Raw genomic sequence first — 57,247 nt, forward strand, 5'->3', positions numbered from 1 at the left:
GGCCCCCGAGGTACGGCTGCAGCTGGACGCGGCCACCACCCGGGACCGCGCCCGGCTCATCGTCGATCTGCGGCCCGCCGACTTCTTCGACAGCTCCGCCGTGGACGAACTGCGCAGGGCCCGCGAGCGGACCGTCGAGCGCGGCGGCCGGATGGCCCTGATCTGCACCGACCCGTTCGGTCTGCGGGTACTGAGCGTGGCGGGGCTCGGGCCGGCGCTGACGCCTGTCGCCACGCTCGAGGACGCCCTGGAGAGCGTCAGGGGCTAGGGCGTGTTTCGAAAGTCCCGCCTGGCTCGCGACGCCCGGCACGCACACGCGCGGCGTTGTCGGAGTCATCCACGTACGTCCGGGCCATCGACGACGCTGATCCTCCGCCTTGCGAGGGCACGCACCGGATGCCGCGACCCCCGCTCTCCGGGCGGACGGCGCTCCTTCACGCCGTCCAGGAGATCTGGGACGACGCGGCCGCGGCCCCCGGGTGGGTGGGCCCCCGTGTGGGTGCACGGCGACCTCCATCCCGCGAACGTCGTCATCGCGCACGGGACACTGACGGGCGTCATCGACTTCGGCGAGGTCTTCGCCGGTGACCCGGCGTCGGACCTCGCGGCCGCCTGGCTGCTGCTCCCGGCGGGCGGCGCCTCACGATTTTTCGACAGCTACGCACAAGCGGATGAGGCGGCCGTCCGGCGGGCACGCGGACTGGCCGCGATGAAGAGCCTGTTCCTGATGCTGATGGGCCAGAACGGGGACCGGGGCCTGCCCGGCGGCAAGCCGAACTGGGGCCCGCAGGCCGGTCGGCACTTGATCGTGTCCTCAAGGGCCTTTGACGACGGCAAAGATCGACGGGGCCTCCTTGCCGGCCACGCACTCGCCAGGTTGTGCACGCGCCTTGCGGATGGCCATTGAGCGCCGTGGCCCGCCCGGCTTGTCGTTCAACTGGTTCGCCGTGCCGATCGTGTGACGGGGTGTTCACGAGCACCGGGGGCCCGGGTCGTCGCCGGTCGGCGGGCATCGGTCGTCGGCCCGCCAGGCCGCGGGCGGACGCTAGGGTCGTGACCGTGATGAACTCATCGGTGAGCGGGGACCTGGTCGTCGTCGGCGCCGGCATTGTCGGCGCGTCGGTGGCCTGTCACGCCGCCCGGGCGGGCGCCACCGTGACGTTGGTCGACGCCGGACGGCCGGGCGCCGGCGTGACGGCGGACTCGTTCGCCTGGATCGGATCGTCCGGGGTGCGTAAGGGTCCGGCCGCCGGGCTGCGGACCATCGCGACGGCGGAGTACCACCGGCTCGGGGCCGAGTTGCCGGGGCTCCCGGTGACCTGGTCCGGCTCGCTGAGCTGGAACAGGGAGGACAGCGCGCCGGACGCAGGACCCGGGCAGACGATCGTGGACGCGGCCACCGCGGCGACGATCGAACCCACCCTTCGGCAGCCTCCGGAGTGGGCCGTCTGGGCGCCGGGTGACGGCGCTGTTGACCCGGTGGGCGTGACCGAGCGGCTCGTCGCGGGCGCTCGCGCCCGTGGAGCCCGGGTACATCTGGACACGCCGGTCACCGCGGTCCGCCGGGATACAGCGGGCCGGATTGCCGGGGTCGAGACGGCGGCAGGACCCCTCTCCGGTGCGACGGTGGTGCTGGCGGCCGGAGTTGCCACGGCCGCGCTGGGCGCGTCGCTCGGCGTGCGCGTCCCGGTCGAACCGTCGTCGTCGCCGCTGTTCCGGCTCCGCGCCCCGGCCGGTCTGGTCCGTACCGTGGTCAACACCGAGGACTTCGATCTTCGGCAGGTCGGCCCGGACCGGCTGATCGCCGCCGCTGACTCGCCCGAGCGGACGCTTGCCGCCGTCCGGTCCACTTTCCGTGACGCCGGGAGCGTCGAGCTGCTCAGCACCCGGCTCGGAGTGCGCCCGATGCCGGCCGACGATGAGCCGATCGTCGGCCCGGTCGCCGAGGTCCCCGGCCTCTACGTGGCGGTCATGCACTCGGCGGTCACGCTCGCCGCCGCCGTGGGCCGCCTGGTCGCGCGGGAGTTGGTCGACGGAACCGTCGAGCCGGATCTGTCAGGCTGCCGCCCGGATCGCTTCCACTAGGCCCTGGGCCTGTCTGGACCATGCCGGCCGCGTGAGTGGCCGGGACCTGACGGGTTCCGCGACTGCGCGGAGCCGTTGTCGGTGGTCGCTGGCACCATGAGCGCATGAAGATCTACAACTGGCGTCCCTTCCTTGAACGATGGAGTGCGGATTGGGCGGATTCGCCCGGCGCGCGGGAGGGGAAGGGCGCGGACGAGGACAGCCTGCGGGAGCGGTGGCTCGGGTTCCCGGCTGTGCGGGCGGAGGTGATCACCGCGCTCGAAGAGCGGCTGGGCGCGGCGCTCCCGCCGACCTATCGTTCGTTTCTGGCCACCACCGACGGCTGGCGCCATGCCGGGCCCCACGTCCGGCTGATGGGCAGGGCGGGAGGCGTCGGCTGGTACCGGGACGCCCCTGACCTTCAGGAGCCCGGCGGGCCCGCCCTGTCCGGCGATTCCCCGGAGCGGGAACCGCTGACGGCCGGCGTGCGGGACCGGTCCTTGCGGCTGACGCTCGAATCGGACGGGACCGCCCTGCTCCTCGACCCCGGCGATGTGAACGCGGACGGGGAGTGGGCCGCGTACATCTGTCGTGACGGTGGTCGACCGCCCGAGCGCCACGAGTCGTTCATGGATCTCATGCAGGCACTGTTCCGGCAGTTCCACCGGGCCAACAGCGCCGTCCCGGGCTTCGTCAACGAGACGACGCGCGACCTCGACGCGGACGTGGAGGAAGCACGGCTGGCCTGCCTCGCCGGTGAGGACGTCGACGACCAGCTCGACGTGCTCAGGGACGCGGAGGAGCACGGCAGGCCGCACGCCCGTGAACTGCGCCTCCAGCTGACCGCGCTGCTGGACGGCGGGCTGCCGGACGCCGACGCGAGCCGGGAAGCCGCTGACTGCGGACGGCTCGGACGGCTGGACGACCCCTGGTACGTGAAGGAGTTCCTGCCGCTCGCCGCGCGGGAGCACCTGCGGTCCGGGGGCGACGAGGAGTCGTTCCTGCCGGTTCCCGGCCCCGGAGCCGGCGGAGAACGGTCCGGCGTACCGGCCGGTGACCGGGAGCGGGCGCTGACCGTGCTGCGCGCGGTACGGGACCGTACGTTCGCGTACGAGGCGGCCGGGGCCTTCGGGAAGGCCGTCGGCGCGGCCCGCGAGGAGGCGCGCTGGGGCGACACCGACGCCGCGTGGCGGACCATGGCGGCGGCCGTGGGCGGGTGGGAACCGTACGGCAGCGGCCATGTGGCCCCCATCGGGCTGCTCGCCGATCCGATCCTGGGCGGGGTGATCACTCCCGAGCGCGGCCGGTACATCCTGGAGACGCCCCGCGCCGAAGGTCTGGAACAGGACGGCGGGACGGCCGGGGACACGGACGGCGGGCCGGATGACGAGGCGCACGAGGACGGTGTGTCGGACGGGCTCGAATGGCTGGCCGACCAGGACCCGGAGCGCGGCGACTACCGCTTCGTGCTCGTGCACGGTGTCTCACCGGAAGACCTGGCGGGACGGATGGGACAGGGGCCGTTGCTGCCGCCGTCCAGCACGGCGGACGTCCTGCGCTACCGGCTCGACGGGGTGACAGTGGCCCGCGCCGGGTCCGGCGGAGCGGGATGGAGCTTCCTCTTCGAGGACCGCATGGAGCCCTTCCCGCAGGGCCGGCCGGCCGGTCCGGGAGAGGCGGTGTCGCGGGGCACCCGGTCGGTGACGGTGTGGTGCGAGATCGCCGGCCGTCCTGAGTCGCCGAGCGCGTTCCACTTCTCCTGCGCGGAGGACGGCCGGAGCGCGTACGGCTTCACGGTGCGCGGCGGCGAGATCGAGCGGTGGGGGACGATACCGCCCTCCCTCGATCCGCAGGACCTGTTCCCCGGCTCCGTCGACGGCGGTGCGGCCCTGGATCCCGATGACGAGTACGAGGCGCTGGCCGCCATCACCGAGGAGTTCGGTGTCTCGCTGCCGCATCTCGCGCTCAGGCAGGGCCGTCTGCACGCGGTCGCCGTCGCGCCGTGGGCCGCGGCCGCCAGGTCGGACGATCCGGACCCGGCGCCCGCGCGCGACAACCCGTGACCGCGCGCCTGATCCATGCGGAGCCTCTCGACACGGAGCGGCTGACGCTCCTGCCGCTCTGTGCCGGGCACGCCGTCGAGATGGCCGCCGTCCTGTCCGACCCCGCCCTGCACACCTTCATCGGCGGAGCGCCGGAGACGCTCGACGAACTGCGCGCGCGGTACGCACGTCTGACGGCGGGCTCGCCGGACCCGGCGGTCTCCTGGTGCAACTGGGTGATCGAGGTCCGGGCGGAGGAGTGCCTGGCGGGCACGGTGCAGGCGACGATCCGTCCCGCTCCGGGTGGCGCGACGGCCGGCAGTGACGTCGGGCGTGACGACAGGCCGGGCGGCTCCGGTCTCCTGGCCGAGATCGCCTGGGTCGTGGGAATGCCGTGGCAGGGGCGGGGCTTCGCCACCGAGGCCGCACGGGGGCTGGTGCGCGGGCTGGAGGAGCAGGGCGTACGGACCTTCGTCGCCCATGTCCACCCGGAGAACCGCGCGTCGGCTGCCGTCGCGGCGGCGGCCGGGCTGGTGCCCACGGAGGAGTGGCACGGCGGCGAGATGTGCTGGCGCCGGCATACGGGTCCCGGCGCGGCGCGCACTCCCTGGGCCACGTAAGCGCGCTTTGGGGGACCACGTACGGCGGGGCCGCGACTGACGACGGGCCGGTGCGGCCGGATCAACTCACCCGGCCGCACCGGCCCGTACGCTCCGCCCGCGCGCCGGCCCGCGCCCTCGGGACCGCGTACACGGCCCGTACGCCCCAGCCGCGCGCCGGTGTTCAGTGGATCAGTGGATCAGTGCGCGCACCATGCGGCAGGTCGTCTCGGACGGCGGGTGGATTCCGATCCGGGCGGCGGTGCTCCTTATGCGCCGGTCGTCCGCGTTCCACGGGTGGTACACGCCCGCGTCGAGCAGGGCGATGGCGAGACGCATGGCCTTGAGCCTGCGGTTGTGCGTTTCGTACCACTCACGGGGCTGTCCGGCGGGCAGTGGTACGCGCTCGGTCGGCGGTGCGGTCTTGGAGGGGTTTGTCGTGATTGCGGCAACGGACATCGGCGACCTCCTGGCACGGTGACTGTCGTGATCGGTCGTGGCTGGTCCCTCACGAACTCCCTCCATTTTACTGCTCCCCACTGACAATCGCCCCTGGCCAGAAGGGGTTTGAGGAGAAGCGGGAGACGCCCGCCGGTACCGCAGGGCGGGCTTCGGTTGCGCAACACGTCAGCCACATTCCACAGACGTGGCCTGAAATCGCCCCCACGATCACCCAACAAGGTGTTGCGGCCACGTAAAGGCGCACGTGATCAAGCGCTTGCGAGCACAGAGCGGTTGAACAGTTAACCGACTTTCGGACAACGATTCCCGCTGTAATGACAACGACATCTCCCGCTGAAACGATCACCGCACCGCACGAACCGTCACACCGCCCCAGGATGTGGCCCGGTCCGCGCGTCGTCCCACCCATCCCCCGCCCCGTCTTCACCGGCCGTCGTCATCGCACGCGGCCGGACATCAGGAGCTGCCGGAGTGTCGAACAACCTCTTCACCACCAGGGCTACGTCACCTCATGAGCCTCGCCGGTCCCGTCGCACAGGCTCCGCGCGCGGACGCGCCGTGACGGCCGCGGCCGTCACCGTGGCCGCGCTCCTCGTTTCCGCGCTCCCCGCCTCGGGCGCCGTCCCGGCCCAGGCAGGCACGGACAGAGCGCCAAGACAGATAGCGGCCCAGCCCAGACCGGGCGCCGCCGCCGTCCAACTGTCGCCCGCACAGCGCGAGAAGCTGCTCAAGGCCGCGGCCGACGCGAGTACGGCCACCGCCCGTTCGCTGAAGCTGGGCGATCAGGAGAAGCTGATACCGAAGGACGTCGTCAAGGACGCCGACGGCACCGTCCACACCCGTTACGAGCGCACGTTCGCCGGACTTCCCGTCCTCGGTGGCGACCTGGTCGTCCACGAGCGCGCCGCCGCCCGTACCGTCACCAAGGCGTCGCAGGCCCGGGTCTCGGTACCGACGACCAAGGCCGCCGTCCCCGCCGCGACGGCGAAGAAGTCGGCCATGACCGCCGCCGAGACGGCGAAGACCGACGAGGCCGCCCCGGAAGGAGCGCCGCGGCTCGTCGTCTGGATGGGCGACGGAAAGCCCACGCTGGCCTGGGAGTCGACGGTCACCGGAGTGCGGGAGGACGGCACCCCGAGCAGCCTGCTCGTCGTGACCGACGCCACGAGCGGCGAACAGCTCCAGAGCCTGGAGCAGATTCACGCCGGCACCGGCAACAGCCAGTACAGCGGCAAGGTACAGGTCGGCTCCGTACGCAACGGCGACCACTTCGAGCTGACCGACGCACAGCGCGGCGGCCACCAGACGTTCGACCTGACCCCGGGTGGGAATGGCGTACTGGTGACTGATGACAACGATGTCTGGGGCGACGGGACATCGGCCGACCGCCAGACGGCTGCTGTGGACGCGGCCTACGGCGCGCAGAAGACGTGGGACTTCTACCACGACATGTTCGGCCGCAACGGCATCGCCAACAACGGCGTCGGCGCGTACTCCCGCGTCCACTACGGCGACGGATTCGCCAACGCCTTCTGGGACGATCTCTGCTTCTGCATGACCTACGGCGACGGTCTGACCAACGACCGGCCGCTGACCTCGATCGACATAGCCGCCCATGAGATGACGCACGGCGTCACCTTCGCCACCGCGGACCTGGACTACGAGGGTGAGGCCGGCGGCCTGAACGAGGCCACCAGCGACATCATGGGCACGGCGGTGGAGTTCTTCGCCAACAGCCCGACCGATGTGCCCGATTACACGATCGGCGAACTGGACGACGTCCGCGGCACCGGCAAGCCGCTGCGCTACATGGACGAGCCCTCCAAGGACGCCTCGGTGGAGAAGGGCACGTCCCAGGACTACTGGTCCCCCGAGACCAAGACGCTCAACCCGCACCTCGCCTCCGGTCCGGCGAACCACTTCTTCTACCTGCTCGCCGAGGGCAGCGGGAAGAAGACCATCAACGGTGTCGACTACGACAGCCCCACCTACGACAAGAAGCCGGTCGCCGGTCTCGGACTGCACAACGCCACCAACGTCTGGTACCGGGCGCTGACCCTCTACATGACCAGTAAGACCGACTACGCGGGCGCCCGCACCGCGACCCTCCAGGCCGCGGCCGACCTGTTCGGCAAGACCAGCGACGCGTACGAGAGTGTCGGCAACGCCTGGGCGGCCGTCAACGTCGGTGCCCGCTACGTCAACCACATCGCGGCGAAGGACCCGTCGGCCCGCGACTCGGCCGTCGGCCAGCCGACCAGCCGGCAGATCGAGGCGACGTCGACCCGGCCCGGCAGCCTGACGTACTCCGCCACCGGCCTGCCCGACGGCATGTCGATCGACACCACCACCGGCCTGATCTCCGGAACGCCGACCACGGCCGGGGACTTCGACGCGGCCGTCACCATCAGGAACGGGGCGGCGGAAACGCTCACGCTCCCGTTCGTCTGGACCGTGCTCGCCTCCGGCGGCGACTTCTTCGTCAACCCCGACCGGTACGAACTCCCGGCCTGGAGCACCCTTGAGTCACCGCTCATCGTCACCGGCCGGGAGGGCAACGCCTCCAGCGATCTCACGATCACGGTCGACCTCCACCACGACTTCATCGGCGGTCAGCTGATCAACCTGGTCAGCGAGGACGGCACGGTGATCCTGGTGAAGGACTTCGTCTGGGACACCGGTACGGAGCTGCACGCGACGTTCACCGTCGACGCCTCGGCGGTCCCCGCCAACGGCACCTGGAAGCTGCGGGTCGAGGACGCCACTCCCGGCATCTTCGCCGCCAGCGCCGGATACCTCGACAGGTGGAGCATGAGCTTCTGACCGGCCGGCCTGCCGGTCCCGCTCTTTCCACCGCGGGGTCCCCGCACGGCTTCCCGCCGTACGACGCGCGCCCGCCGCGCCCGGACACACCGGGCGCGGCGGGCGCGCCGTTTCCGTCAGTCCTTCGGAGCGGCGGCCACCTGCTCCTCGGCCTGGGCCAGGATCTCCGTCAGCCGCAGCCCGAACCGTACGTCGCAGTCGTGCGGACGTCCCGTACGGACCGCCTCCAGCAGGCCGTCGATCGCCGCCTCGAACGAGGCGACCGGGGTGCTTCCGCCGGTCGGCATGTCGGTCGTACCGTGCTCGCCCCGCAGCTGAACCGCCGTACCCGCGCCCGCCTTCGGCGCGCTCAGGCTCAGCGCCGCCGAACTCGACGCGCCCGAGGTGTGGCGCAGCACCAGGTGGGTCAGGTCCGGTTCCGTACGGACGGCCGTCACGTCCGTCACATCGCCCAGCAGCGGGATGAGAACGGACAGCGCGTGCGGTCCCACGTCCCACAGGCCGCCCTTCTCGCGGCGCCAGGGGGAGGCCGCGTAGGGGCTTTCGGCACCCTGGCCGTAGAGCGCGCCGAGCCAGTGGGCGTGGGCCGTGAACCAGCCGCCCCTGGAGGCCTGTTCGTCGATCCACCGCGCGCTGTCGGCCGCGAACCGCAGGGTGCAGAACACCACGGAGGAGACGCCCGACTCGGCCGCCGCGTCCGCGACCTCGCGGGCTCCCTCGACGGTCGTCGCGACGGGCTTGTCCATGAGCAGGTGGCAGCCGGCGGCAGCCGCGCGTGCCGCGAGCGGCGCCTGAACGTCCGGCGGCAGCGCGAAGGCGACGGCGTCGTTCTCCGCGAAGATCGCGTCGAGTCCGTCCTCACCCGAGTGGGCGGTGATGCCGTGCGCGGTGGCGAGGGCCTCTGCGGCCTCGGGGCGCCGCCCCCAGACGCCGGTGAACGCGAGGCCGGGATGTGCGGCGAGGGCGGGGGCGTGCGCCCGCTCGGCCCAGGGGCCCGTGCCGAGGAGTCCGATTCGTAGCTTGCTCATGCCGATCAGTGTGCCGCCTTCTCGCGGTACGGGGGCGGGCGGAACGAAAGAAAGCTGCGTAACACGCGGTTCACGGCCGGGAAACGGGCAGCCGCCGGGTCTGAATGGACCCGTCCTGCCCGGCTCACCTGCCCGGGGCAGCCATCGTGCGACGGCCTGCCCCTGCGCTGTGCGGCCCGTCACGCTCCCCGGTCCACACGACAACCGAACTCGCCTGCTGCGGCCGCGAGGTATCTGCTTCAATGGGGTCATGGCCAGCTTCCAGCACACCGCGACGGGTCGCGTCGACCTGGAGCCGTTCTGGCCGTCCCGGCAGCATCACGACTTCGACCGGGTGTGTTGCCACGCGAGGAACGCGTCGGCCCTCTAAAGCCTCCTTCGAGGCCTTCGGCCGCCGCGAACGACGTACGTCCGGCCTTCTCACGTCCGTTCCGTCGATCCGACGTTTCCTTCGCGCGAAAGAGCTGACCCCTCATGGCGAATCCCCGTTCCTTCTCGACCGCGGCCGCCGCCACTGCGCCCGGCCCGCGCACACCGCTCTCCCCGCTCTCCCCGCTCTCCCCGCTCAATGGCGTGCCGGCCGGTCCCGGCAGGCACCGGCTGCGGGCTGTCGACCGCGACGAGACCACCGACACCGCCGGTGTCCCGTCCGGGCAGGTGGTGAACTTCCTGCCGCCGGGCGCCACATGGCTGCCCGCGCCCCAGCACACACTGCCCACTCTGCCGGGGCAGCCGCCGATGGTCGGCTACCTCGTACTCGTACCGGCCGACCAGGCCGCGGCCGTGCTCGCCGCGTCCACCCCGTACGTCCCCGACGACGCGAACGCGGCGGGTGCCGCACCGGCCGGTACGGGGCCCGTACGGATCGACGGCGCGGAGCGGACCGCGCTCGTGGACGGGCGGACGCTGGATCTGACCTACCTCGAGTTCGAGCTGCTCGCCCATCTCGTGGCGCGCCCCCACCGGGTGCACACCCGCGACCAGTTGGTGACCACGGTGTGGGGCTACGGGCATGTGGGCGACGGACGCACCGTCGACGTGCACGTGGCGAGGCTGCGCCGCAAGCTCGGCGCGGAGCACCGCCGTACGATCCAGACCGTACGGCGGGTCGGCTACAAGTACGCCCCCTGACCGGTACGCGGCCCCGGCAGCCGGTGCCCGGTCAGTGACGGTCGGCACCGGCACCGGCACTCCCGACGATCCGCCGGCGGCTTCGCAACGGCGCGAACGCCCCCGGCAGCTCCTGCCGGCCGAACAGCACGGCGAAGGCGATCGCCACGATCACCAGGTGCCATCACCGGGTGCCGGGATGTGGCGCTACGTACGACATTCCAGCCTCGCGCCCCGTCATCATTCCGGCCTCGCGCCCCGTCATCGTTCAACGCGGCGTCTTCCGTGGGACAGACCACCGAGGGCGAGCAGACCGTCTCCGGCCTGTTGAAGGAACATCGACATGACACCGAAGCACCGCGGACGGCGCTCAAGGCCGAGCGCGCCCTGGACGGGCCGCGGAGATCAGCGACCGAATGACGATTATTCAATTGCGCAACCGTTAAAGTGTTCTCATGAACACGAATGATGCGACGAGTTGGGAGACCGCCGTACTCTCGGGTGGACCTGCTGACGGACTGCGGGTGCGGGTGACCGATCGGCCAGGAGTGCTCCAGGTGACCTGCCCGTGTGTCATTGAGGGCTCTCAGAGCGGGATACGGGCCGAGGCCCTGCACATCTACCGGCGCGACCGGAAAGTGAAGAGCGAGCCGTTGAGATACGGGTTCGACGTGGCCAGCCCGTGATCCCGGCGCGCCCGAGCCGGGCGAGGGCGTCCGGCCGCCGGTGGCGCCGCTCCTCGCCACCGGACGAGCGGGGGTGGCGCCGCCCGGGCCGTTCCGGATTCTCCCCGGCGTGACGCGCTCATCCGGCCCTCACCTGCCGGACAGCGCCGCGCCCCTGACCCTCCGCACCCGCGGACGCTTGCCGCGTTGCGCAACTATAAAGTGGAAGTGCCTTTTCCCGCCTGCGAGTTGGAGGGTTTGGGGGACGGTAGGACGGCATCCGGTCGCGGAGACGTTCATCCGTACACGACGCTCCCTCGCCCCCACTCCGTCAAGGAGGCATTTCCTATGCCCGCCTCATCACGGGCCGATCTCGCCGGCCGTTCGGTCCGGGCAGTCCCGGTGCTGCTCGCGGTACTGCTCGGCATCCTCGCGCCTCAGGCCGCCCACGCGAACACCGCCGCCGGTCCCGCCGCTGTGGCCGAGGCGTTCAAGAAGGGTCCGGTGTACGTCGACGCGCGGGCCGAGAGCCAGTTGTCGAAGACCGCGGCGCGCGAACTCTCGGAGAAGATCAGGAAGGCGGACAAGCCGGTCTTCGTGGCTGTCCTGCCCCAGTCCGCCGACTACCCGCCCCAGACCCTGCTGTCGGATCTGCGCACACTGACCGGCATCACCGGGGTGTACGCCGTCCGCCTCGGCGACGGCTTCAACGCGGGCGCCGACCGGCAGGTGATGCCGAACAGCGCGGTCGACCACCTCAAGGGCGCGGTGAAGCGCTCGTACGCCTCCGACCCGCAGGCGCAGCTGAATACGTTCGTCGACCAGGCCCTCGGCCAGGCCGGCGGCGCGGCCCCGGACAGTTGGCAGGACGCCACCGGCGACGCGGGCTCCGGTCCCGGTACCGGCAGCCTGGTTGTCGGAGGCCTGGTCATCGCGGGCACGGTCGGCGGCGTGTGGGCGCTGTCCCGGCGCGCGAGGAAGAAGCGGGAGGAGCGGGAGCGCGCCGAACTGGCGGCGCTGCGGGTGGTGGTCGACGAGGACATCACCGCGTTCGGCGAGGAGTTGGACCGCCTCGACTTCGCTCCGTCCGAGCCCGGCGCCACGGACGGGATGCGGGACGACTACACGCGCGCCCTGGACGCGTACGACCAGGCCAAAGCACTCTTGTCGGCGGCCACCGGGCCACAGGACGTGGCGCCGGTGACCGAGACGCTCGCCGGTGGCCGCTTCGCTCTGGCCACCCTGGCCTCGCGGCGCTCAGGGGCCCCGCTGCCCGAGCGGCGTGTGCCGTGCTTCTTCGATCCGCGTCACGGTCCGTCGGTCGCCGATGTCCCGTGGGCACCGGCCGGCGGGACGACGCGCCCGGTACCGGCGTGTGCCACGGACGCCGCCCAGGTGCAGGCCGGCGGGACACCTGAGTCACGGATGGTCCACACCGCGCAGGGGCCGCAGCCGTACTGGAACGCGGGCCCGGCCTACGCGCCGTGGGCGGGAGGCTACTTCGGCGGTGTCGGCGGCGTGCTCGGCGGTCTGGCCGTCGGGTCCGTGCTGGGCAGCCTGCTCAGCGCTCCCGCCGCCTTCGCGGGCGCGGGAGAGGCGGCGTCCGTCGCCGGCCTGCCGGAGGGCGGCGAGTTCTCCGGCGCGGACTTCAACTCGTCCGACTTCGGAGGCGGTTTCGGCGGCGGATTCGGTTCGGACGCCGGGGGCGACTCCGGCGGGGGCGACTTCGGCGGCGGCGACTGGTGACGCGCCGGCCGTAAGGCGCCGTCTTCGTCCGGGTTGCCCGCGAGCGGCACGAGGGCGTGGTGCGCACACGCGGCCGTGTCCGGCCGAAGGGCCCGCGCCGGGCGCGGGACCGCGGTGCCAGTGCCCCTGCCACCACGGGGGGTGTTCACGCGGGGCCCGGGCGCCGTCATTCCGGACGGCCCACCGCCACGTCCGGCTGGGCACGACGCCGTTCATAGCGGGCCCTGGCCGCCGCGAGCCCCACCGAGTACAGGCCGAGTACGGCCGCGAGCAGCAGGTAGTACAGGGGCGGCAGCGCGGTCATGCCGAGGGTCCCGCCCAGCGGGGTCAGCGGCAGCAGGACGCCGATCGTGGCCAGGGCAGCGGCCGCACCGAGGATCGGGCCCGGCGGGCGGCCCTCGGCACCACGGCGGCCGGTGCGCAGCAGCAGCATCACCAGCGCCTGGGTGAACAGGTTCTCGGTGAACCACCCGGAGTGGAAGACCGCGTCGTCCCGGGTGCCGAGAGGTCCGTGCGGAGCCAGCCCGAGCACCGCGAACGTGGCGATGTCGGCGACGGCGTTGAGCAGGCCGAACCGGGTGATGAAGCAGAGGAGTTCACGCGGACGCAGCACCGTGGGCCGGTGCAGTACGGCGTTGTCCGGCCGGTCGTAGGCGAAGGCGAGCTGGGCGGCGTCGAAGAACAGGTTCTGCGTCAGGACCTGGGCCGGAAGCATGGGCAGGAACGGCAGCAGGAGCCCCGCGGTGAGCATCGCGATGACGTTGCCGAGGTTGGAGGAGAGGGTCAGCCGCAAGTAGGTCGTCATGTTGCCGCTGGAATGCCGTCCCGCTGTGATGGCCCAGCCGATCGCGGTGAGGTCCTTGTCGGCGAGCACCACGTCCGCGTTCTCCCGCACCACGTCCACGGCGTCGCGCGGGCAGATCGCCACGTCGGCGGCGTACAGCGCGAGCAGGTCGTTGACGCCGTCGCCCAGGAACCCGGTGGTGTGCCCCGTACCGCGCAGTGCGGTGACGATCCGGGCCTTGTGCTCGGGAGTGCAGCGCGCGAAGACCTGGGTGCGCCCGGCCTGGACGGCGAGTTCGGTGTCGGAGAGCGCGTCGATGTGGTCGGCGGTGAGTACGTCGCCGACATCGAGGCCCAGATCGCGGCAGGCACGCGCCGCGGTGCCCGGATGGTCCCCGGTGAGGACCTTGACCGCGACGCCGCGTTGGGAGAGGACTGCCAGGGCGTCGGCAGCGGTGGGCGCGAGCGCGTCGCGGAAGGTGAGCAGACCGAGGAAATCGAGGCCGCCGGTGTCCACCGGTGTGCGACGGCCGTGCCCCGCGGAGCGTTCGGCGACGGCCACAGCGAGCAGCCGCAGCCCCCGGTCCGCCTCGCGGGCGGCGAGAGAGAGCAACCGGTCCCGGTCGTCGTCGTCCAGCGCGCACCGCGCCAGTACGTCCTCGACGGCCCCCTTGACCACAAGGGTGTGGACGCCGAGCCGGCCGTGCCGGTGTACGACGGCGGCGGCCAGGCGTCGTACCGGGTCGAAGGGAAGCGCGGAGACGCCCTCGTACCGGGACAGCGCACCCTCGTCGGCCCCTTCCAGGATCGCCTCGTCGAGCACGTCCATCGCGGGCAGGTCCGCGAGCTGAAGCGTCCACCAGGCGTTCAGCGCCGCCCAGTGCAGCACCTCGGGATCGTCCCGGCCCTGCGCGTCCAGGGCGCGGTCGACAACGGGGCGGTCCTGGGTGAGGGTGCCGGTCTTGTCCAGACAGAGCACATCGACCGCGCCGAGGTCGTGCAGGGCCGGCAGCCGCTTGACGATCACTCCGTGGGCACGGGCCAGGAGCGACGCGCCGCGCGCCAGACAGGTGGTGACGACGACCGGCAGCATCTCCGGGCTCAGGGCGACCGCCACCGCCACCGCGAACGGCAGCGTCTCCAGGCCGCGTCCGCGCAGCGCGGCGTTGGCCATCAGCACCAGGGGCGGAGTCAGCAGCATGAACCGGATGAGCACCCAGGCGACCCAGTGCACCGACCGGTCGAACGCGCTTGCCTCGTGCCGTCCCGGACTGCCGCGGACGGCGGCGAGCCGTGTGCGCGCTCCGGTGGCGAGGACCAGCGCGGTTCCACTGCCCGATGCCACGCTGCTGCCCTGGAAACACAGGTGGCGCTGTTCGAAGAAGCCGCGATCCGGCGGCCCCGGCGCATCGACCGGATGCTTGGCGACGGGCGCCGATTCGCCGGTGAGAGGGGCCTGGTGCACGCTCAGGCCGCCGGCGCGCAGCAGCCGTACATCGGCCGGCACCAGATCACCGGGTCCGAGGCGGATCACGTCGCCAGGCACCAACTGGTCGACCGGGACCTCGCGGGCCAGTGGCTGGGCGCCTTCGTCGGCGCGGCGCAGCACGGTCGCGGTGGCGGCCACCAGTTCGCGCAGCGCCGCCGTCGACCGGTCGGCCCGGTGTTCTCCGGTGGCGCGCAGCGCACAGCTGATCGCGACCAGCATCAGAATCACGCAGGCGGTGTCCCAGGCGGCGACCGCGGCCGACACCAGGCCGAGGCAGCACAGCACCAGGGTGAACGGGTCCCGCATGCTGCGCAGGAAAAGACGTGGCCAGGAGGCGGTGCGCCACGCCGACACCGTGTTCTCGCCGGACCGGGCAAGGCGCTCCTCGGCCTCTGCCTCGACGAGCCCGCGGGGTCCGCTGTTCAGCCGGCGCAACGTCTGGAGCGTGGTGAGCGCTGTCATGTCCTGGGACGCGCCGCCGGGCGACCCGTACATGTCCTGCGCTGTCCCGCGGGTCGCCGCGACAGCCGGAGCCGCGCCGGGCACCGGGGGGCTCTCAGGTGCCGAGGCCACGGATACGGTCCGACGGCCGGCTGGCACGCTCGGTCAGCTGCCCGACCATCAGCCCCACCACGGTCACGACATCGGGATCGTCGACCAGATAGACCTGGCGGCGTCCTTCCCGCCGGGAGCGCACCAGACCTGCCAGCTTGAGCTTCGTCAGGTGCTGGCTGACGGCGGGCAGCGAACCGCCCACCCGCTCCGCGAGGCGCGTCACATCGCTCTCCCCCCGGGCCAGCGCCCAGACGATGTGCAACCGGGCGGGCGAGGCCAGCAGTCCGAACGCCGCGGCCGCCGCGGTCAGTACCTCGGCGGGCGGGTCCTCGAAGCCACCGCCGTCTGTCGCCACCGTCGCCCTCCTCCGCCGCCCTGCCTTGCCGTCGAACCAACGCAGTCTAGGTGCTGTCCCGCACTGCCCGGCGGGCGGGCGACGACGGCCACGGCGCCTCGCCAGGCGTTCCCGGGCCGCGAAGGTGCGCCGGTCAGGCCCCGTTCCGAGACGCCCGGGTGACCATCGGACGATCCAATCGTTCTGCCGGTAGTGCGCCCACCCGAAGCAGTCACCGCCGCCGCCCCCGCCGACACCATCGGTGTGGAACAGGCCGAAGCGGCGCTCGTCGAGCACTACACCCGCCTCGTACGGATCGCCTACCTCGTCCTGCCGCCCTCTCTCGGCCGCAACCGCCGTGTGCTGACCGCGCACGCGCTCGTGCAGCGCGCGCTTCCGCGCCGGCGGACGGCGTGTGAGATCCCCGGGCCGCGTGGTGCGCGGAACCGGAGTTACGTGTTCGTCCGCGGCCGGGTGCTGCGCCAGGCGCTCGAAGCGGGGCGGTCGGGAGCCGCGCGGCTGCCGCCGCTTCTGCCGCGCGTGTGGGGGCTCCGGCTCTTCCCGCGTTCCGGTGGCGCCGACGAACTCGCCCTGGACCAGATGCTTTCGCGGCTCTCCGGCGCCGCGAGGGCCGCGTACGCACTGCGCGGCCTGGAACAGCTGCCGGACGACGAGGTACGGCACGTACTCGTCTCGGCGGGCGCCGACGACCCCGACGCGGCGCTCGCCGACGCGCACGCCGTCGAGCCGGCGGACGCCGTCGGCCTGCTGTACTCCCCCGAGTTCGACCCCTGTTCGCTCCAGGCCCGTCCCTCCGATCTGCTGCGCCGCCGCCAGTTCACCAGGGCCGCGCTCGCCGCGACGGCGGCGGTCCTCGTCTGCGGCACGCTGCTCGGGCTGCCGGGAGCCGCACCGGCGCGCCCGTACGCCCGTAACCCCGCCGCCGAGGCCGCGCTCGACCCGGCGAAGGTCCTGCGGTCCGCGCCCGGCGCGTGGCGGACCTCCGCGCGCACGGACTTCTCCGTCTGGCCCGCTCGGGGACCGCTGACCGGCGACCACGCACTGCTGCGCAGAGCGCTCACCGCCTGGTCCGACGGCGCGGGCGAGGTCTCCGCGACGCCCGGCACCCCGTCGGGCCCGCCCATGGGGCCGCCCCAACTCCTGTACGCGGGTGCGGTCGACGGGGCCAGGGCCGTGCTCTTCCACGACGGGCTGCGGGTGGTGCGCTACGCCGAGTCGATGGCGCCGTCCGCGCGCGGCGGCGCGCCGGTGGCGCTGGACTTCGCGCGGGTCGACGACGCGGACGGCCCCACGTCCGCCGCACTGGTCGTCAGCCGCTCGGACGACAACGTCCGTTATCTGACGGCGCCTTGGATCGGCGGCACGTCCGTACGCGATCTGCGCGACGATTCCGTACGGCCGCTGCGGCGCGACGCGGACGGGGTGACCGACCCGATGCCGAGCCCCGCGCTCGCCGGCGGCTGCGGGTCGTGGGACACCCTCCAGGTCCGCGACGGCACCGCCGAACGGCTGCTCACCGACCTCGGTGAACTGGCCCCCGCACGGCTGACGTCAGGGCCCCCGTCGGCTCCGGCGGACGTGTCCTCACCGGCCGACCGGGCGACCTGGGCCCGAACGGCCTGCATGCTGCTCGCGCTCCGCGCGGACGGCGTGCGCTCCGTCAACTCCTGGACGTACGCGCGTCAGTCACTGCCCGAGGCCAACGGCACGGCCGGCTGGGTCTGCACCCGCGCGGAGACCTGGCGAGGGCCGGGGAGCCGGGTGCTCGCGCAGTTCCAGGAGCCGTCGAAGAAGCAGGGCGCGCTCGCGGCCAAGGCGGAGGACTCGACAGCGTGCGGCGAACGCGAGCCGCAGGTGCTGGCCGGGGTGCTGTGGAAGTCGCACGCCGGACACTGGTACCTCCTGGCAGGCGGCAGCCCGCAGTTCCGCGCGCTGGCCGTGACCGGCACGGTGAGGGCCGAATCGAAGGGCCCGCTGCTGGCGGTACGGACGGAACCGGGAGCACGGGCATCGCTGAACGGTGTGACGACGACCGGCACGCGAACGGAGGCACTGCGCTGAGCGGTGTTGCGTCCGCGAGCCGAAGGGGCCGCCGGACGGCGCTACGGCAGCAGCCAGTCCCCGCACACCGCCGCCACCACGTCCGCCGCCAACAGCCATGTGGCCAGCCGCGTACGCCCGTTGCGGCTCAGTTCGATCACCAGGCCGCACACGATCATCGCCAGCCCGTACACCCCCACCACCAGGACCGACGTCCGCTCCCCCAGCCGTATCGCGAGCACCGTCGCCATCGCGGCCAGCAGCAGCGACGCCACCGCCACGCTGATCCCACGGGCCTGCCTCGGGGTCAGGCCCGTGCGCTCCGGTATCGGCGTGTCCACGGGCTCGTCCTGGTCTGATGCGCTCATGGACCGGGAGCGTAACGGACGCGGGCCGCGCGTGGTCCGTCCGGTGGGACCGCCGGGACGGCCGGCTCGGCCGTGGAGGACTCGGCCGTGGAGGCCTCGGTCGCGGACGGCTCAGGCGTAGACGACGGAGACCTGGGTGAAGCCGAGGGAGTGCAGCAGACCCTGGAGCATGCTGGTGGTGTTCTTCTCGGCGCGTGAGGTCAGTTCGCTGTCCTTGGCCGCCTCACCGATGTGCTTGGCGGCGAGTTGGTTGACGGCGCGCTCGTCACCCGGGTTGTCGGAGAAGAGGTCGCCGAGCCGGTCGAGCAGTCCCCGCTGCTTGGAGACGGCGTACGAACGGTCCGCGTCCAGCGCCGGCTTGCCGAGCTGGGCGTGCGGGAGGTGCAGCGTCGCGGTGGTGCGGTCCTCGTTGACCTGCACCTTGTCGTCGGTGATCTTGCCGAAGTCGACGTAGGCGCCGACGGTGCCGGCACCGACGTAGAGGGTGCGGCTGCCGCGGATCGCGTCCGGCAGGTATTTGGCGTCCTTCTCCAGGTCCACCACGACCTGGAAGTTGCCCGAGGCCGCCTCGTACCGGTCCAGGTCCTGGATGGACTGGAGCAGCGTCGGGCCGGTGCGGTCGTGGTTCTCGCTGCCGAACAGGTCGTCGAACCCGGGGAACAGGTCAAGTCGGCTGCCGACAAAGAACAGTGCCAGCACGACCAGGATCGCGAGGGGCAGTTTGCTCCACCAGGACATGCGCGGCGCGGGCTGCGCGGCCTGGCTCTCTTCAGATTTCACGTCGGTGGACGGCATACCTACCAGTTTTCCTCCAGCGGCCGTTTCACACGGTGATCCAGGAAAGGATCAGGTCACGATTCGGAGGCCAACTGGGCCCTGAAGCGCGCGAGTCAGGCGTTGTGTCCGGCGGATCTTCGCGACACTGGTCGTCACCAATGGAAGGTTCCCCACCACGGAAACGGTCCGGCCCGGGCGGGGCCGATGGCCGTTACCCGTGGTGGGATCTCATCAGAGAAAGCCTGAAGTGCGCTTCGGACGGGCGGACTTCAGCAGCTTCTGGCATCCGTGTCGAGTGCGAGCGCGGTGTTGGACGGGAGCGTCGCCGTGAACTGCCCCGCGCCGTCGACCGTCACGCTCGTCCGGCTCTGTACATCGCAGTAGCCGCCGGCGGGCAGCGAGGTCTGGAAGGTCCGGGTCAGCGCCGCGCCCTCGTGGTTGATGGCGACGTAGCCCTTGGTACCGCGGCCGAAGGCGATCTGGTCGCCGCCGTTGTCCCACCAGTCGCGGACCGCCTCGCCGCGTGTGGTGTTGCGGAAGCCGACCATGGACGCGATCTCGGGCCAGGCGTGCTGGCACTTCCAGCCGTCGCTGTAACAGGCGTTGACGGTACCGCCGTTGGGTGGACCTGCGTCCGGGTCGGAGAACTCGTACCCGGAGTGGACGTCCGGAGATCCGTACGGCCAGGCCAGCATGAAGACACCGGCGAGCGTGTAGTCGGCACCGTTCTTGTCATTGAGGGTGTCGCCGCCGCGCTCGGTGTCGTGGTTGTCGACGAAGACGGCGGACTGACCGCTCGGCATGAAGCCCCAGCCCTCGCCGAAGTTCTTGAGCGACGCGAGGCTGCCGTCGAGGAACGTCTGCTTGAGGCCCCGGGCGTAGCGGAATTCCTGTACGTCGCCGTTGCCGGTGTATTCGGTGGGCGAGACCGCCTCGCCCTCGCCGTAGATGACCTCCTGCTTCCAGTACGCGCCCGGATCGGTCAGCCTGCTCTTGATGTTGGCGAGATCGGTGGCCGGCATGTGCTTGGCGCCGTCGATCCGGAAGCCGTCGACGCCGAGCGAGAGCAGGTCGTCGAGGTACCCGGCGATCCTGCCGCGTACGTACTCCTCGCCGGTGTCCAGGTCCGCGAGCCCGACCAGTTCGCAGTTCTGCACGTTGGCGCGGTCCTGGTAATTGCTCACCTGGGAACGGCAGTCGTCCATGTCGGCACCCGAATAGACGCCCGGGTAGTCGTACTTGGTGTACGACGAGCCGCCCGTGCCGATGCCGTCGCCGGCCGCCATGTGGTTGATGACGGTGTCGGCGACGACCTTGACGCCCGCCCCGTGGCAGGTGTTGACCATGTCGGTGAACGCGGCACGGTCGCCGAGCCGGCCCGCGATCCGATAGCTGACCGGCTGGTACGAGGTCCACCACTGGCTGCCCTGGATGTGCTCCTGGGGCGGCGAGACCTGGACGTAGCCGTAACCGGCCGGGCCGAGGGTGTTCGTGCACGCCTTGGCGACGGAGTCGAAGCGCCACTCGAAGAGCACGGCGGTGACGTCCTTGGAGCCGGGCGGGACCGCCTGGGCGGTCCCGGTCGGTATCGCGAGGGCGCTCGCGCCCGCCACAAGGGCGAGCGCGAGGGCCAGGGATCTGCGGGCCATGGTTCCTCCTGCACTGATGGGGGGGAGGTGCGAATGAACGGTGCGGGTGAGCCGTGCGGTTGAGCTGTGCGGGTGAGCTGTGCGGGTGAGCTGTGCGGGTGAGCGGATGAACGGGTGGTGCGACGACAGCGGTGGGGACGGTCAGACCGCCCACCACGCCGTCGTGTCCGGGGGCAGGTCCGTGTCGGCGCCGTTCTCCGTCACGGGACCACTCGCCAGCAGCAGACGGCCGTGCGCGCCGATCCGTACGGCGGTGCCGGTCGTGTTGACGGTGCACACGAAGCCGGGGCGGGCGAAGACGAGGACGCCCTCGGGCGCGTCCAGCCACTCCACCGAGGATCCGGCCCCGAGCCCCGGCTGCCGCCTGCGCACGGCCAGCGCCGACCGGTACAGCTCCAGGGTCGAGCCGGGGTCGCCGGTCTGCGCCTCGACGCTCAGCTCCGCCCAGCCGGCCGGCTGCGGCAGCCAGCTGCCTCCGGCGCCGAAGCCGTACGACTCCCCCGCTCGCGTCCAGGGGATCGGCACCCGGCAGCCGTCGCGGAAGCCGTCCTGACCGTCCGCCCGGAAGAACGACGGGTCCTGCCTGGCCTCGTCCGGCAGGTCGGTGACGTCCGGGAGGCCCAGCTCCTCGCCCTGGTAGAGGTACGCGGAGCCGGGCAGCGCGAGCATCAGCAGCGTCGCCGCGCGGGCCCGGCGCAGGCCGAGTACGCGGTCGCCGGCCTCCCTGGTCTGGGTGCCGACGCCGGGCGGGCCGGCGAAGCGGGTGGCGTGCCGGGTCACGTCGTGGTTGGAGAGCACCCAGGTGGCGGGGGCACCGACGGGACGCATCGCGGCGAGCGAGGTCTCGATGACCTCGCGCAGCGCGGGTCCGTCCCACGAGGTGCTGAGATATTGGAAGTTGAAGGCCTGGTGCAGTTCGTCGGGGCGTACGTAGTGGGCGGTGCGCTCGACGGTCGGTGTCCACGCCTCGGCGACGGCGATGCGGTCGCCCGCGTACGCGTCGAGGACCTGGCGCCAGCTCCGGTAGATCTCGTGCACACCGTCCTGGTCGAAGAACGGCATGATGTCGTTGCCGAGCAGCCTGAGTTTCCCGCCGCCGATGTCGGGCAGGCCCGGCGCCTTGACGAGGCCGTGGGCGACGTCGATGCGGAAGCCGTCGACGCCCAGGTCCAGCCAGAAGCGCAGGATGGACCTGAACTCCTCGGCGACCGCGGGGTGTTCCCAGTTGAAGTCGGGCTGCTCGGGCGCGAAAAGGTGCAGGTACCAGTCGCCCGGGGTACCGTCCGGATCGGTCGTCCGGGTCCAGGCGGGGCCGCCGAAGACGGACGGCCAGTCGTTGGGCGGGAGTTCACCGCCGTCGCCCTTGCCGGGCCTGAAGTGGTAGCGCTCCCGCATCGGCGAGCCGGGTCCCTCCTCGATGGCGCGCCTGAACCACGTGTGCTGCTCGGAGGAGTGGTTCGGTACGACGTCGACGATGACGCGCAGCCCCAGCCCGTGGGCGTCCGCGATCAGCGCCTGCGCGGCGGGCAGGGTGCCGAACATCGGGTCGATGGCGCGGTAGTCGGCCACGTCGTAGCCCGCGTCCGCCTGCGGTGACGCGTAGAACGGGCTGAGCCATACGGCGTCGACGCCCAGCTCCTTGAGGTACGGGAGGCGGTCGCGTACCCCGTCGAGGTCACCCATTCCGTCGCCGTTGCCGTCGGCGAAGCTGCGTGGGTAGACCTGGTAGATCACCGCGTCCTGCCACCATCCGGTGCGGTGGCCCGGGGTTTCCGTGTGGCCGCCGGAGGCGGCGGTGGTACCGGTGCGAGGGGCAGCGAGATGCTGGGTCATGTCGTCCCTGAGGTGCTGGAGTTGGGGCGTGGTCAGCCCTTGACGGCGCCGGCGGACATGCCGGTGACGAGATGGCGCTGGGCGAAGAGGAAGACGAGTCCGGCAGGGACGGCGATGAGCACGGAAGCCGCGGTCATCGGACCCCACTGGGCGCCGTACTGGTTGACGAACTTCTGGAGCCCGCCCGCGAGGGTCAGGTTCTCGTCGCCCACCATGAAGGCGGAGGCGTAGGCGACTTCGCCCCACGCGGTGATGAAGGAGTAGAACGCGGTGACCGCGAGACCCGGTTTGGCGAGCGGCAGGATCAGCCGCCAGAAGGCACCGAACGGGCCGAGGCCGTCGACCTGCCCCGACTCGTCCAGCTCCCGGGGAATGGTGTCGAAGAAGCCCTTCATCATCCAGGCGCAGAACGGCACGGCGATGGTGAGGTAGGTGATCACCAGCCCCGCCGACCTGTTGAGCAGCCCGAGGCCCGCCATGATGTTGTAGATCGGCACGATGAGCACGGCGACCGGGAACATCTGGGTGATCAGCAGCGTCCACATCAGCCCGCGCTTTCCGGGGAACCGGAAGCGGCTGACGGCGTAGCCGGTGGTGGCGGCGACGAAGACGCCGAGGAGGGTGGTGCAGCCCGCGATGATCAGCGAGTTGCCGAACCAGGTGAGGAACGGGGTGTCCCGCAGCAGCCCGGTGTAGTTCTCGAACGTCGGGTCCTTGAAGAAGTCCGTGGTCGTCGCGTAGCTCGCCGGTTTGAGCGAGGTCAGCAGGACCCACAGCACCGGGAAGACCGCGATCACGGACGCCGTGATCAGCGTGGCGTGCAGCGCGATCGAGGCGAGCGGTGAACGCCGTTGGCGGCGGCTGACGTTCGGCACCTGAGGCGCGTCGGACGCTGGACGCGCCGGTTCCCGGCGCGTTGTCCCGGTGAGGGTCACCAGACATCTCCCTGCTTGCGGAGGACCCGCCGGTAGACCACGGCGAAGAGCATCAGGAGGACGAGGATCAGCACGCCCCAGGTGGACGACTGGGCGAAGTCGCGCGGGCTGATCTCGAAGGAGAACTTGTACGCCTGTGTCACCAGGATCTGGGTGGCCTCGCCGGGCCCGCCCCGGGTCAGCAGGAAGATCACCGGGAACATGTTGAAGGTCCAGATGGTGGAGAGCAGGATCACCGTGGTGCTGACGGAGCGCAGCCCCGGCATCGTGATGTGGCAGAAACGCTGCCAGGCGTTCGCGCCGTCCATCTCGGCGGCCTCGTACAACTCCCCCGGGACGGACTGGAGTCCGCCGAGCAGGGCGACCATCATGAACGGCACACCGAGCCAGATGTTGACGGCGATGACGGAGAATTTCGCCCAGGTCGGGTCGTTGAGCCAGGGCACGGGGTCGAATCCGCCGCCCGCGAGGATCTTGTTGAGGAAGCCGCGGTCCTCGTTGTAGAGGAAGCGCCAGGCGAAGACGGAGACGAAGCCGGGCACGGCCCAGGGCAGGATCAGCAGCAGCCGGTAGAACGAACGGCCCGCGATCCTGCGGTTGAGGATGTTCGCCAGCGCGAGGCCGAGCGCGAAGGTGACGCTGACGCAGCAGACCGTCCACACCAGGGTCCAGCCGAGTGTGGCCAGGAACTGGTCGCCCGTCAGCGCGTCGGCGTAGTTGTCGAGGCCGACGAACTTGTAGGTGGCGGGCAGGTGGTTGACGCCGATGCTGCGTTCGACGTTGCGCTCGTTGGCGTCGGTGAGCGACAGGTAGACGCCCCGTACCAGGGGGTATCCGATGATCGCGCCGATCACGACGACGACGGGGGCGACCATCGCCCAGGCGTACCAGTGGACCGACAGGGCCCGCCCGAACCCGCCGCCCCGGGCGCCGCCGGACGTGCTGCCCGTACGGCGGCCCCGGCCGCGGGCGGTGTCGCCGCCCGCGGCTTCGGCCTCCGGCCGGGTGGTGTGGACGGCCATCAGCCGGCCTGCCTTCCTGTCACTTCCAGCCCTTGAGGAGCTTGCGGTACGAGTCGCCGGTGGCCCTGACGCCCTTTTCCGGGGTGGTCTGGCCGGTGAGGACCTTGGTGTACTCGGTCACCAGCGGCGCGAACAGGCTGCCGGTCTCCGGGATCCAGGGGCGCTCGACGGCCTTGTCGACCACGGGCTTGAAGAAGCCGACGACGTTGTTGTCCGCGACCTCCGGGCTCGCGTAGACCGACGTACGGGTCGGCAGCAGGCTCAGCTCCTTGGCGACCTTGGCCTGGCTCTCCGGGGACGTCATGTACTCGGTGAAGGCGTAGGACGCGTCGAGGTTCTTGGACCCCGCGTAGACCGCGAGGTTGTGGCCGCCCTGCGGGGCGCCCTGGCCCGCGGATCCGGCCGGTACGGGCGCGATGCCGAGGTTGGCCCTGTTCTTGAACTCCGCGCCGCCGTAGGTGTCGGTGATGGCCCACGGGCCGTTGATCATCATCGCGACCTTGCCGTCCTTGAAGGCGGCCTGCATGTTCTCGAAGCCGTCCGTGGCGTCGGTCTCGGCGGCGCCGGAGTCGACGAGGTCCTTGACGACGGTCATCGCCCTGACGCCCGCCGCGTTGTCGACGGTGACGGTCTTCGTCTTGGCGTCGACGAGGTTGCCGCCCTCGCCGTAGAGGAACGACAGGAACCAGTACGCGTCGTCGCCGCGCAAGTAGAGGCCGGTCTTCCCGGTCTTGTCCTTGATCTGCTTCGAGACGGTCTTCAGTTCGGCGACGGTTTTCGGTACCTGGACCCCGGCCTCCTGGAAGATCTTCTTGTTGTAGAAGATGCCCATGGAGTCGATGACTTGAGGCACCGCGTACGTCTTGCCGCCGTACTTGGTGGAGGCGGCCGCCTGCGGCAGGAAGTCCTTCTCGTTCTTGAGCGCGGGCGTGCCGTCGAGAGGGGCGAGATATCCGAGGTCGGCGAACTCCGGGGTCCAGGCGACCTCGGAGCGGATCACGTCCGGCGCGCCGGCGTTCGCCTGCGCCGCGTTCTTGAACTTGTTCTGGGCCTCGCCGAACGGCACGTTCACGTACGTGACATCGACCTTCGGGTGGACCTTCTCGAAGTCCTCGGCGAGCTGCTTGAAGACCTTGTCCTCGCTGCCCACGGTCGAGGTGTCCCACCAGGTCACCTTGCCGGAAAGCTCGCCGCCCGGCCCGGCGCTCCCGCCTGACTCGTCGTCACTGCCGCAGGCGGTCGCCGCGAGCGCCAGGATCGCGGCAAGGGCGGTGACCGTTATGCCACGTCGCATCCGAACTCCTTCACGTGCCGTACCGCTCCGTTGCGGTGCCGGGTCGGACGTGAAGGTAACAGCGATGCAAGAAACCGGAAAGACCTTGCGGAAGATTTCCGCAAGGTGACCGCACACCCTTGTGGCGGCCAAGAGTTGACGACCTGTTCGAACGGGCGGAGTCTGCAAGTTCTTGCACGGACCCGTCATCGCGCGGGGCCCGCGCCCGGTGGGCAATCCGCCGGACGCCCGGTACAGTCCACTTCCATGACCGCACGGCTTGCCGACATCGCATCCCAGGCGGGGGTCAGCGAAGCGACGGTCAGCCGCGTACTGAACGGCAAGCCCGGGGTAGCCGCGGCCACCCGTGAATCCGTTCTCGCGGCGCTCGACGTCCTCGGGTACGAGCGTCCCGTACGGCTGCGCAGACGCAGCGCGGGACTGGTCGGCCTGATCACCCCCGAGCTGGAGAATCCCATCTTCCCGGCCCTGGCGCAGGTCATCGGCCAGGCGCTGGCCAGGCAGGGCTACACGCCCGTACTGGCGACGCAGACGCCCGGCGGATCGACGGAGGACGAGCTGACCGAGATGCTGGTCGAGCGGGACGTCTCCGGCATCATCTTCGTCTCGGGGCTGCACGCGGACACGTCGGCCGACATGCGGCGCTACGAGCGGCTGCGGGCGCAGGGCGTGCCGTTCGTCCTCGTCGACGGCTTCTCGCCACACGTGCGGGCGCCGTTCATCTCGCCCGACGACCGCGCCGCGATGCGCCTGGCCGTGACCCACCTCGTCTCGCTCGGCCACCACCGGATCGGGCTCGCGGTGGGCCCCCGGCGCTTCGTGCCCGTGCTGCGCAAGATCGAGGGTTTCCGCAGCACCGTACGGGAACTGCTCGACCTCTCGGAGGACGAGACCGGCGAGCTGATCCAGCAGTCACTTTTCACCCTTGAGGGTGGGCAGGCGGCCGCCTCCGCGCTCATCGCGCGCGGCTGTACGGCGGTGGTGTGCGCCAGCGACATGATGGCGCTCGGCGCGATCAGGGCGGCGCGCGACCACGGACTCGCCGTGCCGCGCGACCTGTCGGTGGTCGGATTCGACGATTCGCCTCTCATAGCCTTCACCGATCCGCCGCTGACGACGATCCGCAAGCCGGTACCCTCGATGGGCCAGGCCGCGGTCCGTACACTGCTCGAAGAGATAGGCGGAACACCCGCCCCGCACAGCGAATTCGTTTTCATGCCGGAGCTGGTGGTCAGGGGTTCGACCGCTTCGGGCCCCGGCCCCGGCACCGCGGGCGGCACCGGGCACACAAATCGCCCGTAGGGCGGAGAGAACGCGCCGGGGACCCGACCGGGGGATGACCGGCCGGGGGCGGCTGTCTGGCAAACTCTCTCGGTATGGGCGAATTGACCGTGAAGACCCAGGTAAGCCGCAGAGCCACCCCGTCCCCCCGCACGGACGAGCCGGCTCAGAGGTCTGACGTGTCCGGCACACCGGACAGCTCCGGCAGCACAGTCGTCGCGACGACCCGCCGACCCCTGTGGCAGCGGCTCAGGTCGCCACACCGCCCGCACTTCTGGTTCGAAATCGCGCTGATCGGGGTGAGTTACTGGGTCTACTCACTGATCCGCAACGCCGTTCCCGAGCAGCGGGTCGAGGCGCTGAACAACGCCGCCTGGATCTGGCACGCCGAGCGGACCGCGGGGCTGGGTTTCGAACTGGCTGTCAACCACGCGGTGGACTCGGTGCCCTGGCTGATCGTGGCGATGAACTACTACTACGCGACGCTGCACTTCATCGTGACCATCGGCGTACTGGTCTGGCTCTACCGCCGCCATCCGGGCCGGTACGCGGCGGCGCGTCTCGTCATCTTCGCGACCACCGCCGTGGCGCTGCTCGGCTACTACCTCTTTCCGCTGGCGCCGCCCCGGCTGATGCGCGGGACGCGTTTCATCGACACGGTGGCGGTCCATCAGACGTGGGGTTCCCTGTCCTCGGGCAATCTGAAGAGCGTGTCGAACCAGTACGCGGCCATGCCGTCGATGCACATCGGCTGGTCGCTGTGGTGCGGACTGACCATTTTCGCGCTGGCCTCCGCGCCCTGGGCGAAGATCCTCGGCCTGCTCTATCCGGCGGTCACCCTGCTGGTGATCGTGTCCACCGCGAACCACTTCTGGCTGGACGCGGTGGGCGGCATGGTCTGCCTGGCGTTCGGTTTCGCGGTCTCGTACGCGTGGTACGACTCACTGCCTTACCAGCTCCCGCAGTACGTGTCCCGGTCCCGGCGAAGGCGCCCGGCCACGGCCTGAGGCGTGCGGCCCCGGCACGTTCCCGGAGTCTCCCGGAGCGCCCCGCCTCTGCCTGGGCGTTCCCGGGGCCCGCGCAGCCCCAACGCACCGCGCGTCCCCCGGCGCCCCTCACGAGGCGCCGTAGAACACCGCCTCCATCACCGCGCGCGCCCTGCGCGTCGTACGGCGGTAGTCGTCCAGCATGTCGCCCACGTGCCCCGGCTCGTAGCCCAGGTAGCGCCCCATCGCGCCCAGTTCGCGCCCGTCGGACGGGAACGTGTCGCCGGCCCGGCCGCGTACCAGCATCACGCCGTTGCGCACCCTGGTCGCCAGGACCCAGGCCTCGTCCAGGATCCTGGCCTCCTCGGCGGAGAGCAGCCCGGCCTCGCCCGCCGCCGCCAGTGCCGCGCGGGTCCTGGTGGTGCGCAGGCGCGGCTCCGCCCAGCCGTGCCGCATCTGGAGCAGCTGGACGGTCCACTCGACGTCGGAGAGACCGCCCCGGCCCAGCTTGGTGTGCAGGGTCGGGTCGGCGCCCTTCGGCATCCGTTCGGTCTCCATCCGGGCCTTGAGGAGCCGGATGTCGCGTACGGCGTCCTCGCTCAGCCCCTCCCTCGGGTACCGCAGCGGATCGACCAGTTCGACGAAGCGGCGGCCGAGGTCCGCGTTGCCCGCCATCGGCTCCGCCCGCAGCAGCGCCTGGCTCTCCCAGGCCAGGGACCAGCGGCGGTAGTACGCGGCGTACGAGGCGAGCGTGCGCACCACCGGGCCGCTCTTGCCCTCCGGACGCAGATCCGCGTCGATCACCAACGGCGGCTCTGCGGTGGGCACTTGGAGGAGCCTGCGCATCTCGGCGACCACGTCGGAGGCGGCCCGCGAGGCTTCCTGTTCGTCCACGCCCTCGCGCGGCTCGTGCACGAACAGCACGTCCGCGTCAGAGGCGTAACCCATCTCGTGGCCGCCGAAGCGGCCCATGCCGATGACGGCGAACCGGGTGGGGAGCGTGTCGCCCCACCGGCCGCGTACGGCGGCCCGCAGAGCGCCCGCGAGCGTGGCCGCGTTCAGGTCGGTGAGCGCGTTCCCGACCCGGTCGACCAGCGCGCCGGCGTCTCCTTCCGCGGGCTTCTCCTCCGTACCGTACGAGCCGATGATGTCGGCCGCGGTGGTGCGGAACAGCTCCCTGCGGCGCACACCGCGGGCCGAGGCGACCGCGCCCTCGCCGGTCTCCGCGCGGCCGACCGCCGCGATCACCTCCTGCTCCAGCGGCTGTCGGGCGCGCGGCCGCAGCCCCGTCGGATCGCCGAGGATCGACACCGCCTCCGGCGCGCGCAGCAGCAGATCGGGGGCGAGCCTGCCCGCGGACAGCACCCGGGCCAGGTTCTCGGCGGCGGCGCCTTCGTCGCGCAGCAGCCGCAGGTACCACGGCGTCTTGCCGAGCGCGTCGGACACCTTGCGGAAGCCGAGCAGTCCGGCGTCCGGATCGGCCGAGTCCGCGAACCAGCCGAGCAGGACGGGCAGCAGCGTCCGCTGGATCGCCGCTTTGCGGGTCACGCCGGACGACAGCGCCTCCAGATGCCGCAGCGCGGCGACGGGGTCGGCGTAGCCGAGGGCCGCGAGACGCTGTCCCGCCGCCTTCGTGCTGAGCCGGATCTCGCCGGGGGCGAGCTGGGCGACGGAGTCGAGCAGCGGCCGGTAGAACAGCTTCTCGTGCAGCCGCCGTACGGCGGAAGCGTGCCGTTTCCAGGCCTTGTTCAGCTCGGCGACGGGGTCCACCCGTATCCCCAGCGAACGTCCGAGACGCCGCAGATCGGCCTCGTCCTCGGGCACCATGTGCGTGCGCCGCAGCCGGTAGAGCTGGATGTGGTGCTCCATCGAGCGCAGGAAGCGGTACGCCTCGTCGAGCTGCGCCGCGTCCGTCCGTCCCACATAACCGCCCGCGGCGAGCGCGGCGAGCGCTTCGAGCGTCGACCCGCTGCGCAGTGAGGAGTCGCTGCGGCCGTGCACCAACTGGAGCAGCTGTACGGCGAATTCGACGTCCCGCAGGCCGCCGGGGCCGAGCTTCAGCTCGCGGTCGGCCTGCCCGGCGGGGATGTTGTCGACCACCCGGCGGCGCATCTTCTGCACGTCGGGGACGAAGTGTTCACGTTCCGCTGCCTGCCACACCAGCGGCGACACGGCGTCGATGTAGCGCGCGCCGAGCCCCGGATCCCCGGCCACCGGGCGGGCCTTGAGCAGCGCCTGGAACTCCCAGGTCTTCGCCCACCGCTGGTAGTAGGCGAGATGGCTGCTGAGCGTCCGTACGAGCGGTCCGTTGCGGCCCTCGGGGCGCAGGTTGGCGTCGACGGGCCAGATGGTGCCCTCGATGTCCGTCTCGGAGCAGATCCGCATCAGATGCGCGGCGAGCCGGGTCGCGGCCTGGATGGCGGGACGGCTCTCCTCGGGATCGTCGTCCGCGCCGCCCTCCGGGGTGGCGCCGACGAAGATCACGTCCACGTCCGAGACGTAATTCAGCTCGTGGCCGCCGGTTTTGCCCATCGCGATGACCGCGAGCCGGCACGCGTCCGCGTCCTCGGGCGCGGCGGCGGAGGCGATCGCGAGCGCGGCGCGCAGGGTGGCGGTCGCGAGGTCGGCCAGTTCGGCGGCGGACTGGGCGAGATCCGTCGTACCGCAGACGTCCCTGGCCACGATGGACAGCAGACAGCGGCGGTAGGCGATGCGCAGGGCGACGGGGTCGGTGGCGTCGGCGAGGCCGCGCTCGAACTCGGCGACCCCCGGGTGCAGGTCCGCCAACTCGTAGGTGACCAGCACCTGCCAGTCCTGTGGATGCCTGATCAGGTGGTCGCCCAGCGCCTCCGACGCGCCGAGCACCCCGAGCAGCCGGTCCCGCAGGGGTTTCGCGGTGAGCACGGTGTCCAGCAGGATCTGCCGCTCGTCGGATTCCTGCGCCTCCAGCAGCCGGACGAACGAGCGCAGCGCGAGATCGGGGTCGGCGGTGGCGCCGAACGCTTCGAGGATCAGCGCGTCGGTGCGTACGACGGCCATCTCCGGCGCGTCGAGGAACCGCTCCGCGGTCGAGGGGTCCGTGAACCCGTGCCGGAGCAGACGGGTGAACGTGCTGCTCCTGCGTCCCAGCGGCGCTGTCATCAGTCCACTCTCCCTCCGGCCGTGTCCGATCAAGGTCCGGAACCGAGACTAACCGGAGGACGCCGCTGGGAAACGGCCGCGTGGGTGACGTTCGCCGGGATGTGCGCCGATGAGTCCCGGCGGGCCGCGCTGGCCGCCTTCCCGGTGCAGGTCTTCGGGATCATGGGCGAGGGGGCGGGGACCGCCCACCCGCCGCGTCAGGTCCGGCCCACCCAGCCGCGTTCGTGGGCGAGCAGCGCGATCTGGAAGCGTGTGCGGGCGCCGAGTACGTCCGCCGTCTCGCTGATGTGTTTCTGGATGGTCCGGCGGCTGAGCCCGAGCGCGTGGCCGATCGCGCCGTCCGTCAGTCCGGCGGCCATGAGGTCCAGGATGTCGCGGGTGCGGCCGCCCGGACCGTCCCGCTCGCTCCGCGCGCGCTCGGGGAGCGGCTGCCCGTCCGTACGGCCCAGATAGAGCGGCGTCGCGCGCTCCCACACACTCTCGAAGAGCGCCCTGAGCGCTTCCAGCAGCGGGGAGGCGTGCACGATGACGGATCCGGCGGCGGGATCCTCCTTGCGCAGCGGGATGATGCCCGCGGTCTCGTCGAAGACGACCAGTTTCATGGGGAGCCCGGGAAGCAGCCGGAGCAGGCCGCCCATGGCCGTACCGCGCAGGGCGGTCCGCAGGGAGGTCTCGTCGGTGAATCCGTCGCTGTCGTAGACGGAGCGGAACCGGAGGCCTTCCGGCAGATCCGGCTCGGGTCCGGGGGCGTCGCTCAGGCCGTCGCTCTCTTCGGCGACGGGGGCGGGGAGATTCAGGTACGGGGGCTTGGCGAGGTGCAGCACCTCGTGCTCGCTGGAGGCCAGCAGCTGGGCGTAGCGCGCGGCGACCTGCTCCGCGCTCTCGACGATCTCGAAGAGGTCCGAGGAGACGCGCCGGGCCGGCACCGAGCGGTAGACCTCTTGCAGCTGCTCCACGTACTGCTCCGTGCGGGCCAGCTCCTGTCTTCGTCTGGCCAGTAACGCCCCGAGCGTCGAACGCGGCGGCCCCGCGGCCCAGCACGTGGGAAGGCTCCCGGTCCGCACCACCAGGTCCTCGGCCTCCAGCGCGCCCAGCGCCTCGCCGATCGCCTCGGCGGGTGAGCCGAGGGCGGCGGCTATCTCGTCCCGCGTCAGCACCGGCCGCCCGATCAGATACTCCAGGACCCGCCCGGTGAGCGGAGGCAGCCCGACCGCCTCCCATGCCGCGTCGGACGACGAACGCACAGCGTCCGGTCTCACAGCGTCTCCCCCCTGTGGGCACGTGGGGCTGATCGTACGGAATCGAACAGCCCCGGACGAGAGCGCCTGACGCACCACACGCCGAGGCCGGCCGCATCCCGCGACCGGCCAGGACCCGTTCGGTGACGCGCTTGCCGCGCCGCTCCCCCGCGCCTACAACACCGGGAGGTTCTTACGCAGTTCGAACGCGGTGACCTCGCTCCGGTACTCCTCCCACTCCTGCTTCTTGTTGCGGAGGAAGAAGTCGAAGACGTGCTCGCCCAGCGTCTCCGCGACCAGTTCGCTGCGCTCCATCAGGGAGATCGCCTCGCCGAGGTTCTGCGGCAGCGGTTCGATGCCCATCGCGCGGCGTTCGCCGTCGGAGAGCGCCCATACGTCGTCGTCGGCGCCCGGGGGGAGTTCGTAGCCCTCCTCGATGCCCTTGAGGCCCGCGGCGAGCAGCACCGCGTACGTCAGGTAGGGGTTGGCGCCCGAGTCGATGGAGCGGACCTCGACGCGCGCGGAGCCGGTCTTGCCCGGCTTGTACATCGGGACGCGGATCAGCGCGGAGCGGTTGTTGTGGCCCCAGCAGATGTACGAGGGCGCCTCGCCGCCGGAGCCGGCCGTGCGGCTGGAGCCGCCCCAGATGCGCTTGTACGAGTTGACCCACTGGTTGGTGACGGCCGAGATCTCCGCCGCGTGCTTGAGCAGGCCCGCGATGAACGACTGGCCGACCTTGGAGAGTTGGTACTCGGCGCCCGACTCGTAGAAGGCGTTGCGGTCTCCCTCGAAGAGGGAGAGGTGGGTGTGCATGCCGGAGCCGGGGTATTCCGAGAACGGCTTCGGCATGAAGGTGGCCTGGACGCCCTGTTCCAGCGCGACCTGCTTCATGACGAGACGGAACGTCATCACGTTGTCGGCGGTGGAGAGCGCGTCCGCGTACCGCAGATCGATCTCCTGCTGTCCCGGCGCACCCTCGTGGTGGCTGAACTCCACGGAGATGCCCATGGATTCGAGCATGGTGATCGCCTGGCGGCGGAAGTCCATGCCGACGTTCTGCGGAGTGTGGTCGAAATAGCCGGAGTTGTCGGCGGGGGTCGGGACGCTGCCGTCCAGCGGCTTGTCCTTGAGCAGGAAGAACTCGATCTCGGGGTGGGTGTAGAAGGTGAATCCCAGGTCGGAGCACTTGGCGAGCATCCGCTTGAGAACGTAGCGGGGGTCCGCGAAGGACGGCGAGCCGTCGGGCATCAGGATGTCGCAGAACATCCGGGCCGTACCGGGCGCCTCCGCGCGCCAGGGCAGGATCTGGAAGGTGCCCGGATCGGGCTTGGCGATCATGTCGGACTCGTAGACCCGGGCGAATCCCTCGATCGCCGAGCCGTCGAAGCCCATGCCCTCGTCGAAGGCCTGCTCCAGTTCGGCGGGCGCCACGGCGACCGACTTCAGGAAGCCGAGCACATCGGTGAACCAGAGCCGTACGAAGCGGATGTCGCGCTCCTCGAGCGTGCGGAGCACGAATTCCTGCTGCTTATCCATTTCCACCCATCCTTGCTGGTCAGGCCACCTGCTCCCATGCCACGGACCACACCGGGCACACGAGCATCCCACCACACGATTTCCGGCGCGTTGCAAACCGTTGTCCAACGCTCCGCACCGGGTGGATGTACGGGGTCTCCCGCCCATAGTGCCTGGCCGCAGGGGGTCGGCGTAACTACCCGGCACCGGCGGGCCCGGTGATCGACAGGGCGGGCCGCCGATTTCCCACCCGGCTGGACCGGTGGCGACCGCGCGGCGGCTCAGGGGCGCGGGAGCGAGCCGCCGTCCGGCCGTTCGCGGCGGCCTTCCCGGGGCGGTTTCGGGGGCCGCTCCTCGTGTTGTTCGCGGGACGGTTTCCGGGGCTGCTCACAAGGCTCTTGCCCCGGCTCGTTCCCGGGCTCCCGCCGTGGCCGCTCGGCGGGCTCGGTGTCCTGGGGACGGCCTCCGAGGTACGGTTCCGCCTCCTCGCCCGGGGCGGTCGGCTCCCCGCCCGCCTCGGTGAACGCGGTCAGCGCGGCCACCAGGTCCGAGCGCTGACCGGGGGTCAGCCGCTCGACGATGGCGGTGATCTCGCGGCGGCGCGCGGCCGTGACGTCGTCGACGACACCGCGGCCTTCGGGGGTCAGCCTCAGCATCGTCTCGCGCCGGTTGTCCGGGTTGCTCTGCCGGTCGGCGAGGCCGGCGGCGATCAGCCGGTCCAGCATGCGCATGGCGGTCGAGGGGTTAACCCCCAGCCGCTCCGCCACCTCCACCAGCTTGGCGTCGCCGTGCGTGGCCAGCACGACCAGCAGCCGGAACTGCGGCAGGGTGACCCGGTCGGCGACCGCCGCCAGGGAGCGCGTGGACACGGCGAGCAGCAGCCGCGACGCGGTGAGCACCGCCCCCGTCACCGCTTCGATGTCCACCGCGTCCGGTGGGCGCGATCGCGCGTACTCGGCCATGCCTCTTTGTACCGCGCCCCCGGCCGGACCGTACCCGCCGCACCGGGCCCCTCGGAGACGGATCGCGGAGACGGATCGCGACGAGGCCACGTCCGGCGTCCGGGAGGGATCCTGGCCGGGAAAGAGACTCCTACTGCTGCATCCGGGGCAGTACGGACTACGATCTGCGCCTGTGGGGGGACCGCGTCGGCTGCGCCGCATACGCATCACGCGTCCCACGGCACTGCTGAGTGCCGTGGCGACGCTGTTCGCCATACTCGTCATCTGCGCCGGGCCCGACCAGGCCCATCCACTGAACGGCGGCGGCGCAACGGTCGCCGCGTCCCTCAAGAACGTCACAGGCGTCACGAGCCTCGCCACCGAGCCGACGGCCCAGGCGCGCTACAGCTGTCCGTACGACGACGGCGACTGCCGCCTCTTCCCGCGGCTGAGCCCTGCCGTCCTCACCGTACCGCCGCCGACCGCGCCGCTCGCCGCCGCTGCGCAGCTCCCGCGCCCCGGACCGCCGCCTTCCGGCGGCCGGGTGGCCGGGCCGGAGGCGGTCGCCCGCGCGCCCGATCTTCACGTCCTCCAAGTACTGCGGACCTAGGCCCTGTCCGGCGGATCTTCGCGGGCCCGGAACGCCTGGCACGGCACCTCGCCGCGTTGTCGGAGCCATCCAAGTACGTCCAGTACGAGAATGCTCCTCCGCCTTGCGATGCACCGCACCAGACGCCCCGGGCTCGTCCACGAAGATCCGCCGGACAGGACCTGGACCGCGTCAGAGAAGTCCCGTTTTCGCAGCAATCCGCAGACTTACACACAGAGGACACACATCATGGCTTCCAGGTCCCAGACCGCCGAGCGCAAGGCCCGAATAGACGAGATGCGGCGCGTCGAGCACGCACGTGAGCGGCGCAACCGCATCATCACCATCACCGCGAGCGCCGTCGTCGTCGTGGCGCTCGTCGGATTCGGCGCCTTCGTGCTCAATCAGGAGTCCGACAAGAAGGACGAGCAGGCGGCCGCCGCCAAGGCGCCGGTCAAGGGCGAGAAGTCCTGGGACGCGAAGAAGCTCGGCCGCAACCACGTCACCGAGCAGGTCAAGTACCCGATGAAGCCGCCGGTGGGCGGTGACCACAACCAGGTCTGGATGAACTGCGACGGCGACGTCTACAAGGACGCGGTCCCGGACGTCAACGCGGTTCACTCGCTGGAGCACGGCTCGGTGTGGGTCACGTACAACGACAAGGCCTCGGACGCCGATGTGAAGGCGCTCGGCGACCGGGTGAAGAAGACCCCGTACTCGCTGATGAGCCCGTACAAGGACCAGACCGGCTCGATCATGCTGAGTGCCTGGGGCAAGCAGGTCACGGTGGACAGCGCCACCGACCCGCGTGTCGACCAGTTCTTCACGAAGTACGTACAGGGTCCGCAGACCCCTGAGCCCGGCGCGGCGTGCACGGGCGGAATGGACGCCCCCCAGTGAGCGGGGCCGCGGGCCGCACCATGAGCCGCACCAACTGGGCGGCGATCGCCGCCATCGTGCTGGCGCTGCTCTTCGCCGGTACGGCCACGGTGATAGCGGCGGGCCGCGACGACGGCCGGACCGGCCCCCGTACCCCTGTCGCGACCTCGGCGGACGCGGGCTTCGCCCGTGACATGGCGGTCCATCACCAGCAGGCGGTGGAGATGTCCTTCATCGTGCGGGACAGCACGGACGACGAGGACGTGCGCCGTCTCGCGTACGACATCGCCAACACCCAGGCCAACCAGCGCGGGATGCTGATGGGGTGGCTGGACATGTGGGGGCTGCCGAAGACCCAGGCCGATCAGGAACCGATGGCCTGGATGCCGATGGACATGCAGATGAAGCCGGGCGAGGCCATGCACCAGGCCCACGACGGCTCGCTGATGCCCGGCATGGCGACCAATACGGAGCTGGAGCGGTTGCGCGCCGCGCGCGGCAAGCAGGCCGAGATCCTGTACCTCCAGCTGATGACCGACCACCACAAGGGTGGCGTGATGATGGCCCAGGCGTGCGCGAAGCTCTGCGTGCCGGGCACGGAGCGTGATCTTGCCCAGGGCATGGTCACCGCTCAGCAGTCGGAGATCGGGCTGATGGCGGACCTGCTGAAGGAGCGGGGCGCGAAGCCTCGCGGCTGACGGCGGGCGATGACGGCCACGCGGGCCGTGGGCTCCGGGAGAGGTACGTTCCGGAGCCCACGGCCCGCGGCCTTTCCCGCCCTGCCCCCGGGCGTCGGCCCGGTATCGCCTCACCCGTTCGGCCTATAAAGGTCGCGTCGCCCGAACGGCCCAGTGACGATGGGTGGGCTCGGGGCCGACCGCATTCCAGGAGGCACGAACATCATGACGACAGCCAAGGACATCATGCACGCGGGCGCCCACTGGATCCCCGCGCACGAAACCCTCGACCGCGCCGCCCAGCTGATGCGGGAGCTGGATGTGGGCGCGCTCCCCATCGCCGACGAGTCGGAGCGGCTGGCCGGGCTCCTCACCGACCGCGACATCGTCATCGGCTGCATAGCGATGGGCCACGACCCGTCGAAGGTCACCGCGGGCGAGATGGCCCAGGGCACACCGCGCTGGATCGACGCGGGCGCCGATATCGACGACGTGCTCCAGGAGATGCAGAGCCACCAGATCCGCCGGATTCCGGTGCTGGAGAAGAAGCGGCTGATCGGCATGATCAGCGAGGCCGACCTCGCGCACCATCTCTCGGACGCGCAGCTCGGGACGTGGCTGGAGGAGGTCTACGCCCCGCGCTGATCCCCGGGCGGGCGCACGCCCGGAGCGAAACCGGCCGAAAGGTGACACCTGGGCTCAGGGCAAGGTCAAGGCCGCGTGTGGGCGGGGTGTGGGACGAGTGGGTCGGCCCACACCCCGCCGCCAAAGACATCGTGTCAGAAAGACGATTACACTGGCGGGCGTGCCTCAACTACGTCTTGCCCTGAATCAAATCGACTCGACCGTCGGCGATCTGACCGCCAACGCCGAGGCGATCGTGCACTGGACCAAGCGCGCCGCCGAGCAGGGAGCGCATATCGCCGCGTTCCCCGAGATGGTGCTCACCGGTTACCCCGTCGAGGACCTGGCCCTGCGGTCGTCCTTCGTCGAGGCGTCCCGGTCCGCCCTGCGCGCGCTCGCGGCTCGGCTCGATGCGGAGGGATACGGCGAGCTGCCGGTGATCGTCGGGTATCTCGACCGTTCCGAAAAGGCCGTGGCCCGGTACGGCCAGCCCGTCGGCGCGCCGCTGAACGCGGCTTCCGTGCTGTACAGGGGCGAGCTCGTCCTGAGCTTCGCCAAGCACCACCTGCCCAACTACGGCGTCTTCGACGAGTTCCGGTACTTCCTGCCGGGCAACACCATGCCGGTCCTGCGGGTCCACGGCGTGGACGTCGCGCTCGCGATCTGTGAGGACCTGTGGCAGGAGGGCGGCCGGGTGCCCGCCGCCCGCTCCGCCGGGGCCGGGCTGCTGATCTCCATCAACGCGTCCCCGTACGAGCGCGCGAAGGACGACACCCGTCTGGAGCTGGTGCGCAAGCGCGCCCGGGAGGCCGGCTGCACCACCGCGTATCTCGCGATGGCGGGCGGCCAGGACGAGCTGGTCTTCGACGGTGACTCGATCGTCGTCGGCAAGGACGGCGACGTGATCGCCCGCGCGCCGCAGTTCACCGAGACGAGCGTGATCCTGGACCTCGACCTGCCGGCCGCGGCGGCCGAGCCGCCGACCGGTGTCGTGGACGACGGGCTGCTGATCGACCGGGTCGTCCTCTCCGAGGAGCCGCTGCCCGCGTACGAGCCCACCATGACCGGCACCCACGCCGACCACCTGGAGGACGACGAGGAGGTGTACTCGGCGCTGGTCGCGGGCCTGCGCGCGTACGCGGTCAAGAACGGCTTCGGGTCCGTCCTGATCGGCCTGTCCGGCGGCATCGACTCCGCGCTCGTCGCGGCCATCGCCTGTGACGCGCTCGGCGCCGAGAACGTGTACGGCGTCTCGATGCCGTCCAAGTACTCCTCGGACCACTCCCGGGACGACGCGGCGGAACTGGCCCGCCGTACCGGGCTCAACTACCGCACGGTGGCCATCGAGCCGATGTTCGACGCGTACATGGGCTCGCTGGGTCTGACCGGTCTCGCGGAGGAGAACCTCCAGTCGCGGCTGCGCGGTACGACGCTGATGGCGATCTCCAACCAGGAGGGCCAGATCGTGCTGGCGCCGGGCAACAAGTCCGAGCTGGCGGTGGGCTATTCGACGCTGTACGGCGACTCCGTCGGCGCGTACGGCCCGATCAAGGACGTCTACAAGACGTCCGTCTTCCGGCTCGCGCGCTGGCGCAACCGCTCGGCGGAGGAGCGCGGCGAGACCCCGCCGATCCCCGAGGCGTCCATCTCCAAGCCGCCGAGCGCCGAACTGCGCCCCGGCCAGGTCGACACGGACTCGCTGCCCGACTACGACGTCCTGGACCGGATCCTGGAGATGTACGTCGACCGCGACCGGAGCAAGGACGCGATCGTCAAGGCGGGCTTCGACGACGAGCTGGTGACGCGGACGCTCCGGATGGTGGACACCGCGGAGTACAAGCGCCGCCAGTACCCGCCGGGCACCAAGATCTCGGCGAAGGGCTTCGGCAAGGACCGGCGGCTGCCGATCACGAACCGCTGGCAGGAGACGGCGACGGACTGACGCCCCCGGGCGCCGGTTCCCTCTGCTCCTTCGTACGGGGGCCTTCCGCGACGACGCGGGAGGCCCCCGCCGCCGTACCCGGGCCGCCGCGGCCCGGCCGGTCGAGGAGGCCCGCCGTCACGGCGATCCCCAGCCCGGTCACCGCGAGCACCGCGCCGACGAGCGTCGGTGACATCCAGCCCCAGCCCGCCGCGATCGCCGCGCCGCCGAGCCACGCGCCACCGGCGTTGGCGAGGTTGAAGGCCGAGTGGTTGGAGGCGGAGGCGAGCGTGGGGGCGTCCTTGGCCTTGGTCATGACGAGCATCTGGAGCGGGGTGGTGGCCATGAAGCCGACCGCACCGATCACCGCCACCGTCAGCAGCGCCGCCCACTGCACGTGCACGGTGAAGCGGAAGGCGACCAGCACCACGGCGAGGGTGCCGAGCGAGCCGTACAGCGTGGGCCGCAGCGCCCGGTCGGTCAGCGGCCCGGCCACCAGCGCGCCGAGTGTCATGCCGATGCCGAAGAGCGCGAGGACCAGCGTCACCGACGACTCGCCGAGACCCATGACCTCGGTGGTCATCGAGGCGAGGTACGAGTAGACCGCGAAGACCCCGCCGAAGCCGAAGACCGCCGTGGCGAGCCCGAGCAGGACCTGACGGCCACCGAGCGCGCGCAGTTCACTGCGGACGTTCTGGTGCGCGTCGACGGGTACGTACGGGATGAGCCGCGCGAGCGCGGTGAGCGCCAGCAGCCCGATCACGGTGACGACGAGGAACGTGGCGCGCCAGCCCAGGTGCTGGCCGAGGAGCGTGGCCGCGGGTACGCCGATGATGTTGGCGACGGTGAGGCCGAGGAACATCGTCGCGACTGCCCTGGCCTGCCGGCCCTCGCGGACCAGCCGGGCGGCGACGACGGCACCGACCCCGAAGAAGGCGCCGTGCGGAAGCCCCGCGAGCACCCGGCCGGCCAGCAGCCAGCCGAAGTCGGGCGCGAGCGCGGAGGCGAAGTTGCCGACGGTGAAGAGGGCCATCAGCAGCAGGAGCATCCGCTTGCGCGGAACGCGCGAGCCGAAGGCGGTCAGCAGCGGGGCGCCGATGACCACGCCGAGCGCGTACGCCGAGACGAGATAGCCGGCGGTGGGGACGGACGTGCCCAGGTCGTCGGCGACGTTCGGCAGCAGACCCATCATGACGAACTCGGTCGTGCCGATGCCGAACGCGCTGACGGCGAGCGCGAGCAGGGCCAAGGGCATGGAGAGAGACCTTTCACGTGGCGGCGTCCGCACAGTAAGTGCCCGTGCGAAACAAAGCCTCTCAGACGGTTTGTTCCGGCAGATGAACGCCGGGTTGCACAACCGGTCGCACGGCCGGGCCCGGCACGCTCAGCGCGGGGATACGCGTGTCAGCGCAGGGACACGCGCGCCGCGACCGGCAGATGGTCGCTGGGCGTCCTCGGCAGTGTCCAGGACGCGGTCGGCTCCACGCCCTTGACCATGATCTGGTCGATTCGCGCCATCGGGAACGCGGCCGGCCAGCTGAATCCGTACCCGTTGCCCGCCGCGCCCTGGGTGGAGCGCATCTGGGACGTGACGGCGTTGAGCGAGCGGTCGTTCATCGTGCCGTTCAGATCGCCCAGCAGGACCACCTTGCCCAGCGGGTCGTCGGCGATGGCCTCGCCGAGCGCGTCGGCGCTGTTGTCCCGCTGGTTGGCGGTGAACCCGGCGTGCACCTCGACCCGTACCGACGGCAGGTGCGCCACGTACACGGAGACCTGTCCGGCCGGGCTGGACACCGTGGAGCGCATCGCGCGCACCCAGCCCATCTTCGTGTCGACGGGCCGGGTGCCGCTCATCGGGTACTTGCTCCAGAGCCCCACCGTGCCCTGGACCGAGTGGTACTTGTACGTCCCGGCCAGCTCCCTCACGTACGTCGGGACGGCGCTCGCCTTCAGCTCCTCCAGCGCCACGACATCCGCTCCGGAGCGGGCCACATCGCGTGCGGTGCCCACCGGATCGGGGTTGTCGGCGTTGACGTTGTGGGTGGCGACGGTGAGGTCCCCGGCGCCGCCCGACTTCTCGCTGAGCAGCCCGCCGAAGAGGTTCAGCCAGACAACGGCGGGCAGCAGCACGGCGATCAGCGCGGTGGCCGAACGGCGCACGAGGGCCAGAACGAGGATCACCGGGACGCACAGCCCGAACCAGGGCAGGAAGGTCTCGACCAGACTGCCCAAGTTGCCGATCCTGTTGGGGATCTGGGCGTGCAGGAACATCAACAGGGCTACCAGCACGGCGATCACCGCGAGGATGATCCCGCGCCGCCAGAGACCACCGTCCCGGCGCCAGCCGTCGAGGAGGGTGCGCACGCGGGACCGCGCAGGCCGGGGTTCCGGCCGGGGCTCTCCGCCTGCCGTGACCGACTCCGCCGTGTACTCCTGGGTCATGTCCGCTGCCCTCACTGCCTTGCCGTGCCACACCCGCTCGCCCACGACCCCCGGATGTGTCTTCAGAGGATCGTCCCGCTCGGCCGGACGCCTCTTCGGTGACACACCCTAGTGCCCCTCCCACGGCGATATGCGCGCGTTTCCCGCCGCGCGGGACGGGCCGTACTGCCACCAGGACGTACGTGGCGGGGTGATGGGTTCCCGGTTCCCGGCAAAGGACGGGCGGCTGTGACACACGACGCAGTGGCCCGCTCGGGCGCGGCGGCCGGTGGCGGCTGCTGCTTCGGAGAGGACCGCCCGGCGGATTCCCGCGGGTTCTACCGGGGCGCCAGGCCCTGGAGTACCGCGCGGACGATCCGCTCGGCAAGGTCGTCGGGCAGCGGCGCGTCGGAGTGGTGCAGGGTGCGCAGGAGCATGGGGCCCACCACCAGATCGTTCATCATCTCGACGTCCAGGTCGTCGCGGAACTCACCGTCGGCGACACCGCGCCTGATCAGCTCCGCCGTGACCCGACGGCGGGGCAGGATGACCGTCCTGCGGTACTCGGCCCAGAGTTTGGGGTGGCTCTTCATCTCGGCGAACACGTTGTGCAGCAGGGCCGAGGAGCGCTGGGCGAGGCCGCGCCTGCGCATCGTCTCCAGTACGGCGACGAGATCGTCGAGCGCCGAGGTGCCGGGCAGGCGGGGATCAGGCGGTTCGATCTCCCGCAGGACGTCGACGAAAAGTTCCTCCTTGCCCGGCCAGCGCCGGTAGATGGTGGCCTTGCCGACGCCCGCCGTGCGGGCGATGCGTTCGATCGAGAGGGCGCCGAGCGGCACCCCCTCCTCCAGCAGGGTCACGGCCGCGTCCAGGATCGCCCGCTCGGCCGCCTCACTGCGTGGCCTGCCGCGCCGGTGTTCCTTCTCGTGACCCTGCTCCCGCACCCGCTCCACCTCTCGCCGCCCCGTTCACCGCGTCCGTACCGCGCCCTGACCGCGCCGGTCGCGTGCCGGGGCCCGTCCGCGGCCCGATTCTCGTACACGGCGGAGGCGGCCGCTCCCGGAGGACCGCCCGGAGCGGCCGGGGCTGCCCTCACGAGCGGCCCGCGCTGCCCCGGAGCGGCCCTGGGCGCCTCCGCGGGGCCGGGGACCACGTCAGCCTCGTACCGCTTCGCCCTTCCGGCCCTCACCGTCCGCCGTGCCCGGGTTCGCGGGCGCGCCGCCGGGCCCTTCGGCCTTGGCCGACCGTGCCAGGCGCGGCATGAACAGCGCGACCACCACCGCGCCGACCACGGCGACACCGGCCGAGCCGAGCGCGGTGACATGCATGGCGTGCAGGAAGGCGTCGTGCGCCGAGGTGATGAGCGGACCGCCGGCCGGACCCAGCTTTCCCGCGACGGCGAGGGTCGCCTCGATCGACTCCCCCGCCGCGTCCCGCGCGCCGGCGGGCAGCGCGCCGAGGTGCGACTCGATGTCACCGCGGTACGTGGCGGACAGCACGGAGCCCAGTACGGCGACGCCCAGCGCTCCGCCGACCTGGCGGAAGGTGTTGTTGATGGCGGAGCCGGAACCGGCCTTCTCCCGGGGCAGCGCCTGCATGACGGCGACCGTCACCGGCGGCATGATGTGCGCCATCCCGCTGCCCTGGACGAAGAAGACCAGGCACAGCACCCACAGCGGGGTGGTGGCGCTGAAGAAGGCGAACGCGGCGAGTCCCGCCGCGACCAGCACCATGCCCGCCGTGCAGACGGCACGGGCGCCGAACCGGTCGACCACCAGCCTGGCGCGCGGCGCGAAGAGCATCTGCGCGACGGCGAGCGGCAGGATCAGCAGCCCCGACTGGAGCGCGCTGTAGCCGCGCACGCTCTGGAGGTAGAAGGCCGAGAAGAACGTGACGCCCATCAGCGCGAAGAAGACGAGCGCGACCGCGGCGACCGCGGCCGAGAAGGCCGGCTTCTTGAAGTAGGTGACGTCGAGCGCCGGATGGCTGCTGCGCTTCTCGTGCCAGACGAAGCCGGCGAGGACGACCAGGCCGCCGAGCAGCGGGAGCAGCGAGGACGGATCGGTGAAGTCGGCCAGTTCGCCGCCCTGGATGATGCCGTACACCAGCAGGACGAGACCGACGACGGAGAGCAGCACGCCCAGCGGGTCGACGCGGCCGGGCCTCGGGTCCCTGGAGTCCGGTACGAGCAGCACCATCGCGACCAGCGCGACGATCGCGACCGGGACGTTGACCAGGAAGATCGAGCCCCACCAGAAGTGTTCGAGCAGCAGTCCGCCGGTGATGGGACCGATCGCGATGGCGAGGCCCACGCTGCCCGCCCAGATGCCGATGGCCTTGGGCTGCTCGTCGCGCTCGAAGACGTTCATCAGGACGGCGAGTGTGGCGGGCATCACGAACGCGGCGCCGAAGCCCATCAGGGCCCGGTAGCCGATGAGTTCGGCCGGCGATCCGGACATCGCGGCGAGCGCGGAGCCGATGCCGAAGACGGCGATGCCGAAGAGCAGCACCTTCTTGCGGCCGATCCGGTCGCCGAGGAGGCCCGCGGTGAAGAGCAGTCCCGCGAAGACGAGGGTGTAGGAGTTGATCGCCCACTCCAACTCGCTCTGGGTGGCGCCGATCCCGGCGGGCGCGGGGGCGGCGATCGTCTTGACCGCCACGTTCAGGATCGAGTTGTCCAGTACGACGATGAGCAGGCTGAACATCAGCACGGCCAGGATGGCCCAGCGGCGCCTGTGGACGGCTTCGGGTATGCGCGGAACGGCGGGTGCGGCGGCAGGGGCGCCGGACGGAGTGGACATGGCACACACGCTAGACCGATTTCGATACGAGACCGTCTCGTATTTGAAAGTCTTTACCGAGTGTCCTCCCGCCGTATCTCTCCCCGCCCTGCCGCCCCCACTTCCCGCCGACCCCTTGGAGGTGCCACCATGGACGTGGTCCGGGGACGCCGTCAGGGCGCCTCGAGATGACGAGAGGTCCGTTGGCCATGACGCTTCAGGCCGCCCAGAACAACGCGCCGGGACGCCCCGCCGACAGCGCCAAGGCGCTGTACGGAGGCAAGAGTTCCCGCCGCATCACCGTCCATGACATCGCCGCCGCCAAGGAGCGCGGCGAGAAGTGGCCGATGCTCACCGCCTACGACGCGATGACCGCGTCCGTCTTCGACGAGGCCGGTATCCCCGTGATGCTCGTCGGCGACTCCATGGGCAACGTCCACCTGGGGTACGAGACCACCGTGCCCGTCACGATGGACGAGATGACGATGCTCTCCGCCGCCGTCGTACGGGGCACCAGGCGCGCCCTGATCGTCGCCGACCTCCCGTTCGGCGCGTACCAGGAGGGCCCGGTGCAGGCGCTGCGCAGCGCCATGCGCCTGGTCAAGGACGCGGGCGTCGGCGCGGTCAAGCTGGAGGGCGGCGAGCGCTCGCACGGCCAGATCGACATGCTCGTACGGGCCGGCATCCCGGTGATGGCGCACATCGGCCTCACCCCGCAGTCCGTCAACACGCTCGGCTACCGGGTACAGGGCCGCGGCGAGGAGGCAGCCCAGCAACTGCTGCGCGACGCCAAGGCCGTGCAGGACGCGGGCGCGTTCGCGGTCGTGCTGGAACTGGTTCCGGCCGAACTGGCCGCCGAGGTCACCCGCGTGCTGCACATCCCGACCATCGGCATCGGCGCGGGACCGGACACCGACGCGCAGGTGCTCGTGTACACGGACATGGTCGGCCTGACAGGCGGCAAGGTGCCGCGCTTCACCAAGCAGTACGTGAACCTCCGCGAGACGCTGGGCGACGCGGCGAGGTCCTTCGCCGACGAGGTCGTGGGCGGAACGTTCCCGCAGGAAGAGCACACGTTCCACTAGGGCGTGTCCGCAGGCCACGACCTGCCCCTTCAGAGCCACCACCGGCACCAACGACAGCCCGCCGATCTTCCCCCGTCGGCGGGCTGTCGGCTGTCGCGGGCGACAGTCGGAGATATATCGCTGGACTGTCGGTAGCCTGTCGGCGCGTTGTCGGTGGCGGCTGGTCTCATGTACGGCATGACGCGAATCGACAAGAACCCCAACGGCGCCCGCTCGGGCAACGCCGTCGAGGTACGGGGGCTGGTCAAGCACTACGGCACGACCAAAGCCCTGGACGGAGTGGACCTCGATGTGCGCGAGGGCACCGTCCTCGGAGTGCTCGGGCCGAACGGCGCGGGCAAGACCACTCTCGTACGTATCCTCTCCACGCTCGTCCAGCCGGACGCCGGGACCGCGAAGGTCGCCGGGTACGACGTACTGACCCAGCCCCGGCAGCTGCGCCGCACGATAGGTCTGACCGGCCAGTACGCGTCGGTCGACGAGAAGCTGTCCGGCTGGGAGAACCTGTACATGATCGGGCGGCTCCTCGATCTGTCCCGCAAGGACGCCCGCAGCCGCTCCGACGAACTGCTGGAGCGCTTCTCCCTCACCGAGGCCGCCAAGAAGGCCGCGATGCACTACTCCGGCGGCATGCGGCGCAGGCTCGACCTCGCCGCCTCGATGATCGGCCGGCCCGCCGTCCTCTACCTGGACGAGCCGACGACCGGGCTCGACCCCCGTACCCGTAACGAGGTGTGGGACGAGGTGCAGAGCATGGTCGCCGAGGGCGCGACCGTGCTGCTCACCACGCAGTACATGGAAGAGGCCGAAAAGCTGGCGAACGAGCTGACGATCATCGACCGCGGCCGGATCATCGCCGGCGGCGGTGTGGACGAGCTGAAGGCGAGGATCGGCGGCCGTACGCTCCAGGTCCGGCCCACGGACCCGGCCCAACTGCCCGCGATGGCACGGGCGCTGGCCGAGACGGGACTCGACGGGGTGTCGGGCGCGACGGCCGTGCCCGACGAGGGACTGCTGTACGTACCGATCCTCAGCGACCAGCAACTCACCTCGGTCATCGGACTGCTGGGCGAGCGCGGCTTCTCCGTCGCGCACATAGGAACCCATCTGCCCAGTCTGGACGAGGTGTTCCTCGCCATCACCGGCAAGAAGACGAGCACGGATCCGGACACCGGTACCGGATCCGGTTCCCACACCCCCGAGGAGGTCGCAGCATGAGCACGACCACGCTTCCCGCGTCAGCGCCCACCCGCGCGCCCGCGCCCGCTCCCTCCCCCTCGGGCGAGGGCCGGATCGGAATGCGCGCCAACCTCCGGCACATCGGCGCGCTGGTCCGGCGCAATGTGCTCCAGATCAAGCAGGACCCGGAGTCGATGTTCGACGTCCTGCTGATGCCGGTCATCTTCACGCTGCTGTTCGTGTACGTCTTCGGCGGCTCCGTGGGCGCGAGCCTCGGCGGCGGCCGGGACGACTACGTGAACTACGTGGTGCCCGGCCTGATGGCGATGATGGGCATGAACATCGCCATGGCGGTCGGTTCCGGGGTCAACGACGACTTCCGCAAGGGCGTCATGGACCGGTTCCGTACGATGCCGATCGCGCGGTCCTCCGTACTGATCGCGAAGATCGTGGTCGAGATGGGCCGCATGCTCGTCGCCAGCGCGATCCTGCTCGGCATGGGCTTCCTGCTCGGTCTCGAGGTCAAGACGTCGGTGCCCGAACTGCTCGCGGCCGTCGGTCTTTCGGTCGTCTTCGGTGCCTCGCTCATGTGGATCTTCGTCCTGGTGGGACTCACCATGAAGACGTCACAGGCGGTCCAGGGGGTGGGCATGCTCGTGCTGATGCCGCTGCAGTTCGGCTCGTCGATCTTCACCCCGCCGTCCACGATGCCCGGCTGGCTCCAGGCCTTCACCGACTACAACCCGCTCTCCAGTCTCGCGGACGCGGCGCGCGGTCTGGTCAACGGTGGGCCGGTCGCGCACTCGGTGTGGCTGACGCTCGCGTGGGCGGTGGGCATCACGGTGGTGACGGCGCCGCTCGCGGTCGCGAGGTTCCGGAAGAAGTCCTGATTCCTTCCGGGCTCGGTGCCCCGGGGCCCCGGGCGCTCGGAGCAGTGGGTCAGACGAGGGCGGCGGCCTCCTCCATCGTGAGGCCGGCGCCCTCGGCGCGTGCGGACTCGTAGGCCGCCTCACGGTCGGTCCCGCCGGTCCCGTCGCTCCCGTCGCCGGTCCCGTCGCCGCTGAAAGCCGCGCGCACCGCGTCGCCCGCGAAGCCCAGCAGTTCACGCTCTATGGGGGACGGGCGATGGCCGTCCGGCAGCAACGCCTGCGAGGCGCCGAGCAGTCGGGCCGCGTCGCGTGCGCACTCGCCGGCCCAGGTGGTCTCTTCGCCCGCGAGTCCCGCCAACGCCCAGGCCGCCGTCATCAGATGGACCGCCGGCATCTCGGGAGCGATCATCTGCGACAGCGGTGCCTGGGCGTGCTCCAGTGCCCGGCGGGACCACTCCCGCGCTTCGGCGTACCGGCCGTCCAGGCAGTCGAGCGCCGCGTGGGCGCCCTGGACGAACCCCTCGAAGAGGGCCAGCGTCTCGCCGCGGAAGTGCTCGCCCAGCTGTCGCAGATGGGACCTGGCCTCATCCGTGCGTCCGCTGCGGCCCAGCCACAGCGCGAGATACAACCGGGCGGGCACCATCGCCTCGTGCGCGACGTCCCGCTCCTGGCCGAGCACGTCCCGGAGGATCGTCTCCCCCTCCTCCGCACGACCCGCCTCGATCATGGCCATCGCCAGCCGGGTCCGCAGCAGGGCGACCTGACTCTGCGCGCCAAGACCCTCGGCGTGGCTTATGGCCGTCGCGTAGTCCTCGGCGGCGAGGGAGAACTCGCCCTGCTTCTCCCTCGCCTCGCCCCGGGCCGACAGCGCTTCCGCCATGCCCCAGGCGTCACCGACTCTCTCGTAGATCTCCAGGGCCCGGTCGGCATCCCTGCGCGCGTCGCCCGCCCACGCACCGCGGTTCGCGAGGACGTTGGCCCGCAGCTGGAGCGCGCCCGCCAACTCCCATTCGTAGCCGAACCGTTCACAGGCCAGTACGGTCTCATCGAGCAGGACGCGCAAGTCCTCCGCTTCACCGGTGATCACGACCGCGAAGAACAGGAGGGTGCCGGGATACCGGCAGGTCTGCGGCAGCCCCGCCGGGTAGACGGCGCTGACGGTGCGGAGCCGTTCCCTCTGCTGGGGGTTCGTCCACTCGTCCTGCACGTGTTCCATGGTGGCCATCTGGACCAGGACCACCTGCCGGCGCGCTTCCTTCAGCATCTCGCCGTCCATCGGCGGCGGCGCGTCCGTGCACCGCTCATGGAGCGGTGGAGCCTGCTCGGCGGGCGACGCGAAGGGGTCGGGGCCGAGGGTTCCGGCGGCGGCGGACCACTGGCGGGCGTCGGCGCGCATGTCGCGCATCTGCCAGAACCAGGCGAGCGACAGGACGAGGCAGAGCAGTTCCTGCTCGTCGCGGGCGGCGGTGGCGCGGCGCAGCGCGGTCCGCAGGTTCTCGTACTCCAGCTGGAGGCGGGCGAGTCCCTCGCGCTGGCCCGCGCCGCGCAGTTCGGCGTCGGTGGTCCTGGCCAGCTCCCGGTAGTGGACGAGATGCCGGCGCTCGGCGCCGGCCCGTTCACCGGACTCGTCCAGCCGCTGCGCCGCGTACTCGGCGACCGTCTCCAGCAGCCGGTAGCGCATGTCGCCGTCCGGTGAAGGGGCCGCGACGACAAGGGACTTGTCGATGAGCGAGCCGAGCAGGCCGGGAACGTCACCGACATCGACAGAGCCGGTCCCGGTGTCCTCCTTGGCACACACCGACTCGGCGGCGGTCAGACCGCACCCGCCGGCGAAGACGGACAGCCGCCGCAGTACCGCGCGTTCGGGGTCGTCCAGCAGGTCCCAGGACCAGTCGACCACGGCGCGCAGGGTCTGCTGGCGCGGCAGTACGGTCCTGGCTCCGCTGGTCAGCAGCCGGAAACGGTCGTCGAGCCGGTCCGCGATCTGCCGCGGGGTGAGCAACCGCAGCCGGGCCGCGGCCAGTTCGATGGCGAGCGGCAGACCGTCGAGCCGACGGCAGATCTCCGCGACGGACTCGGGATCGTCCGCGGGCCCGAAGTCCGGCCGTACGGCGCGGGCGCGCTCGGCGAAGAGGCGGTGCGCGGGGTCGGGCGGCAGCGGCTCCACGGGACGTACGACTTCACCGGGCACCCCGAGCGGTTCCCTGCTCGTCGCGAGGACCGTCAACTCGGGGCAGTTCGCCAGCAGTTCCTCGGCGAGGGTGGCTGCGGCGCCGATCACGTGCTCACAGTTGTCGAGGAGCAGGAGCATGCGGCGGCGGGCGCAGTACTCGACCAGCCGCACCAGCGGCTCACCGGCCTGCCGGTCGGCGGCGCGCAACTCCTCGGCTCCGGCACCACGCAGCACCGTCTCGCGCGCGCCGAGCGCGGTGAGTACCGCGTCGGGCACGGTGTCCGGGTCGTCGACGGGGGCGAGTTCGGCGAGCCACACCCCGTCCGGCCACGGCCCGTCAGCCCCCTGTCCCCCGGCGGCCCGCTCGGCGGCCTCCTGGGACAGCCGCGTCTTCCCGGCCCCGCCCGGTCCGAGGAGGGTGACGAGCCTGGCCCGGCCGAGATCCCCGCGAATGGCCTCGATGTCGGCCTCGCGCCCGACGAAACTGGTGAGCCGGGCGCGGAGGTTGCCGTGCGGAGTGCCGGCGCCCGCGCCGCCGCCCGCCGCGTACGGATCCGTCCCGGTCGCGCTGTCCCCGTCGCCCCCGCGGTTGCCGTCGCGGTTGCCTTCGCGGTTGCCTTCGCGGTTGCCTTCGCGGTTGCCTTCGCCGTCGTGCAGCAACTCCTCGTGCAGCGCGCGCAGTTCCAGGCCCGGGTCGGTGCCGAGACGTTCCGCCAGGACGCGGCGGACCGCGTCGTAGGCCGCCAGCGCCTCCGCCGTACGGGACGAGTCGCGCAAGGCGCGTATACGGAGGACGTGGAGGCGTTCGTCCAGCGGGAACCGGTCACAGAGCGCGGCGAGTTCCGGCAGGGACTCCTCCGCGCGGCCCAGCACGAGCGCGGCCGTCAGCCGGACCCGGCGGGCCTCCTGGCGGCGGGTCTCCCAGCGGACCGCCTCGGACGCGCGGTCCGGCAGGTCGGCCAGGGCCTGCCCGCCCCACAGCGCGAGCGCGTCGTCCAGGAGGCCGGCGGCCCTGGCCGCGTCGCCCTCCTCCAGCGCCCGCGCGCCGTCGGCCGCGAGCCGGCCGAAACGGTGCACGTCCACGTCGTCCTCGGCGGCGCACAGCCGGTACCCGCCCTCCGCCGAGGACACGGCGGCACGCCCGAGGGCCCGCCGCAGCCGTCCGACCAGCGCCTGGAGCGCGCCCACCGCGTCGGCGGGCGGATCGCCGTCCCAGACCTCGGCGACCAGCACCCGGACCGGGACGGTACGTCCGGCCCGCAGCGCGAGGACGGTGAGCAGCGCGCGCACGCGCGCGCCCCCGAGGACGACGGGGGTGCCGTCGTCGTGGAGTGCCTGCGTGGTGCCGAGGACGCGGTAGCGCATTGCCCCATTGTCCCTGTTCCCGTCAGGGGGAACCCGCCACCCACAGGAACCGTACGGCCCACGCGGTACGTTCCACCCCCGTCACCAGTACGGTCGATCCGCACAGCCCGCCGACCTCCCCGGGAGCCCCGCCCATGACCACCGCCACCAGCCGCAACAGCGATCGGCGGATCAGTCCCGTCTTTCTGGGCATCGTCGCCGTCATGGCGGTCACGGGATGGGCCGTGTGGACGGACTTCTCGGCCGCCGTCGGATTCGCCGTCTTCCTGTTCGTCACGTCCGCCTGGATCGTCTCGCTCTGTCTGCACGAGTACGCGCACGCGCGCACCGCGCTGCACAGCGGTGACATCTCCATCGGCGCGAAGGGCTATCTGACTCTCAACCCGCTCAAGTACACCCACGCGCTGCTGAGCATCGTGCTGCCGGTCGTCTTCGTGATCCTGGGCGGCATCGGCCTTCCCGGTGGCGCGGTCTTCATCGAACGGGGCCGCATCCAGGGCCGCTGGAAGCACAGCCTGATCTCGGCGGCGGGCCCGCTGACCAACGTGCTGTTCGCGGTGGTCTGCACGGCGCCGTTCTGGCTGCACGCCCTGTCCGGTGTCCCGGCGACCTTCCGCTTCGCGCTCGGCTTCCTCGCGCTGCTCCAGCTGACCGCCGCGATCCTGAACTTCGTACCGGTGCCCGGCCTCGACGGCTACGGCGTGCTGGAGCCGTGGCTCTCGTACAGGATCCGCCGCCAGGTGGAGCCGTTCGCACCGTTCGGCCTGCTCGCCGTCTTCGCGGTCCTCTTCATCCCGGGCGTGAACGAGGGCTTCTTCGACGCGATCCACTCGATCCTGCGCGCGCTCGGCGTGACGGACGTGGACACGTACTGCGGGCAGAACCTCTACCGCTTCTGGGAGGGCGCCAACCAGTTCTGCGAGACGGTCAACGGCTGACGGGTCTCAGCCGGCCGCCGCGGCCTTCTCCGCCTTCGCCTTGCGGAGGTAGTACCAGGCCATGTTGGACGTCAGTCCCACCAGCAGCACCCACACGATGCCGAGCCAGCTGCCCTGCGCGAAGGAGACCACGGCCGCCACGACGGCGAGGGCGCAGAGAACAAGGGCGTACAGAGCGAGGCGGGGCATGGTGTTCGGCTCCTGTCGGGGGCTTCTCGGACTGCGGTGGTACGCCGTCCAGTCTCCCCCACGGTCCCGTCGGCTCGGTGTGGGGCCCGTCCGGGGCTTGATTCCGGCGGCCCCGGACCCGGGCCCGGCCGGCTATACGTCGGTGGCGCGCAGGCCCGCGTGGGCCTTGTAGCGGCGGTTGACCGAGATGAGGTTGGCCACCAGGGACTCCACCTGGTGGGCGTTGCGCAGGCGGCCCGCGAAGACGCCGCGCATGCCGGGGATGCGGCCCGCGAGCGCCTGCACGATGTCGGTGTCCGCGCGCGCCTCGCCCAGGACCATCACGTCGGTGTCGATCTGCTCGGTCTCCGGGTCCTGGAGGAGCACGGCCGACAGGTGGTGGAAGGCCGCGGTCACCCGGGAGTCCGGCAGCAGGACGGCGGCCTGTTCGGCCGCGCTGCCCTCTTCCGGGGTAAGGGCGTAGGCGCCCTTCTTGTCGAAGCCGAGGGGGTTGACGCAGTCGACGACGAGCTTGCCCGCAAGCTCCTCCCTGAGGGAGGCGAGGATCGCCGCGTGGCCTTCCCACGGCACGGCGACGATGACCACGTCGCTGCGCCGCGCGCATTCCGCGTTGGCCGCGCCCTCGACGCCGTGGCCGAGTTCGGCGGCCGCCGTCTCCGCGCGCTCGGCCGCCCGGGAGCCGATGATCACTTTCTGTCCGGCGCGCCCCAGCCGGTAGGCGAGGCCGCGGCCCTGGTCGCCCGTACCGCCGAGTACGCCGACGACCAGGCCCGAGACGTCGGGGAGGTCCCAGGGATCCTTGGCGGGGGGCTTGGGCACGGTGCTGCCACTGTCCGTAGAAGTCATGGGCTTGACCCTACTGGTCGCTTCCCTCGCCGGCGGGGCCACCGCCGGGAGTCCCGCGTCGCTCTCTTTCGGGTGAGCCTCCCGCGAACGCCCGCGCCGGTGGCGGGAGCACGGCAGGATGCGGGCCCATGGATGCCGTACGCGTCGCCCTGCTGCGTGAAGTGCTCGCCGGGACGCGGTGGCCCGACGAGAGCCGCCGGTTCGCGGGGGCCCTGCGGTCCGCCGTCGTACCGCAGGGCGGTGGGCTGCTGCTGGTCGGGACCGAGCAGTACGAGCCGTGGCATCTGACCGCGCATCTGGTGGACGAGGCCGCGTGGTCCGGGCAGCCCGCGCTGAACCCCACGCTCGTACGGCACCGCGTACGGCCGGGAGACCCCGCGCATCTGGCGATCGGCCTCGGCCGGCTCGAAGCGGCGGGCCGGGGCGAGACGCTGCTCGTCGTGGCGCCCGGGAGGCCGGACGGCGCGCTGCTCGACCGCGTGCACGACGCGCGGCTGGCGGGCGCGACCGTCCTGTCGATCGACGGCGGCGACTCCGACATGCGCGGGCTGGCCCATGACGCGCTCACGGTCCAGGCCTCGGACGCGGCCCACGGTATCGACCTCGACACCGTCCAGCACCTGGTCAGCGCGGCGGCCGGGGAGAACAGCCTGCCGGCCCCGCGCGGCAGGCGCCGGTTCCGCGACCGGCTGTCCCGGCTCGCGGACCAGCTGACGGCTCCGCCGCCCGCCCGCTGGTAGCCGTTTCCCAGCGGATCCCGCTCCCGGCGAACCGTCGCCTGCGAAACAACTTGCGTGTTCCACGTATCAGGACGGAACATGGCCGCTCGTGACGAACAAGCTCCACGCGATCCTCCCGGACCTCACCCCGCTGCGCACCCTGCGTGAATTCCGGCTGCTGTGGATCCAGGGGCTCGTGACGTACTTCGGCAGCTCCATGGCCATGGTCGCGCTGCCGCTCCAGATCAAGGACCTCACCGACTCACCGTTCGCGGTGGGCGCGATGGGCGCGGTCGAGCTGGTGCCGCTGATCGTCTTCGGGCTGTACGGCGGCGCGCTGGCCGACTCCGTCGACCGCCGCAAGCTCATCCTGCTGTCGGAGGGCGGTCTCGGCCTGCTCGCCGTCGTCCTCCTGGTGAACGCGCTGCTGCCGGGCCCCGCGCTCTGGCCGCTGTACGTGGTGGCGGCCGGGGTCTCCGCGTTCGCCGGGATCCAGCGGCCCGCGATCGACTCCCTGATCGCGCGGATCGTCCCGCACGACCAGCTCACCGCGGCCGCCGCGCTGAACGCGGTCCGCTGGCAGACCGCCGCCGTCGCGGGCCCGGCGGTGGCGGGCGTGGTCGTGGCGTACGCGGGAACGGCCACGGCGTACGCGGTCACCGTCGCCGGATTCACCGCGTCGGTGGCGATGTGCCTGCGGCTGTCGCCCGCGCCGCCCTCCGACAGGGCCGAAAAACCGTCACTCCGCTCGATAGCGGAGGGCGCGCGCTACGCGTGGAGCAAGCCGGTCCTGCTCGGTACGTACGCGATCGACCTGTCCGCGATGTTCTTCGCGTACCCGATCGCGGTCTTCCCGTTCCTGGCGCAGGATCTCGACGCGCAGTGGGCGCTCGGCCTGATGTACGGGGCGATCCCGTTCGGTTCCGTCCTGGTCGGCCTGACCAGCGGCTGGGCCTCCCGGGTCCGCAGGCACGGCCGGATGGTCGCCGTCGGCGCGGCGGGCTGGGGACTCGCGATGGCCGCGTCCGGATGGATGTCGGACATCTGGCTCGTCCTGCTGTGTCTGGTGATCGCGGGCGCCGGCGACGGGCTCAGCGGCCTCGGCCGCTCCACGATCTGGAACCAGACCATCCCGGAGGAGCTGCGGGGCAGGCTCGCGGGCATAGAGGTGCTGTCGTACAGCTGCGGCCCGCAGCTCGGGCAGGTGCGCGCGGGCACGATGGCGGGCTGGACGGGCGCCCGGCCGGCGGTCTGGGGCGGCGGTCTCGCGTGCGTCGCCGCGGTGGGGGCGCTGGCCCTGGCGCTGCCGAAGCTGATGACATACGACTCCGACACCGACGAGGACGCGCGGCGCCGCCGCGCCCAGCGGGAAGCGGCGGCGGGTGCGGGGACGACCGGTGGTACGACCGCGGCCGGTACGGGGACGGCGGCCGCGGCCCCCGCGGGAGCGGGAGCCGGGGCGGAGACGGCGGCCTGACGTCCCCGTACAGCCTGAGACGCGCGTCCACAGCCTGATACGCGCATCCCGCCCCGTCAGCTCGGCGGGTTGTCGTCCTCGCCTCTCGACGCGTCGTGCCAGCGCGGGTCGTTCTCCCACTCCTGATTGCGGTCCTTCGCCGTCGCCATGGCGTGCTCGGCCTCCTGGCGCGAGGCGTACGGGCCGAAACGGTCCTTGCCCGGGCAGTCGGGGCCCTCCTCGACCGTCTTGTGCTCCAGGCAGTAGTACCACTCGCCGGGTTTACCGACCGTGTGCTTCTTGAACAAGGCCATCTTCGGCTCCTTCCTATGAGGCCAGGCTGCCCCGCCTGTGCCGGGTTGAACGCTGATCGGACTCACATGAACGCTGGTTAGACTCGCTCGCATGTCTGGCCAGTCACTGCTCGTACCAGGGGAGATCTCTCCCGTCCGCTCCGTCCCGGGAAACATCCGGCGCCCCGAGTACGTGGGGAAGCCCGCGCCCGCGCCGTACACCGGGCCCGAAGTGCAAACCACCGAGACGATCGAGCGGATGCGGATCGCGGGCCGCATCGCCGCCGACGCGCGGGAGGAAGCCGCGAAACACATCGTGCCCGGCGTGACCACGGACGAGCTGGACCGGGTCGCGCACGAGTACATGTGTGATCACGGCGCCTACCCGTCCACGCTCGGCTACCGCGGTTTCCCGAAGTCGCTCTGCTCCTCGGTGAACGAGGTGATCTGTCACGGAATCCCGGACTCGACGGTCCTGCGCGACGGCGACATCGTGAACCTCGACGTCACCGCGTACATCAACGGCGTGCACGGCGACACCAACGCCACCTACTTCTGCGGGGACGTGGACGAGGAGTCGAAGCTCCTGGTGGAGCGGACCCGCGAGTCGCTGAACCGCGCCATCAAGGCCGTCAGGCCGGGCCGCCAGATCAATGTCATCGGGCGGGTCATCGAGTCGTACGCCAAGCGGTTCGGCTACGGCGTGGTCAGGGACTTCACGGGGCACGGCATCAATTCCTCGTTCCATTCCGGGCTGATCATCCCGCATTACGACAGCCCGCACGCCACGACCGTCATCCAGCCGGGCATGACCTTCACCATCGAACCGATGCTCACGCTCGGCACGTACGAGCACGACATGTGGGACGACGGCTGGACGGTACTGACCAAGGACCGCAAGCGGACGGCCCAGTTCGAGCACACGATGGTGGTGACGGAGACAGGGGTGGAAATTCTGACGTTGCCCTGACGGTGGCGCGGGGTACGCTTTTGCCGACAGGTCGTCGGGAACAGGTTGACTTAGGTAAGCCTAAGTATCAAAATCGGACATGGCGGCAATTCCCGCTGCCATTGCCGGCATCCGCCTGCTCCCGTCCCCTTTGCTCCCGGAGGCCCGCCTTGGACGCAACCGCCACCACCACCCCCTTCTCGACGCTCATCCGCGAGGCGTCGCACGAGCAGCACGTCGAGGCGGAGACGTCGTCCTTCATGACGGACATGCTGAGCGGCAGACTGGGGGTGGACGCGTACACGCGCTACACCGAACAGCTGTGGTTCGTGTACCGCGCGCTGGAGGCGTCGGCGGAGCAGCTCGCCGGCGATCCGGTCGCCGGGCCCTTCATCCAGCGCGAGCTGCGGCGCACGCCGGAGCTGGAGCGCGACCTCACCCATCTGCGCGGCGCCGACTGGCGTGACGGCCTGGAGCCGCTGCCCGCGACCGCCGCGTACGCCGCCAGGGTCGAGGAGTGCGCGCGCACCTGGCCGGGCGGTTACGTGGCCCAC

General features: G+C 71.3%; 45 protein-coding genes and 3 pseudogenes (2 of these 48 cut by a window edge). 25 read left to right on the forward strand and 23 right to left on the reverse strand.

Annotation, left to right across the window (positions count from 1 at the left end; genetic code table 11):
• The 5 genes and pseudogenes from ACIP6N_RS05745 to ACIP6N_RS05765 form a co-directional block, all read left to right on the forward strand.
• Nucleotides 1-268, forward strand: the 3' portion of a protein-coding gene (locus ACIP6N_RS05745; protein ID WP_401813160.1) for an anti-sigma factor antagonist. Its footprint begins 134 nt before the window's first position; the window shows 268 of its 402 coding nt (coding positions 135-402); its start codon lies beyond the left edge, outside the window; it ends in the stop codon at nt 266-268.
• A 173-nt stretch (nt 269-441) separates the two neighbouring features.
• Nucleotides 442-828 (forward strand): annotated as a pseudogene (locus tag ACIP6N_RS05750) (phosphotransferase); the annotation flags it as partial.
• Between the two features lie 234 nt (nt 829-1,062).
• Complete coding sequence (locus tag ACIP6N_RS05755) at nt 1,063-2,085, forward strand: NAD(P)/FAD-dependent oxidoreductase (RefSeq protein ID WP_401813510.1); 1,023 nt, start codon at nt 1,063-1,065, stop codon at nt 2,083-2,085.
• Nucleotides 2,086-2,189: 104 nt separating this feature from the next.
• A complete protein-coding gene (locus ACIP6N_RS05760) occupies nt 2,190-4,127 on the forward strand; it encodes an SMI1/KNR4 family protein (RefSeq protein ID WP_401813162.1) in 1,938 nt (645 codons plus the stop codon).
• On the forward strand, nt 4,124-4,726 hold the full coding sequence (locus tag ACIP6N_RS05765) for a GNAT family N-acetyltransferase (protein ID WP_401813163.1): 603 nt from the start codon (nt 4,124-4,126) through the stop codon (nt 4,724-4,726). Before ACIP6N_RS05760 ends, ACIP6N_RS05765 begins: the two co-directional genes overlap by 4 nt.
• A 171-nt stretch (nt 4,727-4,897) precedes the next feature.
• Here the strand turns inward: ACIP6N_RS05765 and ACIP6N_RS05770 are convergent, their stop codons facing one another.
• Complete coding sequence (locus ACIP6N_RS05770) at nt 4,898-5,164, reverse strand: hypothetical protein (protein WP_401813165.1); 267 nt, start codon at nt 5,162-5,164, stop codon at nt 4,898-4,900.
• A gap of 561 nt (nt 5,165-5,725) precedes the next feature.
• Between ACIP6N_RS05770 and ACIP6N_RS05775 the strand changes: the two genes are divergently transcribed.
• On the forward strand, nt 5,726-7,990 hold the full coding sequence (locus ACIP6N_RS05775; RefSeq protein WP_401813166.1) for a M4 family metallopeptidase: 2,265 nt from the start codon (nt 5,726-5,728) through the stop codon (nt 7,988-7,990).
• A gap of 116 nt (nt 7,991-8,106) precedes the next feature.
• Here the strand turns inward: ACIP6N_RS05775 and ACIP6N_RS05780 are convergent, their stop codons facing one another.
• Nucleotides 8,107-9,018, reverse strand: a complete 912-nt coding sequence (locus ACIP6N_RS05780; RefSeq protein WP_401813167.1) for a Gfo/Idh/MocA family protein — start codon at nt 9,016-9,018, stop codon at nt 8,107-8,109.
• 474 nt (nt 9,019-9,492) lie between these two features.
• Between ACIP6N_RS05780 and ACIP6N_RS05785 the strand changes: the two genes are divergently transcribed.
• The 3 genes from ACIP6N_RS05785 (at nt 9,493) to ACIP6N_RS05795 (ending at nt 12,539) form a co-directional block, all read left to right on the forward strand.
• Complete coding sequence (locus ACIP6N_RS05785; RefSeq protein WP_401813169.1) at nt 9,493-10,149, forward strand: winged helix-turn-helix domain-containing protein; 657 nt, start codon at nt 9,493-9,495, stop codon at nt 10,147-10,149.
• Between the two features lie 434 nt (nt 10,150-10,583).
• Nucleotides 10,584-10,814, forward strand: a complete 231-nt coding sequence (locus ACIP6N_RS05790; protein WP_401813170.1) for a hypothetical protein — start codon at nt 10,584-10,586, stop codon at nt 10,812-10,814.
• Nucleotides 10,815-11,141: 327 nt separating this feature from the next.
• Entirely contained in the window at nt 11,142-12,539 is a 1,398-nt protein-coding gene (locus ACIP6N_RS05795) for a hypothetical protein (RefSeq protein ID WP_401813171.1), read from the forward strand.
• A gap of 166 nt (nt 12,540-12,705) precedes the next feature.
• Here ACIP6N_RS05795 and mgtA read toward each other — a convergent pair whose 3' ends face one another.
• The gene (mgtA, locus tag ACIP6N_RS05800; protein WP_401813172.1) at nt 12,706-15,306 is read right to left on the reverse strand and encodes a magnesium-translocating P-type ATPase; all 2,601 of its coding nucleotides are present in this window, start codon (nt 15,304-15,306) and stop codon (nt 12,706-12,708) included.
• Between the two features lie 61 nt (nt 15,307-15,367).
• Entirely contained in the window at nt 15,368-15,721 is a 354-nt protein-coding gene (locus ACIP6N_RS05805; protein WP_401813173.1) for an ArsR/SmtB family transcription factor, read from the reverse strand.
• 192 nt (nt 15,722-15,913) lie between these two features.
• Between ACIP6N_RS05805 and ACIP6N_RS05810 the strand changes: the two genes are divergently transcribed.
• Nucleotides 15,914-17,782, forward strand: coding sequence for a hypothetical protein (locus tag ACIP6N_RS05810; protein ID WP_401813175.1), 1,869 nt, complete (start codon nt 15,914-15,916; stop codon nt 17,780-17,782).
• A gap of 41 nt (nt 17,783-17,823) precedes the next feature.
• Here the strand turns inward: ACIP6N_RS05810 and ACIP6N_RS05815 are convergent, their stop codons facing one another.
• From ACIP6N_RS05815 to ACIP6N_RS05845, 7 genes and pseudogenes are all read right to left on the reverse strand, one after another.
• The gene (locus tag ACIP6N_RS05815) at nt 17,824-18,129 is read right to left on the reverse strand and encodes a hypothetical protein (RefSeq protein WP_401813176.1); all 306 of its coding nucleotides are present in this window, start codon (nt 18,127-18,129) and stop codon (nt 17,824-17,826) included.
• A gap of 111 nt (nt 18,130-18,240) precedes the next feature.
• Nucleotides 18,241-18,924 carry a DUF4230 domain-containing protein gene (locus tag ACIP6N_RS05820; RefSeq protein ID WP_401813178.1) on the reverse strand — a complete coding sequence of 228 codons (684 nt, stop codon included), beginning with the start codon at nt 18,922-18,924 and terminating at the stop codon, nt 18,241-18,243.
• A 254-nt stretch (nt 18,925-19,178) separates the two neighbouring features.
• Nucleotides 19,179-20,555, reverse strand: a pseudogene (locus ACIP6N_RS05825) (alpha-amylase family protein); the annotation flags it as partial.
• A gap of 141 nt (nt 20,556-20,696) precedes the next feature.
• On the reverse strand, nt 20,697-22,388 hold the full coding sequence (locus ACIP6N_RS05830) for a glycoside hydrolase family 13 protein (protein ID WP_401813180.1): 1,692 nt from the start codon (nt 22,386-22,388) through the stop codon (nt 20,697-20,699).
• 32 nt (nt 22,389-22,420) lie between these two features.
• Nucleotides 22,421-23,323: a sugar ABC transporter permease gene (locus ACIP6N_RS05835; protein ID WP_401813182.1), complete on the reverse strand. Its 903-nt coding sequence runs from the start codon at nt 23,321-23,323 to the stop codon at nt 22,421-22,423.
• Nucleotides 23,320-24,345 (reverse strand): carbohydrate ABC transporter permease, encoded by a 1,026-nt coding sequence (locus tag ACIP6N_RS05840; protein ID WP_401813183.1) that lies wholly within the window; start codon nt 24,343-24,345, stop codon nt 23,320-23,322. Before ACIP6N_RS05840 ends, ACIP6N_RS05835 begins: the two co-directional genes overlap by 4 nt.
• 19 nt (nt 24,346-24,364) lie before the next feature.
• Nucleotides 24,365-25,639 (reverse strand): extracellular solute-binding protein, encoded by a 1,275-nt coding sequence (locus ACIP6N_RS05845; RefSeq protein ID WP_401813185.1) that lies wholly within the window; start codon nt 25,637-25,639, stop codon nt 24,365-24,367.
• A 246-nt stretch (nt 25,640-25,885) separates the two neighbouring features.
• Between ACIP6N_RS05845 and ACIP6N_RS05850 the strand changes: the two genes are divergently transcribed.
• Together ACIP6N_RS05850 and ACIP6N_RS05855 are read left to right on the forward strand one after the other, a co-directional pair.
• Complete coding sequence (locus ACIP6N_RS05850; RefSeq protein WP_401813186.1) at nt 25,886-26,941, forward strand: LacI family DNA-binding transcriptional regulator; 1,056 nt, start codon at nt 25,886-25,888, stop codon at nt 26,939-26,941.
• 74 nt (nt 26,942-27,015) lie between these two features.
• Nucleotides 27,016-27,927: a phosphatase PAP2 family protein gene (locus tag ACIP6N_RS05855; protein WP_401813187.1), complete on the forward strand. Its 912-nt coding sequence runs from the start codon at nt 27,016-27,018 to the stop codon at nt 27,925-27,927.
• A gap of 108 nt (nt 27,928-28,035) precedes the next feature.
• Here the strand turns inward: ACIP6N_RS05855 and ACIP6N_RS05860 are convergent, their stop codons facing one another.
• The 4 genes and pseudogenes from ACIP6N_RS05860 to ACIP6N_RS05875 form a co-directional block, all read right to left on the reverse strand.
• Nucleotides 28,036-31,047 carry a bifunctional [glutamine synthetase] adenylyltransferase/[glutamine synthetase]-adenylyl-L-tyrosine phosphorylase gene (locus ACIP6N_RS05860; RefSeq protein ID WP_401813189.1) on the reverse strand — a complete coding sequence of 1,004 codons (3,012 nt, stop codon included), beginning with the start codon at nt 31,045-31,047 and terminating at the stop codon, nt 28,036-28,038.
• Between the two features lie 197 nt (nt 31,048-31,244).
• A complete protein-coding gene (locus ACIP6N_RS05865; protein ID WP_401813190.1) occupies nt 31,245-32,306 on the reverse strand; it encodes a LuxR C-terminal-related transcriptional regulator in 1,062 nt (353 codons plus the stop codon).
• Between the two features lie 153 nt (nt 32,307-32,459).
• Nucleotides 32,460-33,821 (reverse strand): glutamine synthetase family protein, encoded by a 1,362-nt coding sequence (locus ACIP6N_RS05870; RefSeq protein ID WP_401813192.1) that lies wholly within the window; start codon nt 33,819-33,821, stop codon nt 32,460-32,462.
• 449 nt (nt 33,822-34,270) lie between these two features.
• Nucleotides 34,271-34,762 (reverse strand): annotated as a pseudogene (locus tag ACIP6N_RS05875) (MarR family winged helix-turn-helix transcriptional regulator); the annotation flags it as partial.
• Nucleotides 34,763-34,934: 172 nt separating this feature from the next.
• On the opposite strand from ACIP6N_RS05875, the gene ACIP6N_RS05880 reads away from it, so the two are divergent.
• The 5 genes from ACIP6N_RS05880 (at nt 34,935) to ACIP6N_RS05900 (ending at nt 39,452) form a co-directional block, all read left to right on the forward strand.
• A complete protein-coding gene (locus tag ACIP6N_RS05880; RefSeq protein ID WP_401813194.1) occupies nt 34,935-35,351 on the forward strand; it encodes a hypothetical protein in 417 nt (138 codons plus the stop codon).
• Between the two features lie 228 nt (nt 35,352-35,579).
• Nucleotides 35,580-36,230 (forward strand): DUF3105 domain-containing protein, encoded by a 651-nt coding sequence (locus ACIP6N_RS05885; RefSeq protein WP_401813195.1) that lies wholly within the window; start codon nt 35,580-35,582, stop codon nt 36,228-36,230.
• 20 nt (nt 36,231-36,250) lie between these two features.
• Nucleotides 36,251-36,907 carry a DUF305 domain-containing protein gene (locus ACIP6N_RS05890; protein WP_401813196.1) on the forward strand — a complete coding sequence of 219 codons (657 nt, stop codon included), beginning with the start codon at nt 36,251-36,253 and terminating at the stop codon, nt 36,905-36,907.
• Between the two features lie 204 nt (nt 36,908-37,111).
• Nucleotides 37,112-37,531 (forward strand): CBS domain-containing protein, encoded by a 420-nt coding sequence (locus ACIP6N_RS05895; protein ID WP_401813198.1) that lies wholly within the window; start codon nt 37,112-37,114, stop codon nt 37,529-37,531.
• A 160-nt stretch (nt 37,532-37,691) separates the two neighbouring features.
• Entirely contained in the window at nt 37,692-39,452 is a 1,761-nt protein-coding gene (locus ACIP6N_RS05900; protein ID WP_401813199.1) for an NAD+ synthase, read from the forward strand.
• Here the strand turns inward: ACIP6N_RS05900 and ACIP6N_RS05905 are convergent.
• The 4 genes from ACIP6N_RS05905 to ACIP6N_RS05920 form a co-directional block, all read right to left on the reverse strand.
• The gene (locus ACIP6N_RS05905) at nt 39,418-40,686 is read right to left on the reverse strand and encodes an MFS transporter (RefSeq protein WP_401813201.1); all 1,269 of its coding nucleotides are present in this window, start codon (nt 40,684-40,686) and stop codon (nt 39,418-39,420) included. The genes ACIP6N_RS05900 and ACIP6N_RS05905 overlap by 35 nt on opposite strands.
• Nucleotides 40,687-40,835: 149 nt before the next feature.
• Nucleotides 40,836-41,873 carry an endonuclease/exonuclease/phosphatase family protein gene (locus ACIP6N_RS05910; RefSeq protein WP_401813203.1) on the reverse strand — a complete coding sequence of 346 codons (1,038 nt, stop codon included), beginning with the start codon at nt 41,871-41,873 and terminating at the stop codon, nt 40,836-40,838.
• A gap of 317 nt (nt 41,874-42,190) precedes the next feature.
• On the reverse strand, nt 42,191-42,796 hold the full coding sequence (locus ACIP6N_RS05915; protein ID WP_401813205.1) for a TetR/AcrR family transcriptional regulator: 606 nt from the start codon (nt 42,794-42,796) through the stop codon (nt 42,191-42,193).
• Nucleotides 42,797-43,006: 210 nt separating this feature from the next.
• On the reverse strand, nt 43,007-44,653 hold the full coding sequence (locus ACIP6N_RS05920; protein ID WP_401813207.1) for an MFS transporter: 1,647 nt from the start codon (nt 44,651-44,653) through the stop codon (nt 43,007-43,009).
• A 188-nt stretch (nt 44,654-44,841) separates the two neighbouring features.
• Between ACIP6N_RS05920 and panB the strand changes: the two genes are divergently transcribed.
• The 3 genes from panB to ACIP6N_RS05935 all read left to right on the forward strand — a co-directional run bounded on the left by panB (nt 44,842) and on the right by ACIP6N_RS05935 (nt 47,786).
• Complete coding sequence (gene panB, locus ACIP6N_RS05925) at nt 44,842-45,717, forward strand: 3-methyl-2-oxobutanoate hydroxymethyltransferase (protein ID WP_401813209.1); 876 nt, start codon at nt 44,842-44,844, stop codon at nt 45,715-45,717.
• 168 nt (nt 45,718-45,885) lie between these two features.
• Complete coding sequence (locus ACIP6N_RS05930; RefSeq protein ID WP_401813210.1) at nt 45,886-46,935, forward strand: ATP-binding cassette domain-containing protein; 1,050 nt, start codon at nt 45,886-45,888, stop codon at nt 46,933-46,935.
• Nucleotides 46,932-47,786: an ABC transporter permease gene (locus ACIP6N_RS05935; RefSeq protein WP_401813212.1), complete on the forward strand. Its 855-nt coding sequence runs from the start codon at nt 46,932-46,934 to the stop codon at nt 47,784-47,786. Before ACIP6N_RS05930 ends, ACIP6N_RS05935 begins: the two co-directional genes overlap by 4 nt.
• A 49-nt stretch (nt 47,787-47,835) precedes the next feature.
• On the opposite strand, the gene ACIP6N_RS05940 is transcribed toward ACIP6N_RS05935, so the two are convergent.
• Entirely contained in the window at nt 47,836-51,303 is a 3,468-nt protein-coding gene (locus ACIP6N_RS05940; RefSeq protein WP_401813213.1) for an AfsR/SARP family transcriptional regulator, read from the reverse strand.
• Between the two features lie 134 nt (nt 51,304-51,437).
• On the opposite strand from ACIP6N_RS05940, the gene ACIP6N_RS05945 reads away from it, so the two are divergent.
• Nucleotides 51,438-52,241 carry a site-2 protease family protein gene (locus ACIP6N_RS05945; protein WP_401813214.1) on the forward strand — a complete coding sequence of 268 codons (804 nt, stop codon included), beginning with the start codon at nt 51,438-51,440 and terminating at the stop codon, nt 52,239-52,241.
• A gap of 6 nt (nt 52,242-52,247) precedes the next feature.
• Here the strand turns inward: ACIP6N_RS05945 and ACIP6N_RS05950 are convergent, their stop codons facing one another.
• Both ACIP6N_RS05950 and npdG read right to left on the reverse strand, forming a co-directional pair.
• On the reverse strand, nt 52,248-52,430 hold the full coding sequence (locus ACIP6N_RS05950; protein ID WP_401813215.1) for a hypothetical protein: 183 nt from the start codon (nt 52,428-52,430) through the stop codon (nt 52,248-52,250).
• Between the two features lie 132 nt (nt 52,431-52,562).
• Complete coding sequence (gene npdG / locus ACIP6N_RS05955) at nt 52,563-53,276, reverse strand: NADPH-dependent F420 reductase (protein WP_401813217.1); 714 nt, start codon at nt 53,274-53,276, stop codon at nt 52,563-52,565.
• 128 nt (nt 53,277-53,404) lie between these two features.
• Here npdG and ACIP6N_RS05960 point away from each other — a divergent pair, with 128 nt between their 5' ends.
• A complete protein-coding gene (locus tag ACIP6N_RS05960) occupies nt 53,405-54,016 on the forward strand; it encodes a hypothetical protein (RefSeq protein WP_401813219.1) in 612 nt (203 codons plus the stop codon).
• A gap of 88 nt (nt 54,017-54,104) precedes the next feature.
• A complete protein-coding gene (locus tag ACIP6N_RS05965) occupies nt 54,105-55,472 on the forward strand; it encodes an MFS transporter (RefSeq protein WP_401813221.1) in 1,368 nt (455 codons plus the stop codon).
• A 56-nt stretch (nt 55,473-55,528) separates the two neighbouring features.
• Here ACIP6N_RS05965 and ACIP6N_RS05970 read toward each other — a convergent pair whose 3' ends face one another.
• The gene (locus ACIP6N_RS05970; protein ID WP_401813222.1) at nt 55,529-55,765 is read right to left on the reverse strand and encodes a hypothetical protein; all 237 of its coding nucleotides are present in this window, start codon (nt 55,763-55,765) and stop codon (nt 55,529-55,531) included.
• 91 nt (nt 55,766-55,856) lie between these two features.
• On the opposite strand from ACIP6N_RS05970, the gene map reads away from it, so the two are divergent.
• Both map and ACIP6N_RS05980 read left to right on the forward strand, forming a co-directional pair.
• Complete coding sequence (map, locus tag ACIP6N_RS05975; RefSeq protein ID WP_401813223.1) at nt 55,857-56,714, forward strand: type I methionyl aminopeptidase; 858 nt, start codon at nt 55,857-55,859, stop codon at nt 56,712-56,714.
• A gap of 149 nt (nt 56,715-56,863) precedes the next feature.
• Nucleotides 56,864-57,247, forward strand: the 5' portion of a protein-coding gene (locus ACIP6N_RS05980) for a heme oxygenase (biliverdin-producing) (RefSeq protein ID WP_401813224.1). 282 nt of this gene lie beyond the right edge of the window; the window shows 384 of its 666 coding nt (coding positions 1-384); it begins with the start codon at nt 56,864-56,866; its stop codon lies off the right edge, out of view.

The sequence above is a fragment of the Streptomyces sp. NPDC088725 genome (assembly GCF_044751305.1).
GTDB lineage: Bacteria > Actinomycetota > Actinomycetes > Streptomycetales > Streptomycetaceae > Streptomyces.

Coding starts and splice junctions, on each gene's coding strand:
- ACIP6N_RS05755 (WP_401813510.1), top strand. CDS start 1,063: ATGAACTCATCGGTGAGCGGGGACCTGGTCGTCGTCGGCGCCGGCATT.
- ACIP6N_RS05760 (WP_401813162.1), top strand. CDS start 2,190: ATGAAGATCTACAACTGGCGTCCCTTCCTTGAACGATGGAGTGCGGAT.
- ACIP6N_RS05770 (WP_401813165.1), bottom strand. CDS start 5,164: ATGTCCGTTGCCGCAATCACGACAAACCCCTCCAAGACCGCACCGCCG.
- ACIP6N_RS05780 (WP_401813167.1), bottom strand. CDS start 9,018: ATGAGCAAGCTACGAATCGGACTCCTCGGCACGGGCCCCTGGGCCGAG.
- ACIP6N_RS05785 (WP_401813169.1), top strand. CDS start 9,493: ATGGCGAATCCCCGTTCCTTCTCGACCGCGGCCGCCGCCACTGCGCCC.
- ACIP6N_RS05790 (WP_401813170.1), top strand. CDS start 10,584: ATGAACACGAATGATGCGACGAGTTGGGAGACCGCCGTACTCTCGGGT.
- ACIP6N_RS05795 (WP_401813171.1), top strand. CDS start 11,142: ATGCCCGCCTCATCACGGGCCGATCTCGCCGGCCGTTCGGTCCGGGCA.
- mgtA (WP_401813172.1), bottom strand. CDS start 15,306: ATGTACGGGTCGCCCGGCGGCGCGTCCCAGGACATGACAGCGCTCACC.
- ACIP6N_RS05815 (WP_401813176.1), bottom strand. CDS start 18,129: ATGAGCGCATCAGACCAGGACGAGCCCGTGGACACGCCGATACCGGAG.
- ACIP6N_RS05820 (WP_401813178.1), bottom strand. CDS start 18,924: ATGCCGTCCACCGACGTGAAATCTGAAGAGAGCCAGGCCGCGCAGCCC.
- ACIP6N_RS05830 (WP_401813180.1), bottom strand. CDS start 22,388: ATGACCCAGCATCTCGCTGCCCCTCGCACCGGTACCACCGCCGCCTCC.
- ACIP6N_RS05840 (WP_401813183.1), bottom strand. CDS start 24,345: ATGGCCGTCCACACCACCCGGCCGGAGGCCGAAGCCGCGGGCGGCGAC.
- ACIP6N_RS05845 (WP_401813185.1), bottom strand. CDS start 25,639: ATGCGACGTGGCATAACGGTCACCGCCCTTGCCGCGATCCTGGCGCTC.
- ACIP6N_RS05850 (WP_401813186.1), top strand. CDS start 25,886: ATGACCGCACGGCTTGCCGACATCGCATCCCAGGCGGGGGTCAGCGAA.
- ACIP6N_RS05855 (WP_401813187.1), top strand. CDS start 27,016: ATGGGCGAATTGACCGTGAAGACCCAGGTAAGCCGCAGAGCCACCCCG.
- ACIP6N_RS05860 (WP_401813189.1), bottom strand. CDS start 31,047: ATGACAGCGCCGCTGGGACGCAGGAGCAGCACGTTCACCCGTCTGCTC.
- ACIP6N_RS05870 (WP_401813192.1), bottom strand. CDS start 33,821: ATGGATAAGCAGCAGGAATTCGTGCTCCGCACGCTCGAGGAGCGCGAC.
- ACIP6N_RS05885 (WP_401813195.1), top strand. CDS start 35,580: ATGGCTTCCAGGTCCCAGACCGCCGAGCGCAAGGCCCGAATAGACGAG.
- ACIP6N_RS05890 (WP_401813196.1), top strand. CDS start 36,251: ATGAGCCGCACCAACTGGGCGGCGATCGCCGCCATCGTGCTGGCGCTG.
- ACIP6N_RS05895 (WP_401813198.1), top strand. CDS start 37,112: ATGACGACAGCCAAGGACATCATGCACGCGGGCGCCCACTGGATCCCC.
- ACIP6N_RS05905 (WP_401813201.1), bottom strand. CDS start 40,686: ATGCCCTTGGCCCTGCTCGCGCTCGCCGTCAGCGCGTTCGGCATCGGC.
- ACIP6N_RS05910 (WP_401813203.1), bottom strand. CDS start 41,873: ATGACCCAGGAGTACACGGCGGAGTCGGTCACGGCAGGCGGAGAGCCC.
- ACIP6N_RS05920 (WP_401813207.1), bottom strand. CDS start 44,653: ATGTCCACTCCGTCCGGCGCCCCTGCCGCCGCACCCGCCGTTCCGCGC.
- panB (WP_401813209.1), top strand. CDS start 44,842: ATGACGCTTCAGGCCGCCCAGAACAACGCGCCGGGACGCCCCGCCGAC.
- ACIP6N_RS05930 (WP_401813210.1), top strand. CDS start 45,886: ATGTACGGCATGACGCGAATCGACAAGAACCCCAACGGCGCCCGCTCG.
- ACIP6N_RS05935 (WP_401813212.1), top strand. CDS start 46,932: ATGAGCACGACCACGCTTCCCGCGTCAGCGCCCACCCGCGCGCCCGCG.
- ACIP6N_RS05940 (WP_401813213.1), bottom strand. CDS start 51,303: ATGCGCTACCGCGTCCTCGGCACCACGCAGGCACTCCACGACGACGGC.
- ACIP6N_RS05945 (WP_401813214.1), top strand. CDS start 51,438: ATGACCACCGCCACCAGCCGCAACAGCGATCGGCGGATCAGTCCCGTC.
- ACIP6N_RS05950 (WP_401813215.1), bottom strand. CDS start 52,430: ATGCCCCGCCTCGCTCTGTACGCCCTTGTTCTCTGCGCCCTCGCCGTC.
- npdG (WP_401813217.1), bottom strand. CDS start 53,276: ATGACTTCTACGGACAGTGGCAGCACCGTGCCCAAGCCCCCCGCCAAG.
- ACIP6N_RS05960 (WP_401813219.1), top strand. CDS start 53,405: ATGGATGCCGTACGCGTCGCCCTGCTGCGTGAAGTGCTCGCCGGGACG.
- ACIP6N_RS05970 (WP_401813222.1), bottom strand. CDS start 55,765: ATGGCCTTGTTCAAGAAGCACACGGTCGGTAAACCCGGCGAGTGGTAC.
- map (WP_401813223.1), top strand. CDS start 55,857: ATGTCTGGCCAGTCACTGCTCGTACCAGGGGAGATCTCTCCCGTCCGC.